At 61.6% G+C, this 55,837-nt stretch carries 56 protein-coding genes and 4 pseudogenes (1 of these 60 cut by a window edge); 40 read left to right on the forward strand and 20 right to left on the reverse strand.

All coding sequences use genetic code 11. The annotated features are described in order from the left end of the window. The 8 genes and pseudogenes from A7Q26_RS25645 to arsH all read left to right on the forward strand — a co-directional run. Positions 1–118 (forward strand): annotated as a pseudogene (locus tag A7Q26_RS25645) (IS6 family transposase); the annotation flags it as partial. 156 nt (positions 119–274) lie between these two features. Further along, complete coding sequence (locus tag A7Q26_RS15600) at positions 275–805, forward strand: GNAT family N-acetyltransferase (RefSeq protein WP_007686150.1); 531 nt, start codon at positions 275–277, stop codon at positions 803–805. A 225-nt stretch (positions 806–1,030) separates the two neighbouring features. Further along, complete coding sequence (locus tag A7Q26_RS15605) at positions 1,031–1,990, forward strand: recombinase family protein (protein WP_084439159.1); 960 nt, start codon at positions 1,031–1,033, stop codon at positions 1,988–1,990. An 89-nt stretch (positions 1,991–2,079) separates the two neighbouring features. Next, positions 2,080–2,901, forward strand: a complete 822-nt coding sequence (locus A7Q26_RS15610; RefSeq protein ID WP_157102575.1) for a DUF3800 domain-containing protein — start codon at positions 2,080–2,082, stop codon at positions 2,899–2,901. Between the two features lie 385 nt (positions 2,902–3,286). Beyond that, a complete protein-coding gene (locus A7Q26_RS15615; RefSeq protein WP_066861494.1) occupies positions 3,287–3,616 on the forward strand; it encodes an ArsR/SmtB family transcription factor in 330 nt (109 codons plus the stop codon). A gap of 10 nt (positions 3,617–3,626) precedes the next feature. After that, a complete protein-coding gene (gene arsC / locus A7Q26_RS15620; RefSeq protein WP_066861499.1) occupies positions 3,627–4,052 on the forward strand; it encodes an arsenate reductase (glutaredoxin) in 426 nt (141 codons plus the stop codon). Then, positions 4,052–5,338 (forward strand): arsenic transporter, encoded by a 1,287-nt coding sequence (locus A7Q26_RS15625; RefSeq protein WP_066861501.1) that lies wholly within the window; start codon positions 4,052–4,054, stop codon positions 5,336–5,338. Before arsC ends, A7Q26_RS15625 begins: the two co-directional genes overlap by 1 nt. Then, on the forward strand, positions 5,338–6,081 hold the full coding sequence (gene arsH / locus A7Q26_RS15630; protein WP_066861504.1) for an arsenical resistance protein ArsH: 744 nt from the start codon (positions 5,338–5,340) through the stop codon (positions 6,079–6,081). Before A7Q26_RS15625 ends, arsH begins: the two co-directional genes overlap by 1 nt. A gap of 111 nt (positions 6,082–6,192) precedes the next feature. On the opposite strand, the gene A7Q26_RS25975 is transcribed toward arsH, so the two are convergent. From A7Q26_RS25975 to A7Q26_RS15645, 3 genes are all read right to left on the reverse strand, one after another. After that, positions 6,193–6,765, reverse strand: coding sequence for a hypothetical protein (locus A7Q26_RS25975; protein ID WP_232313825.1), 573 nt, complete (start codon positions 6,763–6,765; stop codon positions 6,193–6,195). Positions 6,766–7,307: 542 nt separating this feature from the next. Continuing rightward, on the reverse strand, positions 7,308–8,231 hold the full coding sequence (locus A7Q26_RS15640; protein ID WP_066861510.1) for a TniB family NTP-binding protein: 924 nt from the start codon (positions 8,229–8,231) through the stop codon (positions 7,308–7,310). Continuing rightward, the gene (locus A7Q26_RS15645; protein WP_066861513.1) at positions 8,228–9,886 is read right to left on the reverse strand and encodes a Mu transposase C-terminal domain-containing protein; all 1,659 of its coding nucleotides are present in this window, start codon (positions 9,884–9,886) and stop codon (positions 8,228–8,230) included. The genes A7Q26_RS15640 and A7Q26_RS15645 overlap by 4 nt, the downstream gene beginning before the upstream one ends. A gap of 298 nt (positions 9,887–10,184) precedes the next feature. Between A7Q26_RS15645 and A7Q26_RS15650 the strand changes: the two genes are divergently transcribed. The 4 genes from A7Q26_RS15650 (at position 10,185) to hmpA (ending at position 13,705) form a co-directional block, all read left to right on the forward strand. Continuing rightward, positions 10,185–11,387 (forward strand): tyrosine-type recombinase/integrase, encoded by a 1,203-nt coding sequence (locus tag A7Q26_RS15650; RefSeq protein WP_037522307.1) that lies wholly within the window; start codon positions 10,185–10,187, stop codon positions 11,385–11,387. Between the two features lie 319 nt (positions 11,388–11,706). After that, a complete protein-coding gene (locus tag A7Q26_RS15655) occupies positions 11,707–12,186 on the forward strand; it encodes a group III truncated hemoglobin (protein ID WP_017503290.1) in 480 nt (159 codons plus the stop codon). Further along, positions 12,179–12,454 carry a DUF1971 domain-containing protein gene (locus tag A7Q26_RS15660; protein ID WP_004206958.1) on the forward strand — a complete coding sequence of 92 codons (276 nt, stop codon included), beginning with the start codon at positions 12,179–12,181 and terminating at the stop codon, positions 12,452–12,454. Before A7Q26_RS15655 ends, A7Q26_RS15660 begins: the two co-directional genes overlap by 8 nt. 39 nt (positions 12,455–12,493) lie before the next feature. Continuing rightward, complete coding sequence (gene hmpA, locus A7Q26_RS15665) at positions 12,494–13,705, forward strand: NO-inducible flavohemoprotein (protein ID WP_066861516.1); 1,212 nt, start codon at positions 12,494–12,496, stop codon at positions 13,703–13,705. Positions 13,706–14,109: 404 nt separating this feature from the next. Here hmpA and A7Q26_RS25980 read toward each other — a convergent pair. Further along, positions 14,110–14,238 (reverse strand): annotated as a pseudogene (locus A7Q26_RS25980) (IS110 family transposase); the annotation flags it as partial. 86 nt (positions 14,239–14,324) lie between these two features. On the opposite strand from A7Q26_RS25980, the gene A7Q26_RS15670 reads away from it, so the two are divergent. After that, a complete protein-coding gene (locus A7Q26_RS15670) occupies positions 14,325–15,077 on the forward strand; it encodes a DUF6796 family protein (protein ID WP_066861519.1) in 753 nt (250 codons plus the stop codon). Next, positions 15,074–15,346 (forward strand): hypothetical protein, encoded by a 273-nt coding sequence (locus tag A7Q26_RS15675; protein ID WP_017503288.1) that lies wholly within the window; start codon positions 15,074–15,076, stop codon positions 15,344–15,346. Before A7Q26_RS15670 ends, A7Q26_RS15675 begins: the two co-directional genes overlap by 4 nt. 59 nt (positions 15,347–15,405) lie before the next feature. Here A7Q26_RS15675 and A7Q26_RS15680 read toward each other — a convergent pair whose 3' ends face one another. From A7Q26_RS15680 to A7Q26_RS15700, 5 genes are all read right to left on the reverse strand, one after another. Beyond that, entirely contained in the window at positions 15,406–15,876 is a 471-nt protein-coding gene (locus tag A7Q26_RS15680; RefSeq protein WP_017503287.1) for a MerR family transcriptional regulator, read from the reverse strand. Between the two features lie 81 nt (positions 15,877–15,957). Continuing rightward, positions 15,958–17,634 carry a long-chain-fatty-acid--CoA ligase gene (locus tag A7Q26_RS15685; RefSeq protein ID WP_376747075.1) on the reverse strand — a complete coding sequence of 559 codons (1,677 nt, stop codon included), beginning with the start codon at positions 17,632–17,634 and terminating at the stop codon, positions 15,958–15,960. Next, complete coding sequence (locus tag A7Q26_RS15690) at positions 17,634–18,941, reverse strand: OmpP1/FadL family transporter (RefSeq protein WP_036526777.1); 1,308 nt, start codon at positions 18,939–18,941, stop codon at positions 17,634–17,636. Before A7Q26_RS15690 ends, A7Q26_RS15685 begins: the two co-directional genes overlap by 1 nt. A gap of 32 nt (positions 18,942–18,973) precedes the next feature. Further along, on the reverse strand, positions 18,974–19,378 hold the full coding sequence (locus A7Q26_RS15695) for a DUF2147 domain-containing protein (protein ID WP_026109759.1): 405 nt from the start codon (positions 19,376–19,378) through the stop codon (positions 18,974–18,976). Positions 19,379–19,589: 211 nt separating this feature from the next. Further along, complete coding sequence (locus A7Q26_RS15700; protein WP_004206967.1) at positions 19,590–20,234, reverse strand: DUF3422 family protein; 645 nt, start codon at positions 20,232–20,234, stop codon at positions 19,590–19,592. Between the two features lie 282 nt (positions 20,235–20,516). On the opposite strand from A7Q26_RS15700, the gene A7Q26_RS15710 reads away from it, so the two are divergent. From A7Q26_RS15710 to istB, 12 genes and pseudogenes are all read left to right on the forward strand, one after another. After that, the gene (locus A7Q26_RS15710; RefSeq protein ID WP_066861522.1) at positions 20,517–21,653 is read left to right on the forward strand and encodes a thiolase family protein; all 1,137 of its coding nucleotides are present in this window, start codon (positions 20,517–20,519) and stop codon (positions 21,651–21,653) included. Next, positions 21,650–24,001, forward strand: coding sequence for a 3-hydroxyacyl-CoA dehydrogenase/enoyl-CoA hydratase family protein (locus A7Q26_RS15715; RefSeq protein ID WP_004206971.1), 2,352 nt, complete (start codon positions 21,650–21,652; stop codon positions 23,999–24,001). Before A7Q26_RS15710 ends, A7Q26_RS15715 begins: the two co-directional genes overlap by 4 nt. 45 nt (positions 24,002–24,046) lie before the next feature. Continuing rightward, on the forward strand, positions 24,047–25,837 hold the full coding sequence (locus tag A7Q26_RS15720) for an acyl-CoA dehydrogenase C-terminal domain-containing protein (RefSeq protein ID WP_017503705.1): 1,791 nt from the start codon (positions 24,047–24,049) through the stop codon (positions 25,835–25,837). Next, positions 25,834–26,742, forward strand: coding sequence for an NAD(P)H-dependent flavin oxidoreductase (locus A7Q26_RS15725; protein ID WP_017503706.1), 909 nt, complete (start codon positions 25,834–25,836; stop codon positions 26,740–26,742). The genes A7Q26_RS15720 and A7Q26_RS15725 overlap by 4 nt, the downstream gene beginning before the upstream one ends. Before the next feature lie 9 nt (positions 26,743–26,751). Next, the gene (locus A7Q26_RS15730; protein WP_066861525.1) at positions 26,752–27,495 is read left to right on the forward strand and encodes an electron transfer flavoprotein subunit beta/FixA family protein; all 744 of its coding nucleotides are present in this window, start codon (positions 26,752–26,754) and stop codon (positions 27,493–27,495) included. A gap of 115 nt (positions 27,496–27,610) precedes the next feature. After that, positions 27,611–28,537: an electron transfer flavoprotein subunit alpha/FixB family protein gene (locus tag A7Q26_RS15735; RefSeq protein WP_004206978.1), complete on the forward strand. Its 927-nt coding sequence runs from the start codon at positions 27,611–27,613 to the stop codon at positions 28,535–28,537. A gap of 8 nt (positions 28,538–28,545) precedes the next feature. After that, positions 28,546–28,971, forward strand: coding sequence for a PaaI family thioesterase (locus A7Q26_RS15740; RefSeq protein WP_004206979.1), 426 nt, complete (start codon positions 28,546–28,548; stop codon positions 28,969–28,971). Between the two features lie 14 nt (positions 28,972–28,985). Beyond that, positions 28,986–29,285, forward strand: a complete 300-nt coding sequence (locus A7Q26_RS15745) for a polyhydroxyalkanoic acid system family protein (protein ID WP_004206980.1) — start codon at positions 28,986–28,988, stop codon at positions 29,283–29,285. Positions 29,286–29,387: 102 nt separating this feature from the next. Beyond that, positions 29,388–29,627 (forward strand): acyl carrier protein, encoded by a 240-nt coding sequence (gene acpP, locus A7Q26_RS24705; RefSeq protein ID WP_004206981.1) that lies wholly within the window; start codon positions 29,388–29,390, stop codon positions 29,625–29,627. A gap of 295 nt (positions 29,628–29,922) precedes the next feature. Beyond that, positions 29,923–30,822, forward strand: a complete 900-nt coding sequence (locus tag A7Q26_RS15755) for an alpha/beta hydrolase family protein (RefSeq protein WP_066861530.1) — start codon at positions 29,923–29,925, stop codon at positions 30,820–30,822. 117 nt (positions 30,823–30,939) lie between these two features. Next, positions 30,940–32,469, forward strand: a complete 1,530-nt coding sequence (istA, locus tag A7Q26_RS15760) for an IS21 family transposase (RefSeq protein WP_084439160.1) — start codon at positions 30,940–30,942, stop codon at positions 32,467–32,469. Positions 32,470–32,480: 11 nt separating this feature from the next. Then, positions 32,481–33,220: pseudogene (gene istB, locus A7Q26_RS15765) on the forward strand (IS21-like element helper ATPase IstB). Here the strand turns inward: istB and A7Q26_RS25650 are convergent. After that, positions 33,121–34,080: a hypothetical protein gene (locus tag A7Q26_RS25650; RefSeq protein ID WP_170978422.1), complete on the reverse strand. Its 960-nt coding sequence runs from the start codon at positions 34,078–34,080 to the stop codon at positions 33,121–33,123. The pseudogene istB and the gene A7Q26_RS25650 sit on opposite strands and share 100 nt — an antisense overlap. An 89-nt stretch (positions 34,081–34,169) precedes the next feature. Between A7Q26_RS25650 and A7Q26_RS15770 the strand changes: the two genes are divergently transcribed. The 6 genes from A7Q26_RS15770 (at position 34,170) to A7Q26_RS15795 (ending at position 39,251) form a co-directional block, all read left to right on the forward strand. Then, positions 34,170–35,600, forward strand: a complete 1,431-nt coding sequence (locus tag A7Q26_RS15770) for an aldehyde dehydrogenase family protein (RefSeq protein ID WP_037474520.1) — start codon at positions 34,170–34,172, stop codon at positions 35,598–35,600. Positions 35,601–35,604: 4 nt separating this feature from the next. Continuing rightward, complete coding sequence (locus A7Q26_RS15775; protein ID WP_066861536.1) at positions 35,605–37,182, forward strand: GMC family oxidoreductase; 1,578 nt, start codon at positions 35,605–35,607, stop codon at positions 37,180–37,182. Positions 37,183–37,194: 12 nt separating this feature from the next. After that, on the forward strand, positions 37,195–37,596 hold the full coding sequence (locus A7Q26_RS15780) for a DUF2147 domain-containing protein (protein ID WP_066861607.1): 402 nt from the start codon (positions 37,195–37,197) through the stop codon (positions 37,594–37,596). Positions 37,597–38,025: 429 nt separating this feature from the next. Then, positions 38,026–38,613: a recombinase family protein gene (locus tag A7Q26_RS15785; RefSeq protein WP_025290601.1), complete on the forward strand. Its 588-nt coding sequence runs from the start codon at positions 38,026–38,028 to the stop codon at positions 38,611–38,613. 36 nt (positions 38,614–38,649) lie between these two features. Continuing rightward, positions 38,650–38,919 carry a BrnT family toxin gene (locus A7Q26_RS15790; RefSeq protein WP_232313826.1) on the forward strand — a complete coding sequence of 90 codons (270 nt, stop codon included), beginning with the start codon at positions 38,650–38,652 and terminating at the stop codon, positions 38,917–38,919. Continuing rightward, positions 38,916–39,251, forward strand: coding sequence for a BrnA antitoxin family protein (locus A7Q26_RS15795; RefSeq protein ID WP_004206995.1), 336 nt, complete (start codon positions 38,916–38,918; stop codon positions 39,249–39,251). Before A7Q26_RS15790 ends, A7Q26_RS15795 begins: the two co-directional genes overlap by 4 nt. Positions 39,252–39,313: 62 nt before the next feature. Here A7Q26_RS15795 and A7Q26_RS24710 read toward each other — a convergent pair whose 3' ends face one another. The 7 genes from A7Q26_RS24710 to A7Q26_RS15830 all read right to left on the reverse strand — a co-directional run bounded on the left by A7Q26_RS24710 (position 39,314) and on the right by A7Q26_RS15830 (position 44,352). After that, complete coding sequence (locus A7Q26_RS24710; protein WP_084439161.1) at positions 39,314–39,847, reverse strand: SMI1/KNR4 family protein; 534 nt, start codon at positions 39,845–39,847, stop codon at positions 39,314–39,316. A 111-nt stretch (positions 39,848–39,958) separates the two neighbouring features. Beyond that, positions 39,959–40,315 (reverse strand): hypothetical protein, encoded by a 357-nt coding sequence (locus A7Q26_RS25985; RefSeq protein WP_332308774.1) that lies wholly within the window; start codon positions 40,313–40,315, stop codon positions 39,959–39,961. Positions 40,316–40,413: 98 nt separating this feature from the next. After that, positions 40,414–40,755, reverse strand: a complete 342-nt coding sequence (locus A7Q26_RS25990; protein WP_066861542.1) for a hypothetical protein — start codon at positions 40,753–40,755, stop codon at positions 40,414–40,416. 22 nt (positions 40,756–40,777) lie between these two features. Further along, entirely contained in the window at positions 40,778–41,116 is a 339-nt protein-coding gene (locus A7Q26_RS25995; protein ID WP_017503244.1) for a hypothetical protein, read from the reverse strand. A gap of 124 nt (positions 41,117–41,240) precedes the next feature. Next, entirely contained in the window at positions 41,241–42,608 is a 1,368-nt protein-coding gene (locus tag A7Q26_RS15820) for a Dyp-type peroxidase (RefSeq protein ID WP_066861545.1), read from the reverse strand. A gap of 3 nt (positions 42,609–42,611) precedes the next feature. Beyond that, positions 42,612–43,223 carry a hypothetical protein gene (locus A7Q26_RS15825; RefSeq protein WP_017503242.1) on the reverse strand — a complete coding sequence of 204 codons (612 nt, stop codon included), beginning with the start codon at positions 43,221–43,223 and terminating at the stop codon, positions 42,612–42,614. A gap of 40 nt (positions 43,224–43,263) precedes the next feature. After that, a complete protein-coding gene (locus A7Q26_RS15830) occupies positions 43,264–44,352 on the reverse strand; it encodes a catalase family protein (RefSeq protein WP_026109628.1) in 1,089 nt (362 codons plus the stop codon). Positions 44,353–44,507: 155 nt separating this feature from the next. On the opposite strand from A7Q26_RS15830, the gene A7Q26_RS15835 reads away from it, so the two are divergent. Beyond that, a complete protein-coding gene (locus tag A7Q26_RS15835) occupies positions 44,508–45,131 on the forward strand; it encodes a TetR/AcrR family transcriptional regulator (RefSeq protein ID WP_017503240.1) in 624 nt (207 codons plus the stop codon). Between the two features lie 11 nt (positions 45,132–45,142). On the opposite strand, the gene A7Q26_RS26180 is transcribed toward A7Q26_RS15835, so the two are convergent. Then, positions 45,143–45,265 carry a hypothetical protein gene (locus A7Q26_RS26180; protein WP_267903939.1) on the reverse strand — a complete coding sequence of 41 codons (123 nt, stop codon included), beginning with the start codon at positions 45,263–45,265 and terminating at the stop codon, positions 45,143–45,145. Here A7Q26_RS26180 and A7Q26_RS15840 point away from each other — a divergent pair. From A7Q26_RS15840 to A7Q26_RS15860, 5 genes are all read left to right on the forward strand, one after another. Then, complete coding sequence (locus A7Q26_RS15840; RefSeq protein ID WP_313737063.1) at positions 45,248–45,625, forward strand: acyl-CoA thioesterase; 378 nt, start codon at positions 45,248–45,250, stop codon at positions 45,623–45,625. The two genes, A7Q26_RS26180 and A7Q26_RS15840, sit on opposite strands and share 18 nt — an antisense overlap. Beyond that, entirely contained in the window at positions 45,622–46,488 is an 867-nt protein-coding gene (locus tag A7Q26_RS15845) for a 3-hydroxyacyl-CoA dehydrogenase (RefSeq protein WP_046407406.1), read from the forward strand. Before A7Q26_RS15840 ends, A7Q26_RS15845 begins: the two co-directional genes overlap by 4 nt. A gap of 27 nt (positions 46,489–46,515) precedes the next feature. After that, the gene (locus A7Q26_RS15850) at positions 46,516–48,282 is read left to right on the forward strand and encodes an oleate hydratase (RefSeq protein WP_035219816.1); all 1,767 of its coding nucleotides are present in this window, start codon (positions 46,516–46,518) and stop codon (positions 48,280–48,282) included. A 41-nt stretch (positions 48,283–48,323) separates the two neighbouring features. Next, the gene (locus A7Q26_RS15855; protein WP_066861548.1) at positions 48,324–50,813 is read left to right on the forward strand and encodes a heavy metal translocating P-type ATPase; all 2,490 of its coding nucleotides are present in this window, start codon (positions 48,324–48,326) and stop codon (positions 50,811–50,813) included. A 108-nt stretch (positions 50,814–50,921) separates the two neighbouring features. Continuing rightward, positions 50,922–51,488, forward strand: coding sequence for a TetR/AcrR family transcriptional regulator (locus A7Q26_RS15860; protein WP_066861551.1), 567 nt, complete (start codon positions 50,922–50,924; stop codon positions 51,486–51,488). A gap of 476 nt (positions 51,489–51,964) precedes the next feature. On the opposite strand, the gene A7Q26_RS15865 is transcribed toward A7Q26_RS15860, so the two are convergent. Together A7Q26_RS15865 and A7Q26_RS15870 are read right to left on the reverse strand one after the other, a co-directional pair. After that, a complete protein-coding gene (locus A7Q26_RS15865) occupies positions 51,965–53,080 on the reverse strand; it encodes an IS110 family transposase (RefSeq protein ID WP_066488347.1) in 1,116 nt (371 codons plus the stop codon). 76 nt (positions 53,081–53,156) lie between these two features. Continuing rightward, positions 53,157–54,974 (reverse strand): annotated as a pseudogene (locus A7Q26_RS15870) (Tn3 family transposase); the annotation flags it as partial. A 62-nt stretch (positions 54,975–55,036) separates the two neighbouring features. Here A7Q26_RS15870 and A7Q26_RS15875 point away from each other — a divergent pair. Beyond that, a complete protein-coding gene (locus A7Q26_RS15875) occupies positions 55,037–55,474 on the forward strand; it encodes a MarR family winged helix-turn-helix transcriptional regulator (RefSeq protein WP_066861554.1) in 438 nt (145 codons plus the stop codon). Positions 55,475–55,596: 122 nt separating this feature from the next. Then, on the forward strand, positions 55,597–55,837 hold the 5' portion of the coding sequence (locus tag A7Q26_RS15880) for a hypothetical protein (RefSeq protein ID WP_004212862.1). 998 nt of this gene lie beyond the right edge of the window; 241 of the gene's 1,239 nt are visible here — the first part of the coding sequence; it begins with the start codon at positions 55,597–55,599; its stop codon lies off the right edge, out of view.

Genomic DNA, 55,837 nt, shown 5'->3' on the forward strand with positions numbered 1-55,837 from the left:
CCTGCAGCCCGGCATCAGGGGCGAGGTGCGCCTTGTGGAGAGAGCTTTTGGCATTGGGCCCTCGGCGCTGACGGAGGCCATGGGCATGCTCAACCACCATTTCGCAGCAGCCGCCTGATCGGCGCAGAGCGACAGCCTACCTCTGACTGCCGCCAATCTTTGCAACAGAGCCCTGCAAGGAACTCGGGATCGAGCGCGTCACTCTCTACCGCTATGTCGGTCCCAACGGGGAACTCCGGGATTACGGTCAGCGCGTGCTTGCTGCCAAAACGCGATGATGATGACGGGAGCCCCGATCAAACTTACCCAAGCGGACGCCGCAGACGTTGCAGACCTGTACAACCGTTGCAGCGACTATTTCCTGTTGCAGGACGGGGCCGCGCCCACGCTGGACGATGCTCGCGAGCTTTTCTCCGATGTGCCGCCCGAAAAGAGCGCCCACAATCAAGCTGTCCTGGGATGGAAGGGGCCTGGCGGCCTATATGCAATCGCGGCCATCCTCCGCGATTATCCGCGTGATGGCACATGGTATCTCGGCTTCATGATCGTAGATGCCGCACAGCGTGGTCGTGGCGTCGGACGCTCAATTTACTCGACGGTCGAAAGCTGGGCCGCTGCGAGAGGTGCCACAGAGATTCGGTTGGCCGTGCTGGAAGCGAATGAAGCGGCAGAGCGATTTTGGCGTTCTCTCGGCTTCATTGAGTATCGGCGCGTTGGGCCAGACACCTTCAAAATGCGTAGCCATCGCCGGATAGAACTGAGCCGTCGCCTTTCTGGCGCGACCGTAGAAGGCAGCAACAAGTAAGATCTCGCGCCGGCTATCTGGGCGAGCTTGGCGTAGGATTCCGCCCCCTCCCGCAAACGCCCCCGTAAAAGGCGGGACGCCGAGGGGAAGGGCGTGCGCGTCGCCCGCTGACGCCCCTTCCAACTGACTTTCCATTCTCTCGCCAAATTCCAGGCGCGCGAACCGTGCAGAGATCGTATAACGGGGGCAACCGTTCGGTTATCCCCGTTAAATGGATTGTGACAAATGCCCTTGATCGGCTACACCCGTGTTTCGACCGACGAACAGGACACATTCGCGCAGATCGGTGAGTTACGGCGCGCAGGCTGTGCAGCCATATTCGAAGACCGGGCCAGCGGCGCTAGCCGCAGCCGTCCCAAGTTGGCCAGCGCGCTCGCTGCGGTAGGGCAGGGGGATACCCTCGTCGTTGTGCGGATTGATCGCCTCGCACGATCGTTGTCGCATTTGCTCGATATCGTCGAAGCGCTTCGGGCGAAGGGCGCCTACTTTCGCTCGATCAACGATCCAATCGACACGAGCAGCCCACAAGGCATGTTGATGACGCAGATGCTCGGGGCCTTCGCCGAATTCGAACGTGCTCTCATTCGGGAGCGGACGCGCGCGGGCCTCAAGGCGGCGGTCGCGCGTGGCGCGAAACCGGGAAATCCGAAAATGCGCGCGCGGGATCCGTCAGCAATTGATGAGCTACGCCACACTCTGAAGGAAAAGCATCTCCACGATCTGATAGACGGTCGGCAAGCTTGGCTGCCGCTCGTTGAGCGCCTGCGGCCGCAGTTGCCCTGGGCGTTTGTGTTACGGCATATTAGGGCGCTCAGGCCGCCGGTGCGCTCTTTCTCCGAACGCACGTTGGTGAAGGCGTGCCGAGCGCTCGTTGACGCAGGCTACGCAAATCCTGTGATCTTAGAGACGGCGCCGCGCCTTTCCCCCGATAGCCGGGTTGCTATACTTGTTGCCGACAAGCTTAGAAGCCAGCCAGATGCCACACTGCGCGGTATTGCGGCTTGGCTCGGCAAGGATTTGCGGGAGCCAACGCCGCGTGGTGCTCTGAACTGGTCGCCAGAAGCTGTCCGCCGCGTGATCGCTCAAGGGCGGGAGTTGGGGCTCATTTGTTGCGCCAAACCCAATGTGAAACAGGGATGCTCAGTACGGCGGACTGCGTCGATCAGCCCGGAACGGGAGGAGTGAGCCTTCATGCCCACTTCAAGGAATCACCAAGAGGCGAGGCCTGATAATCGGCAGTCTCAGCAAGACTTTAACATTGTGGAATAAATGATGTGGGAGGACTCGACTCTTCTGAGCGCTGCCGCAACAAAGAACATATGCAGCCGCTATTTCATGTCTACATCGATGAGGCGGGCGACCCCGGAGTAAAGCCGAAGGCAACCGATGAGCCACATTGGTCTGATTGGTTCGTCTTGTCCGCGGTTGTGGTAGGAGCCGAGAACGACGCCGACACCGTTGAATGGATCAAGGACATGAACCGTGCGATCCGTCGTAACGGCCCTTCGGACATTCATTATCGTAAGTTCAGCGATGCCAATCGTCGGCATGTGTGCAGGGTGCTTGCAAGCAAGCCAGTTCGCCTCTTCATTGTCGCATCTCATAAAGATACGATGCGCCGGCACCGAAGTCAGCGATTAGGTAAATCTAATGACAAGCAGTTCTATAACTGGTGCCTCAGGCTTCTCCTCGAACGCGTAACGGAATGGTGCGCAAGGCGTGGCCGAAAGATGGGTGCAGGAGTCTTTCCGGCGCGATTGGTGTTTTCACACCGCGGTGGCCATGACTACGGCGAATTGAGGGGGTATCTGCGGAGAATCATTGCGCAATCGCTGACGGGCAATCTGACGCTCGACAGAAAGGGCATTACACCAGACGTCATTTTCGATGACCTGATAGAGGTTGTTCCGCACGACAATCTGGCCGGCTTGCAATTGGCCGACGTGGCGGCGAGTGCGTTCTGGCAAGCCGCCTGTTCAACGTCTCGTCGACATGATCTTACGCCAGCATCAGACCTGATTTGCCGGCTTGCCAGAAAGGGCCAACGCAAGCGCCCCGACGGGTTTGGCATGATGCTTTTACCGCTACCCCACTAAGGCGACATCCCGGTGGCAGACAGGTCAATATTCGAACGTTGCGGCTATAAGTTCAGAAAAATGTGACGGGCCTCGGCCTCTTATTCTCGCTGGGCGGATAGGTCATCATCCTATGGATGGCCGTCCCAGTAGCTGCCTCCCAGCAAAGCTGTTCGTGCAAAAGGTAGATCCGACGTATCCCGTCTCTGCATAGATGCAGTGACCGGCGCCATAATTCAACAATATAGTTCAATGGTCCGGTTCGGTTCGTCGGGTTTTCAAAACAGATTGACTCTTTTACTGTGCGTCGTTGATCTAATTTCCCATCATCCTGATTTTGGTTGGTTGCATCGGATAATCACGATGCTTCATTGACGTCGCGATATCCATCGGCTAAATCCGATACATGGAAACCGATGACGCTCTCTCCATTCTTTCTGCGCTCTCGCATCCCACACGGCTTGATGCGTTTCGCGTCCTGATACGACATGAGCCTGATGGCCTGTCGACCGGCAAATTGGTTGAAGCGTCGGGGCTGACCCAGAGCACGTTCTCGACGCATCTGGCCGTGATGGCGAAGGCAGGGCTGGTGCTTTCAGAGAAGCGTGGCCGCCAACAGATCCAGCGTGCCAACCTCGCCGTGCTGCGAGGACTGATGGTCTACCTGGCCAAGGATTGCTGCCAGGGGCGCGCCGAACTGTGCGAGCCGCTTCTGGCCGAACTCACCTGCTGCTGAAGAGGCAACAATGACCGATATTGTGATCTATCATAACCCGCTTTGCGGGACCTCTCGTAATGCCCTGGCCATGATCCGCAATGCGGGCATTGAACCGCACGTAATCGAATATCTCAAGACGCCGCCCACACGCGCCTTGCTGGTCGAACTGATCGACCGCGCCGGAATGGCCCCGCGCGATCTCTTGCGCGAGAAGGGCACCCCCTATGCAGAGCTGGGCTTGAACGACACGTCGCTGTCGGACGACGCGCTGGTGGACGCGATGATGGCGCATCCGATCCTCATCAACCGCCCCCTCGTTGTGTCACCGCTCGGTGTCAAACTCTGCCGTCCTTCCGAAGCGGTGCTTGATCTGCTGCCGACAGGCCAGCTCGGCGCATTCGCGAAAGAAGATGGCGAACAGGTCGTGGACGCCTCGGGCCAGCGTATCGCCTGATGCTGCCAGCAATTCTGATCTTCATCGCGACGATCGCGCTCGTCATCTGGCAACCCAAGGGCCTCGGCATTGGGTGGAGCGCCATGGGCGGGGCGGTCGTGGCGCTGCTCGCGGGCGTTGTATCGCTCTCCGACGTGCCCGTGGTCTGGGGCATTGTCTGGAACGCGACGGGCGCTTTCGTCGCGATCATCGTCATCAGCCTGCTGCTGGACGAGGCCGGATTCTTCGAATGGGCTGCGCTCCATGTCGCGCGCTGGGGCAAGGGCAATGGCCGCCTCCTGTTTGCCCTGGTCGTGCTGCTCGGCGCGGCGGTATCGTCCCTGTTCGCCAATGATGGCGCGGCCTTGATCCTGACCCCTATCGTTATCGCGATGCTGCGCGCGCTAGGTTATGGCGACAAGGCGACGCTGGCGTTCGTAATGGCGGCGGGCTTCATCGCGGACACCGCCAGTCTGCCGCTTGTCGTCTCGAACCTCGTCAACATTGTGTCGGCCGACTTCTTCAAGCTCGGTTTCGGCGAATATGCCAGCGTGATGGTGCCAGTGGATCTGGCAGCGATCGCCGCCACGCTTGGCGCGCTGATGCTGTTCTTCCGTCGTGACATACCGGCAAACTATGATGTCGCCGCGCTGCATGCGCCGCGGGCGGCAATCCGGGACGCCGCGACCTTCCGCGCAGGTTGGGTCGTCCTCGTGCTTCTTCTCGTCGGCTTCTTCCTGCTCGATCCGCTGGGCGTGCCGGTCAGCGCGGTTGCCGCTGCCGGCGCAATTCTGCTGCTCGCAATCGCGGCGAGGGGGCATGTGATCGAAACCCGCAAGGTGCTGCGCGGCGCGCCGTGGCAGGTCGTCATCTTCTCGCTTGGCATGTATCTCGTGGTCTATGGCCTGCGAAATGCAGGACTGACCGACCACCTGGCCGCGCTGCTCGATCGTACCGCGCAAGGCGGGGTGTGGGGTGCCGCGCTGGGGGCCGGCGTGATCGCTGCCGTCCTGTCATCCGTCATGAACAACATGCCGACGGTACTGGTGGGCGCGCTGTCGATCGACGCCACGCACGCCACCGGGGCGGTGAAGGAAGCGATGATCTACGCCAATGTGATCGGCTGCGATCTTGGCCCCAAGATCACGCCCATCGGCTCGCTCGCCACCCTGCTGTGGCTTCATGTCCTGGGCCAGAAAAACATCAAGATCGGGTGGGGCTATTACTTCCGCGTGGGCGCGACGCTCACCGTTCCCATCCTGCTCATCACCCTTGCGGCGCTCGCGCTGCGTATTGGAATTGCCTGATGCCTATCCGCGACCTTCCCGATCCCGACACGCTACCCGCGCTTGATCCGGCCTTTATCCACCACCGGCCAGCGGCAGGGTTGGGGGCGCTCGATCCCGCACCGCGCATTCTGCTGCTCTATGGCAGCCTGCGCGAACGGTCTTTCTCCCGTCTCGCGGTCGAGGAATCCGCACGGCTTTTGCGCCTGTTCGGCGCGGAAACCCGGATTTTCGATCCATCGACGCTGCCGCTGCCCGACCAGATAGCGGGTGACGATCATCCCGCCGTTCACGAACTTCGCGAACTGGCGCTGTGGTCCGAGGGCCAGGTGTGGTGCAGCCCGGAGCGGCACGGTCAGATCACCGGCATCATGAAGGCGCAGATCGATCATCTGCCGTTGGAAATGAAGGGAATGCGCCCAACGCAGGGGCGCACGCTTGCGGTCATGCAGGTATCTGGCGGCTCGCAGTCGTTCAACGCCGTGAACACGCTTCGCCTGCTGGGCCGCTGGATGCGAATGTTCACCATTCCCAACCAGTCATCCGTGGCGATGGCCTACAAGGAGTTTGACGAAGCAGGCCGCATGAAGCCGTCGAGCTATTATGACCGCATCGTCGATGTGATGGAGGAGCTGGTGCGCTTCACTGTCCTGATGCGTCCGCACGCCGGTCAGCTCGTTGATCGCTACTCAGAACGCAAGCAGCTTGGGGTGCCGGTTGATCCGGCAACTGATCATTCCGCGATCGCGATCTCGGGTCGTTAGCGGAAGCTGCCAAGATAGGTAGGGGACGAGCCCAGAGTGAAAACGACCCAATCGCTCGCCCTTGCCTTCAGGACCGACCGCCGGAGTTCGCGGCGGGGTTGCCAAGGTTGTTCAGCGGCGCAGCGACCAGATCGCCGCCAGTTTGGAAACTTTGCGCTTTTGATCCAACGCTCGGCGAGCGCCGTTCAGCCGGCTGATGAAGCTTGGCGACCATCGATCAGCTGCCGAGATGTGTATTTCGATGGCGGCTCGCTCGACGGTTGAAACGAATTCCTCGATCGATGGCCGACTTTCTGGCCCGTAGAGGGTGCGTCCGGTCGTCGGATCGGGATCCAGAATTGCACAGATTGCCCCTAGAAGGCTCCGGCGTTTTCGAATGCTGCCGGTTGCGAGAGGATGAAGTCCGTCGCTTTCGTAGAAGTCCTGCGGAAGGTAGCCCGGGGTAATGGCAGGGCAGCTGAAGGCGTTCAGCGGGATGTTGGTTCGCGTGTACCCCCAGTAATTTCGACAGAGAATTCCGGCAATGTCATCCACCTCATTCAGGAGCTGCGCGCCGGAGGTGAAGTTGAAACGAAACTGATCTGGTGTTCGACCGGACAGTGCTGCCAGGATTTCGGCTTCGAGAGCAATCACCCGGTCCCAGGCGTCTAGCATAGATGATGGGGCATCGAGGGCGGCGCGCATAGACCGCTCGAGCGGTCGCCAGCACTCACCACAAACGAGGCGCACGCAGTTCGTTGCGGTGCGGATGACTGTCCAGTTGTAGGCGCCACAGATGTTGCACCGCTCTTCTAACGGCCATCGATGTTTGTGGCAGAAGGTTTGCGGCGCGAGGGCCCAGCATTGTCTGAAGTATGCTGGCCTTGCATTGGCCAGGTCTTCAGCCAGACAACGGTTGCACCAGGCAACGCGCACGCAGGGGATAACCGAAGAGGTTGCTAGGCCGATTCCCGTTGGGGGATAGAGCCAGGCGACGAATTCTTTCCGCATCGCCTTGTATCGACGACGAAGGGCGTTTCCGGCCAACTGCCTAGTCTCAACTTTGAACGCTGCCGATGCCCATGCAAGCCATGCAACCGAAGGACAGTAATCCGGGTTGTGTTGACGCCAGGATCGACGAAATAGACGGGGCCCGTCAGACGATCTGACGATAGTTGGTCGCCCCTTCGTTCTGCGTTCACTCCAGGAACTGAGGAGCTCGTCTGGAAAAGGGAGCGGGTGCGCTATCATGGCCGTCGGCACCGGGCGGCTCTCCTGCCTCCGGCAGTGACCTGCATGGAAACCAGGGGAAGTAGCAATTGCTCATCGTCGAAACTGTCGGCATCGATCATCTCGCGGCCGCTACGGATAGCTGCGATGGCAACCGCTTCCATCAATCGAAAAATTCGGCCCGTGACCCCATCGGTAAGCGCAAGGACTCGTCGACGCACCTGGTCATCGTCGAGGTGGGAAGGACGCCTCAGGGGAAGCAATCCAGCGAAGCTGGCCAACAACTGGCGCAATGCATGATCGTTGCGCCAGGCGATCAATTCCAGGGCGCCAAACCGATCTGCAAGGTTCGGGTCAGTGAGCACGGCGATCCGTGCGTCTTCCGTGCCCGCGCAGACAATGGGAATTCTAAGATCGTTGGTGAGGAAGCGGATGGTGTTGAGAAAGATGCGTTGCTGCCTCGGCGTCCCGGCGAGCATCTTGTCGACCTCGTCCAGCACGAGAATGCGGGCGCCGAATTCCGCGAGGGTGCGTCTCGCCAGAGCGCGCAGTGTGCGAAGTGATAGATGGCCGAACTCGGCGTAGTTCATGGCCAGCATGAGCTCGGTATAAAACTCCTCCTCGGTTGGCTCTGGCGGCATCTGAACTGAAACGACCGGCATGACGGTGATGCCAGCCCGTTCGTCGAACGCGGGGGCATGAAGTTCCGAGAAGCGGCTGAGGATTTCGCTTTTGCCCATGCCGGTTGATCCGAACAGGAGCAGGCATGGCATGCGTCCGCGCTTGGGATAGGCCAGAAGATCTTCGAGCTGGCTCAACGCCGCCTCTGATTGCGGAAGGCCCATCCAACGGTCACGGCGTAGCCAATCGATCCTGGTTTCGTCGGGATAGTCCGCCTGGTCGCGATAGGCCGGAAACAGATGTTGGTTGAGAACAGTCATCCGCGTTCCTCGATGTCGAACGGCACAACCCTTTCGGTGTCAGCAGGCGGATCGGGCGGTTTTGGTAGGCGGGGTTCGGTTGGCGCAATGACCGGTGCTCCCGCGCTCAAGGCATAAACGGTTCGCTGCGCGGCTTTGCGAGCCGTCTTGGTCCGAGCGATGGCGTCGCGAACGATGGTCCGTTGCTCTTTGACCATCTCGAAAATTTGATGCTCATCAAGCGCCAGTCGGCCGCGCTCCCGTAGAGCCTTCACAGCCGCATCATGCTCGAATTTCGTGATTGCCGGACGCCGCCGGTCCCGAAGAGGAACGGTCAGATGTTCGCCGTCTGACAGCTCCAGATAAACCGCCGAGAGATTGAGCGGGTTATATTTTACAGGCCGCTTTCGATCAGTGCTCACCGCGAGCGCGGCCAATGTTCCATGCCAGTAGAAGGCGTGAAACAGCTCAATCCCTTCGCGCCGGACTTTGCGCATCTCGAAAGGCAGAAAATTCAGAAGGAAGGCTGCGTCATTGATCGGGTACCGTAGCGGCGTCGGCCGTTTCGCCAGCGCGTCATGCCAAGCGGTCAGGGGCGGAACTCCCAATTCGCCATGGATCGTCCCGTGGTAGACTGCGATCTGGAGCGTGAGCCATCTCTCGAACTCCGGGAGGGTAAGGCAAGCCTTCCCCTCAGCGTTATAGTCGCCCTTCGCCTTTACGTTGGAGAAGGTGGTGCCGGGAAGGAGGTGTATCTCACCGACGGTCGTACCGATCAGCCGCTCGATATGGCCCCCGTAGTGGGGCGTCCGCACCGGTCGATATATCAGCTCGATGCCGTGTTGGCGGCAGCCCCGGTTGAGCGCCAGAGAGTGGAATTCCTTGGCATTATCGAGATGAAGGGCGTCGGGAATCCCCGCGACAGGATACTCGACACGGTCAAGATCCCTTTCCTGCAACCATGCGGTCTTTGGGAGAACAGCGTGGCGGATTGCCATACCAACAGACGTTGCTGATGGGTGCTCCAAAGAGACATAGAACCCGGGGATGGTGCGAGTGGCCACGTCGATCTGGAGCGTGAGGATCGGCCGGCCAAGCGGCCTGCGGAAATGCTCATCGACGATGATGACGTCAGCAGGAGTGTGGTCCATCTGGACGACATGGAGCGGATACTCAGCGTCGAATGAGCGGGTGACAGGGCGGAAGCGATCCGCAGCGGCCTTTGCTCCGTCGCGCGCCGCGATGCTTCGTTTAGCATCGACCTCACGCGCCCGAGCGACAATCGTGTTACGTGAAGGCGCTTCGATGCCTTCCGATTGGCAGGCGTGTCTGACGCTTCGGACCAACTGTGCGAGCGACGGTTTAGGCCGTGCCAGATAGAAGCCGTCAATCTCCGCGCTTATTATGCCATCCAGTCTCGGGGATAGGCGGTGCTGACCTTTTGGAAAGCCCCTGCCTTGGTCAAGAAGGGAGCTCGCCACTGGTTTGGAGCGATATCGGCCGACCAGTTCGAAGATACGGCTGCGGTTAAGTCCGAGTTCCGCCGCTGCACATTCCACCGCAGCGCGGGTCAGTTTGGGCCGTTCGGTGAGGGGCCGAATGACCGCTTCGCGTTCACAAGCCTCCTGCCAGGCGGCAGGTGGGATCATTGTCAGAAGTGTGCCCAAATCGGCCATGACCTATCCCCGACTGCTTCAGGGACTCGCCTTGCGTGGTCCAGTGTTATTGTAGCAAAATCGCGAAGTACACGCGAGACAGGCTTGGATTTTGCTGACAGATGGCGTTTGAAAACCCTGCGTTTCCCAGTCCTGTGTTTTGTTGATACCGACATGCATCCCGGCGGAGGGCAGGGCATTTGGACACTGAAAAGACGATATTCTGGTCATGGCAGAGCGATTTTGATGGGCGCGTGACGCGTGAGGCTATCTATGGGGTCGAACCGCACAGCTTCGACCAGATTGTCGCGCTGTCCAGATGAGCCTCCCAGCGCCCATCAGCAGCCGGCGAGGCCGACAGGCCGTCGACCTCGCCTGGGAGGTGACCAAGCTGAACTGTCGATCGCCAATCACGATCAACGCCGAGCTGATCGCCGCCTATCAGGCGGCATCCTCGCCGCATTCCCTGCGCGCGCTTGCCAGCGACATCGAGGCGTTCGACCATTGGTGCCGCCGAAACGGGCGCGTGACCTCGCCGGCGACTCCCGAGACGGTCGCCGACTATCTCGATGCCCGGGCAGGGCAGGGGGCGAAACCCGCCTCGCTCGGTCGCTACAAGGCGTCGATCGCCAAGATCCACCAGCTGCTCGACATCAAGGATCCCACCCAGGCCGAGCTGGTCAAGCTGCGGCTCCGCGCGATCCGCCGGGAGAAGGGCAGCACGCAAGCCCAGGCGCGGCCGCTGCGGTTCAAGGGGCCGGTGCGCAATGTCGAGCGGGACGCACCCCGGGGGCTTAATGTGCGGGGGCTGCTTGAGGCCTGCGCGGATGATTTGCCGGGGCTCAGGAATCGGGCTTTGCTGTCGGTCGCCTACGACACGGGCTTGCGCGCCTCCGAGCTGGTCGCGGTCGAGGTCGAGCACATTGTGGACGCCATCGATCCCGAGGCGCGGCTGCTGACGATTTCGCGCAGCAAGGGCGATCAGGAGGGAAAGGGCGCGACCGCGTTCCTCAGCCCGCGCTCGGTGCGGGCGATCGCCGCCTGGACTGCGGCTGCCGACATCGAGGAGGGACCGCTGTTTCGCCGGGTGCAGGTGCGCCGCTACAAGGCGCGGGCCGCGGTCAAGGGGCGGCGGATCGAGACGATTTCTGGCCGCGAAAGCTGGGATCTGCGCAAGACATTGCCGAAGTCGGCGGTGCCGGCGCGCACCGAATATGATGTGGGAGAGGGGGCGTTGCACCCGGGTTCGATCGGGCCGATCTGGCGGGCAATGATCCGGCGCGCCTTCGACAAGGGCGCGCTGAGCGACCTCACCGCCGATGATCTGGCGCAGTTGCTCAAGGGCGTGAGCGCGCATTCGACGCGGGTGGGCTTGAACCAGGATCTGTTTGCGAGCGGCGAGGATCTGGCGGGGATCATGGATGCGCTACGCTGGAAGAGTCCCCGGATGCCGCTCGCCTATAATCGCAATCTGGCGGCAGAGCAGGGTGCCGCCGGCCGCTTGATCGCGAAAATCGGGTGATTAGATCTTGAGCTGCGCACAATTAGGTATTTGTGACGGTGTTTGAAAATTCCGAGTGCGCCAGATCACGCGGATTAGCGTTCCAGCGAATGTCCTACGGAATCGGAAAAGAAAACCCGCCCGTCTTTTGACGGGCGGGCAAGGAAAGGTGTCTACGTCTCACCGAGACTCCTTCGGGTCGCTGGCTGATGCTATGCCTTCGTGTTTCGGATTCAAGGCTAAACTAGCGGGGCTGAGCAGTTTCTCAGGCTGTGTACATCGCCGCGACCGACGACCTGGAAATATGCGCTAGCCTTGCGTTTATGCGCAATCATGATCGATGTATTATATATACATGATTGGAGCGCGAGTCGTGGACGGTGTCTCGAAAATCAGAGAAGAAGAGCTGACTCCTTTGGTGGAGGAATTTTACGCGCGGGTCCGCGCCGATCCCGCGCTTGGGCCGATTTTCAACGATGCGATCGATGACTGGCCGGAGCATCTTGGGAAGCTGACTGCGTTCTGGTCCTCCGTCATGCTCACCAGTGGCCGATACAAGGGGCAACCGGTGCCGGCCCATTTGAAGCATAAGGCCAGGATAACGCCCGCGCTGTTCGAGCGCTGGCTCGCACTCTGGGTTCAAACGACCAATGACAGGATGACGCCCGAAGCGGCAGCGGCGCTACAAGCGAAGGCGCGGCGCATCGCCGAGAGCCTGCAACTGGCGATGTTCTTCCAACTGGAGGAACGGAGTGCTGCATCGGTCGCCAACGCGGAACGTAAGGATGCCATCGAGCGACCAGGGCAAACCCATGGCTGAAATCTTGCCTTACCGTTCCACGCCGGTGTTCAACCAGGACACTCTGCCGGCTGCCTTGCGCGCGCGACATGACACGAAGGCTGGTGTTTGGGGCGTGATCCGGGTTTTGGAGGGCGAACTCCGGCTAACCTACCTCGAGCCACCTTCGGAGATCGTCCTGACGCCTGACCAGCCTGGCTTGATTCTCCCTCAGCAACCGCATTTCGTAACGCCGACAGGGCCGATGAAGATGCAGGTGGATTTTTACGATCACATTCCCAAGCTCTGACATTCCGGGATTTTCAACGCATTCAAAAAGGAGAAGTTGATGACGCAGCCCCTCAGCGATCAGACCATTGCGCTCGTCAAGGCGACCGTCCCCGCGCTCGAAGCGCATGGCCTCGACATCGTGAACGAGATGTATTCCCGGATGTTCCAGAACCCGAACATTCGCGACCTTTTCAACCAATCGCACCATGGTGATGCCGGTTCGCAGCCGCGGGCGCTGACCGGCGCCATTCTCGCCTATGCGAGCAACATCGAAAATCTCGGTGCGCTTGCCCCGGCGGTCGAGCGGATCGCGCAGAAGCATGTCGGCCTGCAAATTCTGCCCGAACATTATCCGCACGTTGCCGAGGCGCTCCTGGGGGCGATCAAGGCGGTGCTGGGGGATGCGGCCACCGATGAGATTCTCGCTGCCTGGGGCGAAGCCTACTGGTTCCTGGCCAACATCCTGATCGCCCGCGAGCAGCGAGTCTACTCAGAACAGAAGGATGCGACCGGCGGATGGAATGGCTGGCGCGATTTTCGCGTCGAGGACGTCGTGCGTGAGAGCAGCGTCATCAATTCCTTCGTTCTGCGCCCCGTTGATGGCGGGGCCGTCATGCGGCACAAGCCCGGGCAATATCTGACCTTCTGGCTTGAAATTCCGGGACATCCGCCAGTCAAGCGCAACTATTCGATTTCAGCAGCCTCCAACGGCGAAACCTATCGCATTTCGGTCAAGCGTGAGCCGCTTGGTCTTGCGTCAGGCTGGCTTCATGATGAAGCCAAGCCGGGCACGGTGCTCAAAGTTGCCGCGCCTGCAGGCGAATTCTTCCTGGCAGCGCATGTCGAACGCCCGGTGATCCTCCTGTCGGGCGGCGTGGGGCTGACCCCGATGGTGGCCATGCTCGAAACGCTTGCTGAGGGCGAGGCGGGAGTCCCCGTGCACTATGTCCACGGAACTCATGACCGCGATACCCACGCAATGCGTGATCATGTTCGCGCTGTCGCTGGGCGGGGCAAGTCAATCACCGTCACCGATTTTCATCAGACCCCGCTCGAAGATGAAGTCGCAGGACGGGATTATGACGTCGCCGGCATCATTACCGATGAATGGCTGGTCGCCAACACGCCTGTAGGTGAGGCCGATTACTATATCTGCGGACCACGCCCGTTTCTGCGGCACGCCGTCTCGACCTTGTCGCTGGCTGGCGTCCCATCCGACCGCATTCATTACGAATTCTTCGGTCCGGCGGACGAATTGCTCGCCGCCTGACTGAGCGCGGAGAAGGGCGACATCGCCCTTCTCCGCGTCTACTCAAACCGCCATGTCGGGGGCGTCACATAAAACGGGCACAGATATACGCTCTCATGACTGCCATCCGAGACGCTGGCCGAGTTTACTCCTTCGCTGGCCTCGAGACCAGCGGTCGCATTGACCTTGGCGGGTGTGCCGCGGGCGCCTGATCGACGACGATTGATCATGCTCTCATCCGCGGGTTGATTACCGCACTACCCGTATCCGTCGCTGGGCCTATCCTCCGTCTAAGTTCGGGCGTCGGACGAACCTGCCCCACCGTACACCGTGGATTGCCCATCACAGTCGGGTGCCCGCGGCACGTCGGCCAAGGCTATGCAGTTGGTGCGCTGGCGCCTCCTCTCGTTAATGTCGTGGGTGGATCAGCCGGCTATCGCCGGCGACACCCGACGGGCGATGTCCCAGGCATAGCCGAACAGTTCACGCGCGATCGCGGTGGTCACCTTGGGCTGAGGCTTGCCCGTGGCCGCCAGGCGACGGTAGCGCTGGCAATGGTTCCGTTCAGCCAGCCCGAGCTGATCGCCCAGGAGATCATGCGTCTCGTCGATCGATCCCGCGCCGAAGCAAGGACAAGCCTATGACGGATATCCAGCGGCTCCCGCTTCTTCGTCTCTGCGGTATCGCGGGCGTGATCGGCGCGATCCTCTGGACGCTCGGCGACGCGCTGATCATCGGGGCTAGGGCAAGTCCCGACGACTATCCGCTGATCCTGAAGACCTATGCCGATCGCATCCAGTTCGACGGTGTCGCGCTGATGCTTCCATCCTCCGAGGCGCGGCTCGCCGCGGGCGCGCTGGTGGCCGATGCCGGCATCGTCTTCTATCTCGCGGGCTGCTGGCATCTGCTCGAAGGGCTGCGTCCGGCGATGGGCTGGTGGCGCTGGCTGACCTTCGTCCTGCTGGTCGCCGGCAACGCCTGGTCTCCGCTCGGCCATGCGGGCTTCTACTATGTCGGCATGGCCTACAAGACGATCCCCGAAACGCCGGCCGCGGCCCATGGCGCGCTGCTCGATCTCGGCCAGCACTTCTACCATGTCCTGCTCATCGCCTGGTTGATGCCGATCGTGACGCTGGGCCTGGCGCTGCTGCTCCTCGGGATCGTCATCGCGCTGGGCCGCACCGCCTGGCCACGCTGGTTCGCAGCGCTGGCCAATCCCGTCTCGCTGGTCGCGATCGGCATGCTGATCGCGCGCATCCTGCCCGAGCCGGCGCACACCTGGCTTGACGGCGCCGCGTTCAACCTCGGCTGGCTCGTTGTCTATGCCGTCTCGACGGCGCTGCTCTGGAATGGTGGCCGTTCGCCGGTCGCATCACGGGACGAAGCAGCATGACCGAAGCTGCGACAGCGACAGGCGACGAACAAGTGGGGGAGGAAGCATCAGGCGCTTTCAGCATGAAGCCACTGATGTTCGAGACCTTCGTCTGCTCGATGGCGATGATGTCGTTCGTGGCGCTCGCGGGCCCCATCGCGCGCGTGCTTGGCCTCGAGCCATGGCAGGTCGGCGGGGCGATGACCGCGTCGGGCATCGCCTGGATGATCATGGCGCGGTTCTGGGGCGGCCTTAGCGATCGGCGCGGCGCTCGTCGCTTGACGGCTTGATTGGATCGGGGGCGCCGCGATCAAGCGTTACCGCTCGGTTAGAGAATGGGATGACCAAATTATCGCTGCAACTTTGCCATCGCTTCCACTTCGATGGTTGTAAGCTCGTCGATTGTCAGGTCGAGCGCAGAGCGCTGCGTCTTCAAGTCGACCAACCTTTCCCGGATGCGGGCAATCAATCGCTCCATTTGCTCCTTATGCTCGGGATCGGCATCGTAGAGATCGAGAAACTCCTTGATTTCCTTGATGGAGAAGCCAAGGCGTTTGCCGCGCAAAATCAGCTGTATGCGTCCGATCTCACGCCTGGAATATGCCCGGGTACTGCCTACCCGTTGAGGGGCGATAAGCCCCTCCTTTTCGTAGAAGCGTAGCGTGCGAAGTGTCAGTCCGAGTTCCTGAGCGACATCCTGGATGCCGTACACTTGTAAATCCGCATCCTTTGCGCGGGTTCTCCCCTTGTGCGTGGGGTTGTCGCGATCCGCGTCCTTAAGCGTTTCATCGTCCTCGGCGAGGTGGAGCGAGTTCCCCATGCCATCCACTCCCTGTCCTCCAATCACGGCTACCCTACCACTCAAGCGCATAAGCCTCGTAGCTTGACAGGGGATAGAGGCTCAGGCGAGCTTTTTGTTCTCCTCCTCGATCAAATCCTTCTTCGAAAGTTTGCCGATCAACGTCTTGGGCAGGCTGTCCCGGAATGCGAAGGCCTTGGGCATCTCGATCTTGCTGAGGCGATCCTGCAAAAAGACCTTGAGTTCATCGACGGTCAGGTTCGATCCCTCGTGCAGCGCGATGAACAACTTGGGAGATTGACCTCTGTAGGCGTCAGGAATCGCGATTGCGATCGCCTCCTTTACCGCCGGGTGCTGGTAGGCCGCATCCTCGATGATCCGGGGATATACATTATATCCGCCACAGAAGATGATGTCCTTGATGCGGTCGACGAGGAAGAGATAGCCATGCTCATCAAAATAGCCGATATCGCCGGTTCGTAGCGCGCCATCGACGAAGACAGCACTGGTTTCTGCAGGGCGCTGCCAATAGCCCTTCATCACCTGAGGGCCGCGGGCGCACACTTCTCCGCGTTCTCCCTGGGGAAGAACCCGCGAGGGATTCTCCGGATCTCGGATCTCGATGATGGTGCCGGGGAAACTTGGGCCGCAGCTATTGTCCTTCACCGTCCCAAACAACGGGTTGCAGGCGATGATCGGGGCGGTTTCGGAGAGCCCATATCCTTCCACGACCCTGGCACGCGTGCGTGCCTCGAACTCCTCGCGTACCTCGAGCGGGAGCGGTGCGCCGCCGGATATACAGGCGCGCACGGCCGAGAGATCGGGTATCTCGTCGTCCGGAAGCGCGTTCAGGGCAACATAGATCGTAGGCACGCCGAAGAACTGTGTCGGCGGCTTGCGCTTCATCGTGTTGAGAACCTGCTTCATCTCAAACCGTGGCAGCAGGACGATTTCGGCGCCGATTTCGACTGAGAAGTTGAGCACCGTCGTGAGTGCGAAGACGTGAAACATGGGCAGGACGCCGAGAGTTCTCTCCTGCTGCGGGCGAAGTCCTCCCACATGCACCACCATCTGGGCGCTGTTCGCCGTGAGGTTGGCGTGGGTCAGCATTGCGCCCTTGGGCACGCCGGTTGTGCCTCCGGTATATTGAAGGACCGCGACATCATCAGGGTGACGTTCTACCGCGTCAGGTTCGGCATCATGGGCGAGAAGCGCCTTGAGCCGGACATGAAGGCCTTCGTCGAGTATCCGCGCGTGGTCTTTTCGCTTGAATAGCGCAAAGCCCAGGCCTTGCAGCCAGGGCAGCATATCCCTCATGCCGCACAACACGATCTTGTCCAGCCCGGCACGTGGCGCGACGGCTTGCACTTTCTCGTGGATTATCCGGACGTCCGGTACCGCCATCATGCGCGTTCCCGAGTCCCGGATCTGATGCTCCAGTTCGCGCTCCGTGTAGAGCGGGTTGAAGTTGACCACGATCGCACCCACGCGCAGCGCCGCGAAGTACAATATCGCGAAATAGGGGCAGTTCGGCAGGCACAGGCCGAACCGATCGCCCTTGCGCAGCCCCTGATCCTGCAATCCACGTGCTGCACGGCGAACGAGTTGCCCCACCTGCGCATAAGTCCAGGTTCGCCCGAGAAAGTCGATGGCGACGCGTTCGGGATAAAGGTTCAACGCATTGTCGAGGAGGTCGGTCAGGAGCCGTGGCGGAATTGCCGGTTCCGGTATCGACGGGAAGGCGCTGATGGCGGGCTGGGGCATGGCGATCTCCAGCATCAGAAGTGGAAACGTCCGCCGAGCGACAGCACGACGGCGTGCGCGTCCTCGAGCTTGCCGTCCATCAGGATCGGCGTCTGCACGGCCGTGCCGGCATAGGCCGCTGTCGTGCGATCAATAGTCGTATCCTTGAACGTAATATACGCTGCGCCCGCATCGAGCGTGAACCGGGAAGACACGGCATAGCTTGTGCCGGCAGCGAAATTCCAACGGTTGCTGTCAGGCACTCGAGCGTCCCGATTGCCGTTGCGCGTCGGGGTCTGGGCGTGTTGAACGCCGGCACGAACGGTCCAGGCTGGTGTGACCGCGTAATCGATGCCGCCTGCGAAGCTCCAAGTGTCCCGGTAATTTTCCGGGATTGAAACGTTGAGCGGCGCGCCGAGCCGGATAGCGTCGAATTTCGACCAACCCATGCGGGTCACCTGACCGTTGAGGGTGACCTTGGGCGACACCGCCACGCGCGCTCCGAAGATCGCCTGCCAGGGGGTCTCGAACGTGGCGTTTGCATTCACTACGCTGTTTTGCCCGGCGAGCGGACCAAGAAGACCGGTCGTCGTCACCGAACCGTCGAGATTATGCTTCACGCTCGACTTGTAGCTGGCGCCCAGTTGCATGGGGCCGGCGCGATATTGCAGCCCGGCCGACCAGCCAAGATCCCAACCATTGCCTTTCAGCTCCTGGTGGCCGTCGGCGAGAAGAGGCGATAGGTTCGGCAGATAGTTGGACAATGATGCGTCGGCATATTCGATATTAAGCGCGGCGCCGATGCTGAGATTTGGCGTAACGAGGTAGGCGATCGATGGCTGGATGTCGTATGTTCGCAGCTTGGTCTTGTCGGCGCTATACCGTGCCCAGCTGTCGGCATCATAATTGGTTGTGAAGCTATAAGGGGAGGCGACGGTCAGCCCCAAAGCGAGCCGTGATGTCAGGCCGACGGCTATCGCGCCGGAGGGTAGTACGCCATTATTGATCGGATCACGAGAGCGTTGGCTCCCGCCTACAGCCGCAGCCGACTGCCCGGGACGGACAATGAGCGTGTTGACATTGTCAACCGACCCTTTGGGAAGGATTACGCTTACGGCCTGGTGGGCATCGACTCCTTCCATGCCTGCGATCGCAGCCGGATTCCACCAGAGGGACTGTACGCCCTGGTCGGCGACCTCGCCCGAAAAGGCTCGTCCGGCACCTCTGGACGATTGTTCCTGAAGGTAAAAGGCCTGCGCGCTCGCGGCTTGCGGCGCGAGCAATCCAGCCGCCACGGCCGATGTTGCGATCCCAACTTTCCAATTTTTGCCTGCCACGCCCATCTCCCCTTTCGTGATTGTCAAATTCCTCGTGCTTATCGGAGGCGCGTCCATGTCTGCGTCTTGCACAGGGGCCAGACGATGCAGCCCTTGAGGCGCAAATGATCCCGATCGGCTAACGTGACCGTCGCGCTGTATGTACCGCCATCCTCAGCGTTGTAGATGGAACCACCCGACCAACTGCCCGACTTCCACGTAAAACCCTGCAGAATCTGCAATCCACGAAGCGGACGACCGCGCAACGCAGCGGTCTTGTTCTTTTCGTCACGTAGTTCGGGGTTGGCTTTGATCCCGTCGGAACTGATCAAGGCACCGCAGATCGATTGCCCGCAGCGGGTGATTTCCACGACGCCATGACGGCTCTCGGTTTGCCAGCGACCGACAACGGTGTCGGCGGGCAATGCAGTGCTCGAAGCCAGTAGTGTCAGAATGATCGACATTGTTCCTCTCCGCGCGCCTTCAGGCGACCGTCTGTTTCACGTCTGGAGCCAATATGCGGCAAATCAGCGTCCCATAACCATCTCGATGACGTATAGGTAAGTCAATAGCTCAATGCGTCATCAAAATGCCTATTAGGTTGTGTGCGAATTGGAGGGGTCAGGCGCTGCTGGCCCCGTCGTCAGGGTTCGGGCGTGTTCGTGTGTGACGCCGTCAAGCTATTGATCTGTGCGTGCCTTCAAGCAAGGAAAGATTGCGATAATTGCCCAGTTCCTGAATGCGCTGGATGGAACGCGACACTTCGCCGTCAGCCGCCCCGTTCGCGGCAACGACCAGGCGCCCGTAGCCGCCGGCGTGAATGCGAAAGTCGCTCCAGATCCGGACGCTATCCCCGATGATGCAGGAGACGAGATGGCCCGGATGGAAGTCGGCCCGATCGACAACCGGCTCGGCGTAGCTATCGTTCGCCACAACGACGATGTGGGTTGCGCGGATGACCAGGCCCGGCAGCGTTTCCATCCACTGCAAGGTATCACTGAAGGGGCCGACGTCGGGAGCAGACCAGAACTGCGCGTCCGCGCTGACCGAGGTTGACGTTAGCGTCGTGGTGACCGCTTCACTGTGCCTTTCCCAGGCCAGCCGCCCGTTGGCGGACCACTCCGTTTCCAGGTGGCGCAGGTTGCGATCGAGTCCAGAGGCACATCGCTGCTCCAGGATCAGCCATTCCTTCTCCCGGTCATTCTCATCGACCAGGCGAACCGTCTGAAATGCCATGGCGGGCAATTCGAGTGCAGGAAAACGGCGCAGATGCATTTCGCCGACGATCTGACGCCGGAGGGGATGCTCAGAAAATCGCATGTGTGCGCCTTCGAAAACAGGTGCAGTGGCGCTTGGGGAGAGGCGCAGCCGTCGATAAGACGGGCGCGAGCATCATCGCCGGGATGAGAGTGCGCGGTTTTTCACTGGCGAGCATCCGTACGTTCCTCGGCCAAGACCTCCGATATCAAGCCTCCCGGGAACCGGTGCATGACGATTCCCTCGACGGCGTGAGAAGAGTGCCAAAGATTTTAGTTGACGTAAACGTCATTTCACGCACCATTAGGTAATCAGATGTCCGATTCCCTGGAGAGGCTATCATCGATGCGTAATGTGGTTGTTGCGGGCTATGCCCGGTCCCCCTTTCACCTGGCAGGCAAGGGCGCGCTGGCGCGCGTCCGCCCTGACGATCTGGCCGCTCAGGTCATTCGCGGACTGATTCAGCAGACCGGCGTGAAGGCCGAAGATATCGAGGATATCGTGCTGGGCTGCGCTTTTCCTGAAGGCGAGCAGGGCTTCAACATCGCGCGCCTTATCGGTCTTCTCGCCGACCTGCCGCTCTCTGTCGGCGGCATGACCGTTAATCGCTTCTGCGGATCGTCGATGAGCTCGGTCCACATCGCTGCGGGCCAGATTCAGCTTGGCGCCGGCGAGGCCTTCATCTGCGCGGGCGTGGAGTCGATGAGCCGCGTGCCGATGATGGGGTTCAATCCGCTGCCGAACCCCGAGCTCGCGAAGAAGAGCGCCGCCTATATGGGCATGGGCGACACGGCGGAGAATATCGCGACCAAATATCAGATCACCCGTGCCCAGCAGGAAGCCTTTGCGGTCGCCAGTCAGGACAAGGCGGCCGCGGCTATCGCGGCCGGCAAGCTCGAGGCCGAGATCGTGCCGATCACGACCAAGGCGGGCGTGGTCGACAAGGATGGCACGCCGCGTGCCGGCACGACGACGGAAACCCTCGCCGGGCTGAAGCCGGCCTTCAGCCAGGACGGCACGGTAACGGCGGGAACGTCCTCGCCGCTGACCGATGGCGCAAGCGCAATCCTGGTCACGAGCGAGGATTATGCGCGCGCGCATGGACTGCCGATCCTTGCCCGCATCAAGTCGGTTGCTGTCTCTGGCTGCCAGCCGGAGATCATGGGCATCGGACCGGTCGAGGCCTCGCGCAAGGCGCTGCAGCGGGCGGGGCTCAGTGTGGACCAGCTTGACGTTGTCGAGCTCAACGAAGCCTTTGCGAGCCAGTCACTGGCCTGCATCAGCGACCTGGGGCTTGACCAGTCGAAGGTCAATCTGGACGGCGGCGCCATCGCGATAGGCCACCCTCTGGGGGCGACCGGTGCGCGGATCGTGGGCAAGGCCGCGGCTCTGCTGAAGCGCGAAGGCGGCAGCTATGCGCTTGCCACCCAGTGCATCGGCGGCGGTCAGGGCATCGCCACCGTGCTGGAGGCGGCGGAATGAGCGAGCAGGCCATCAAGCCAGTCGGCGCCCCGCCGGAAACCATCAAAAAGGTCTGCGTGATCGGCGCAGGCGTCATGGGCGCCGGCATCGCAGCGCAGGTCGCCAATGCCGGCGTGCCGGTGCTGCTGCTCGATATCGTGCCCAAGGAGGGCGGCGATCGTGACGCCGTGGCGAAGGGTGCGGTCGCGAAGATGCTGAAGACCGATCCGGCGCCCTTCATGTCGAAGGCTGCGGCGAAGCTCGTTGAAACGGGCAATATCGACGACCATCTCGAGCGGGTGGCCGAATGCGACTGGATCGTCGAGGCGATCGTCGAACGGCTCGACATCAAGCAGGCGCTCTACGCCAAGCTCGAGCAGCTCAAGCGTCCGGGCACGGCGGTATCGTCCAATACCTCGACGATTCCGCTTGGCCATCTGGTCGAGGGGCGGGACGATCAGTTCAAACAGGACTTCCTGATCACCCATTTCTTCAATCCGCCGCGCTACATGCGGCTCATCGAAATCGTGACCGGCCCCGACACTGATACGGCTGTGGCGAGGCGCGTCTCGGATTTCGTCGATCGAAAGCTCGGCAAGCGCATCGTGCCGGCGCGGGACACGCCGGGCTTCATCGCCAATCGCATCGGTACCTACTGGCTGGCCGTCGCGATCAATGCCGCGATGGACCAGGGGCTGACGGTGGAGGAAGCCGACCAGATCGGCGGAAAGCCGATGGGCGTGCCCAAGACCGGCATTTTCGGCCTTGTCGATCTCGTTGGCGTCGACCTCATGCCGCTGCTCACGAAGAGCCTGTCCTCGACGCTGCCGGCAGGTGACGCCTATTTCGACACGGTGAGGCCGATGCCGCTCGTCGACAGGATGATCGCGGAAGGCTTTACCGGGCGGAAGGGCAAGGGCGGTTTCTACGCGTTCGACAAGGCGACGAAGACCAAGAAAGCGCTCGATCTCGCGACCGGCGAATATCGCGTATCGGTGAAGCCGGCTTCCTTGCCGGGCCGGGCCGAGAAGGACCTGGCAGCATTGGTTGCTGCGCCCGGCAAGGTCGGCGCCTATGCCTGGGAAATTCTCGGCAAGGTTCTTTCCTATGCCGCGAGTCTGGTCGGTGAAGCTGCGGACAACATCGTCGGCATCGATGACGCGATGAAGCTCGGCTACAACTGGAAGTTCGGGCCGTTCGAACTGATCGATCGCCTCGGGCCGGGCAAGCTCGCCGAACGGCTGGCCGCCGAGGGGCGGGATGTTCCCGCGATCCTCAAGGTAGCCGGAGATCGGCCTTTTTACCGGGTGCAGGACGGCCGTCGGCAATATCTCGATGCCGCCGGCGACTATCATGATGTCGTGCGGCCCGAGGGCGTGCTGCTGCTGGAAGACATCAAGCTCCATAGCCAGCCGATCCTCAAAAATGGTTCGGCGGCACTCTGGGATGTCGGCGACGGCGTTGCCTGCCTTGAGTTCACCGGCAAGATGAACGCGCTCGACGGCGATGTGATGAAGCTGATCGGTCAGGCGATCCCGGTCGTGCAGGACAAGTTCAAGGCGCTCGTCGTCTATAATGAGGGCAGCAATTTCTCCGCCGGCGCCAATCTCGGTCTTGCTCTGTTCGCACTGAACATCGCGGCATGGGGCGAGATCGAAAAGCTCGTCGCGGGCGGGCAGCAGGCCTACAAGGCGCTCAAATATGCGCTGTTCCCGGTCGTGAGCGCTCCGGCCGGCATGGCATTGGGCGGCGGTTGCGAGATCCTGCTCAACAGTGATGCCGTGCAGGCCCATGCCGAAAGCTATGTGGGTCTGGTCGAGTGCGGCGTGGGTCTGATCCCTGGCTGGGGCGGATGCGGTGAAATGATCGATCGCTGGCGCTCCAGTCCCGGCATGCCCAAGGGGCCGATGCCGGCCGTAGCCAAGGTCTTCGAGACGGTATCGACAGCCACTGTGGCAAAGTCGGCCGCCGAGGCGAAGGAGCATGGCTTCCTGCGTCCCTCGGACGGCATTACGATGAACCGGGACCGTCTGCTGGCGGACGCCAAGGCGAAGGCACTGGAACTGGCCGACGGTTACAAACCGCCTGTGGCTCCGGAATTCCGCTTGCCTGGCGCGGGAGGCAAGTCCGCTCTTTCGATGGCTGTCGAAGGCTTCCAGGCCCGTGGCCTCGCCACATCTTACGATGGTGTCGTATCCGGCGCGCTCGCCGACGTCCTGACGGGCGGCGAGAAGGATCTCATCGACATCGTGACCGAAGAGGATCTGCTGGCGCTCGAGCGCAAGGCCTTCATGCAACTGGTGCGCGACCCGCGGACCCAGGCGCGCGTCGAGCAGATGCTCGTCACCGGCAAGCCGCTGCGTAACTGATTGGCGGCCGGCGGCCGGATGGCCGACCGGTCAGGAGATATAAATATGCAAGTCTATGACGCCCCGTTGCGCGACATGCGCTTCGTGCTCAACGAACTCCATGCCGATGACGGCTTCGGGGATATTCCCGCGCTGTCGGAGTTCACACCGGATCTCACCGATGCGATCCTCGAGGAGGCGGCGCGCTTCTGTCGCGACGTCCTGTTGCCGATCAACCGGTCGGGCGACGAGGAGGGGTGTCATCTGGAAAACGGCGTCGTGCGGACGCCGGCGGGGTTCCCCGAAGCCTATAAGCAGTTCGCCGAAGGTGGCTGGACCGCGCTCGCATCCGATCCGGAATGGGGTGGGCAGGGGCTGCCGGAAGCGGTCAACAAGCTGGTCGAGGAGATGATCTGCTCGTCCAACCTCTCCTTCGGCCTCTACCCGGGCCTCACCCATGGTGCCACCACTGCGATCGAGGGCCATGGCAGTGACGCGCTCAAGCAGGCCTACCTGCCCAAGATGGTGAGCGGCCAGTGGTCCGGCACGATGTGCCTGACCGAGCCTCATTGCGGTACCGATCTCGGGCTCCTGCGCAGCCGCGCGGTCCCGCAGGGCGATGGCAGCTACAAGGTCACCGGCTCCAAGATCTTCATCTCCGCCGGTGAGCATGACCTGACCGAGAATATCATCCATCTCGTGCTCGCCCGCCTGCCCGACGCCCCCAAGGGCGTGAAGGGCATCAGCTTGTTTCTCGTCCCCAAATATCTGCCCAGGGAGGACGGTACTCCCGGTCAATCGAACGGCGTCGCCTGCGCCGCGATCGAGCACAAGATGGGTCTCAAGGCGTCGGCGACGTGCCAGATGAACTTCGATGATTCGATCGGCTGGATCGTCGGTGAGCCTGGCAAGGGCATGGCCGCCATGTTCACGATGATGAACACGGAGCGTGTCTCCGTCGGCATCCAGGGCCTGGGTGTGGGCGAGGCGGCGTATCAGGCGGCGGCCTGGTATGCGAAAGATCGTATTCAGGGTCGGGCGCTCTCGGGACCCAAATATCCCGATCAGGCAGCCGATCCGATCATCGTTCACCCCGATGTTCGCCGCATGTTGATGACGATGCGGGCTTATAATGAGGGATGCCGGGCGCTCTCGGCCTGGGTCTCGCGCGCCCTGGACGCGGAAAAACATTCTCCCGAACCCGAAGTGCGCCAGCGTGCGAGTGACTTCATTGCGCTCATGACCCCCGTCGTCAAAGCGCTCTTCACCGACCTTGCGTTCGACAGCGCGAACCTTGCGGTCCAATGCTATGGTGGCCACGGCTACATCCGCGAAAGCGGCGTCGAGCAATATGCCCGCGATGCCCGGATCACCATGATCTATGAGGGGACGAACGGCGTTCAGGCGCTCGATCTCGTCGGCCGCAAGCTCGGCGCCCATATGGGCCGCTATCTGCGCAGCTTCTTCCATCCGGTGTCGGCTTTCATCGAGGAAAACAACGTCGACGGACCGATGAAGCCGATGATCGAGGCGCTCGCCAAGGCGTTCGGGGCGCTGCAGCTTTCGACGGCCACGGTCGCGCAGCGGGCGCTCAAGGATCCCGAAGAGGCGGGCGCGGCGTCGGCGGACTATCTGCGTCTGATGGGCCTGGTGGCCATGGGCTATTGCTTTGCCAAGGCGACCAAGATCGCAGGCTTGCAGCTCTTCTTCGGCAGCGAGGACAAGCGCTTCTACGATGCCAAGATCAAGACGGCGACGTTCTTCTTCGAGCGTATCCTGCCTCAGGCGACCGCCAGCTTCCTGGCGATCAAGGCGGGCAAGAAGTCGCTGATGGCGCTGGAAGACGACGTGTTTTGACGCTTCCGGCAAGCCTCGAAAAGCGGCTGGCCATTCCAGCCATCGTTGCGCCGATGTTCCTTGTGTCGGGACCGGACCTTGTCGTCAGTTGCTGCGAGGCGGGACTGCTTGGTACTTTCCCGGCGCTCAACCAGCGCACCAGTCAAGGTTTCGGTGAATGGCTGGATGAAATCGAGGAGCGGCTGGCTCCCATGCCGGGAGCGGCGCCCTTCGGCGTCAACCTCATCGTCCATAAGAGCAATCCGAGGCTCGACGCCGATCTGGAACTGATCGTTCGGCACCATGTGCCATTGGTCATCACCTCGCTCGGCGCCATCGCGGATCTTGTCCAGGTGGTTCAGGGCTATGGCGGGCTGGTCTTTCACGACGTGACGAACGTGCGTCATGCGGAAAAGGCGCTCGAAGCTGGCGTCGACGGTCTGATCGCGGTCGCTGCCGGCGCGGGGGGACATGCCGGCACGATGAGCCCGTTCGCACTGGTTGACGAGATACGGCGCTTCTTCCAGGGGCCGCTGGCGCTTTCCGGCGCCATCACGCGCGGCCACCAGATCGCGGCCGCGCAGATGATGGGGGCCGATCTTGCCTATATCGGATCCCACTTCATCGCGTCGGAAGAGAGTCTCGCCTCGCCGGCACAGAAAGACATGGTGATCGGGGCCGGACCAGCGGATATCGTCTATACGGACCGGGTCACCGGCGTCGGGGCCAATTTTCTCCGGCCCTCGCTGGAAGCCGCGACTCTCCCTGAGCCACATGGCGCGCTTTCGGTTTCGGAGGAGGCCAAGGCCTGGAAGACGATCTGGTCGGCAGGCCACGGTGTCGGCGCTACCACTGCCGTCCAACCGGCCCGATCCATCTGTGAGAGACTCATTGCCGAATATCAGGCGGCATTACAATCAGAGTAGGATTGATCCATGAAGGTGCTTGTGCCCGTCAAGCGGGTTATCGATTATAATGTGAAACCGCGCGTGAAGGCGGATGGGACGGGCGTCGATTTGGCGAACGTGAAGATGTCGATGAACCCGTTCGACGAGATCGCCGTCGAAGAGGCTATCCGCCTCAAGGAAAAGGGAGTCGCGACCGAAATCGTGGTGGTGTCGATCGGCGTCGCCAAGGCGCAGGAAACGCTGCGCACCGCGCTCGCCATGGGGACCGACCGCGCGATCCTCGTCCAGACTGACGATGAGGTCGAGCCGCTCGCCGTCGCCAAGATCCTGAAGGCCATCGCCACCGAGGAGGCTCCAGGCCTGGTGATCCTCGGCAAGCAGGCCATCGACGATGATGCCAATCAGACCGGCCAGATGCTGGCAGCCCTTCTCGGTTGGGGGCAGGGCACATTCGCCAGCAAGGTCGAAGTATCGGGCGAGACTGTCGCGGTGACCCGTGAGGTGGATGGCGGTCTGGAGACCGTAAGCCTCAAACTGCCGGCGATCGTGACGACCGATCTGCGTCTCAACGAACCGCGCTATGCGAGCCTGCCCAATATCATGAAGGCCAAATCCAAGCCGCTGGCGACGAAGACGCCGGCCGATCTCGGTGTTGAGATCGCCTCGCGCCTCAAGACGCTCAAGGTGACCGAACCCCCCAAGCGCTCGGCGGGCATCAAGGTGGCCGACGTCGATGAATTGGTCGCCAGGCTCAAGGAAATGGCGATTTGATAAACTTTCAAACGCGCCGAACTTGCCGAACCTCTCCCATGCAAGTGACGGCGCACCCCGCTTCATCCTGTGCGCACAGAGATGAAGCGGGGGCGGATTTCTCGGAGAATAAGTTATGAATACGCTCGTCTGGGTTGAACATGACAATGCGTCGGTCAAGGATGCGACGCTATCGGCCGTCACCGCCGCTGCCAAACTTGGTGAGGTCCATCTGCTGGTTGCCGGTGCGGGCATCGGCGGCGTGGCCGAGGCTGCTGCGAAGGTCGCGGGTGTCGCCAAAGTCGTAACGTTCGACGATGCGGCGTTCAAACACGCTTTGCCCGAGAATGTCGCGCCGGCCGTCGCGGACCTGATGCGCGGCTATGACGCGTTCGTTGCGCCTTCCACTTCGAATGGCAAGAACATCGCGCCGCGCGTGGCGGCCTTGCTTGATGTGATGCAGGTCAGCGACATCCTGTCGGTGGAAAGCGCTGACACGTTCACGCGTCCCATCTACGCGGGAAATGCGATCGCGACGGTCCAGTCGTCTGATGCAAAGAAGGTTATCACGGTGCGTGGCACAGCCTTCGAGAAGGCGGCCCGCGAGGGTGGCTCGGCCAGTATCGAGGCTGCGACGGGCACGGATGCGGGACTTTCCAGCTTCGTGGGTGCCGAGATCGCCCAGTCCGAGCGCCCGGAACTCACCTCGGCCAAAATCATCGTCTCGGGCGGGCGAGCGCTGGGCTCGGCCGGGCAGTTTCATGGCGTGATCGATCCGCTGGCCGACAAGCTGGGCGCGGGTGTGGGCGCAAGCCGCGCAGCGGTCGATGCTGGCTATGCGCCCAACGATTTTCAGGTCGGCCAGACCGGCAAGATCGTGGCGCCGGAAGTCTATGTCGCCGTCGGCATATCGGGTGCGATTCAGCACCTTGCTGGCATGAAGGATAGCAAGACCATCATCGCGATCAACAAGGATGAGGACGCGCCCATCTTCCAGGTCGCCGATATCGGCCTGGTCGGCGACCTCTTCAAGATCGTTCCTGAACTGACCGAAAAGCTTTGAGGTAAGCGATGACCGGTCTGGAAGAGATCGAACAGTTCATGGCGGCCGGCACCCGGCCGCCCATGATGGACCTGTTCGACATCGATCTGCTTGAGGCGGAGGAGGGGAAGGTCGTCTTTGTCGCGACGCCCACCTCGCAGACCTACAATTTCATGGGCATCGCCCATGGTGGCTATGCCGCGACGCTGCTGGATTCGGCCTGCGGCATCGCGGCGAACTCCGCGGCCCAAGTGCCCATCAACTGCGTCACGCTCGAACTCAAGGTCGCCTATCATGCGCCCTTGACCGACAGGGTCGGGATGGTCCGTGCAATCGGCCAGGTGGTGTCGATGGGCAAGAGGGTGGCGCATACCGAGGCGCGTCTGATCGACATGGCCGGCAAACTCTATGCCTCCGCGACATCGACCTTGCTGCTCGTCGATCGGGCGGCCTGAACAGGAAAGAAGATATGGAAGTCGTTATCCCGCACAGCCTTGGTAAAATCGAAGCGAAGAGCAGGATCGAGGCCGGCCTGCCCAAGCTGGCAGCGCATATCCCGGGAGGCGGTTCGCTCAGTTCCGAGTGGGTATCGGACTACGCACTACACTTGGTCATCGGGGCGATGGGGCAGAATATCCCGGTGCAACTCGACATTGAGGATAGCGAGATTCGCGGCGACGTCAGCGTACCGCTGTTCCTCAAAATGATGTCAGGACAGATTTCGGATTTTGTGAAAACGAGCGCCGAGAAAATGCTCAGCAAGGCATGATGAATTTACTGGCCGCAGGACAATATCGTTGCTCTGCGATGATTGAGTTTACGAGAATCTGCCCTGTTTCCTAGCCGATAGTGTCCGCGCGAGGGCTTTGTGATGGAAGAAATCGCTCCCCGAGTTTTCAGGATCATTAGCCGTCAGCTCGGCGTCTATCCGGATCAGATTGCCCTTGCTTCGTCTTTCTACGATGACATCGGCGTGGATAGTCTCGATGTGCTGGAAGTTGTGATGGCGCTTGAAGACGAATTCGGACTCACTATCCCGGATGAAGCCGCCGGTGAGGTCAAAACAGTAGAGGATGCGGTCAAGCTGGTCGAAGCATGGATAGCCAAGTGAGATAAAACCCACGATCCTCTGAAACCGCAATTCACGACGACAATGAAATCTAGATAGCTCTTTGGTCGCCTGACGTATCACTTCCATGATCAAGGCTACCGTGATCGCGCATAGCCGCAATATGCTTTGCGCCAGAAACGGGATTTCATCTATCGCTTTGCCCACTCGATGACGGAATGGTGTTTCCGAAAAGAATATAGCGAACCATGTTATCTAATGACGAATTGCTGTCTTCTCACATTTGACGAACTGGCTGGTAACGTCGGAGCGGGAAGATGCATGAAAGAGGTAGATCATGCGATACCGTTCATTAGGCCTGGCTACAGTCTTGATTGTCACGAGCACCGCTTGGGCGCAGACGCCGTCGGATAACCAACATGCGCTGATCGGACCGCCCCAACTCCACGCCCTTCCCGTCACCGCTCCGACGCTCGTCGAGGCCTATGGTCCTGATCCTCTGCAGATCGGTGAACTGCGCTTGCCTGCAGGTCCTGGCCCGTTTCCCGTCGTCATGGTCATTCACGGTGGCTGCTGGACCAAAGGCTATGAGACACTGGCAGGCACGGCGCCGTTGGCGAGCGCCTTGACGGACAAGGGCGTGGCGACATGGAATATAGAGTATCGACAGGTTGGTGACACCCGCGGCGGGTGGCCTGGGACCTTCCAGGATTGGGGAGCGGCGCTCGATCACTTGAGGGTGCTGGCACGAACCCAGCCTCTGGACCTGAAGCATGTGGTGACGGTGGGACATTCTGCCGGCGCCCACGCTGCCCTGTGGCTGGCGGCCCGTCCCAGATTGCCTGCCGACAGCGAGGTCCGCGGCGCTGATCCACTGAAGGTTTCCGCCGCGGTCGCCATCGACGGCCCAGGCGACCTGCGAACCCTGTACGGGTTCGACAAGGATATTTGCGGCCGCCCGATCTTCGTCAACCTGTTCGGGGGCGCTCCTGACGCACAGGCGGGCCGCTACCGTCAGGCAAATCCGATCGAATGGCTGCCTCTGGCCGTGCCTCAATTCATGGTCGCTTCCGTCGTGCTGGAGCCTTCAGCCGCGCAAGCCTATGCAGCAGCCGCACAGTCGGCCGGCGATAAGGCGACGGTGATCACCCTGGAGAATGTGCTGATTCCGAGGGAAGCCGCCCCCTCATTCCGAAATGATGCCGCCCCCCTGTTCCGAGAATTACTCGCCCCCTGATTCCGAGATGATGTCGCCCCCTTGGCGGGGATGACGATGAAGGTCCGCTGCTGGGATTAGGTTTGCTTCCTTTGGGTTGTCCGAGGGAGGGAGCCGATGTCGGCGGAGCGATTGAGTATGCGACGGGTTCGCGAGATTTTACGGTACCGGTTTGAGCAGGGGCTGGGTCACAAGGCGATTTCGTATCGGGTGGGCGCCGCGCCCTCGACGGTGCGCGAGACGCTGAGGCGGGCAGCGGTCGCGGGTCTGGCTTGGCCGCTGGGCGCGGATGTCAGCGATGCCGTTCTGGAGGCGGCGCTTTACCGCGCGGCTGGCACCAAGACCGGCCATCGCCGCTGCCCTGAACCGGACTGGGCAGCGATCCATCGCGAGTTGAAGCGCAAGCATGTGACGCTGCAGATCGTGTGGGACGAATATATCGCTCAGCATCCGGAAGGTTATCGCTACAGCCGGTTCTGCGATCTCTATCGTGGCTGGGCGGCGAAGCTGCCGGTCACGATGCGGCAGACCCACGCCGCCGGCGAGAAGCTGTTCGTCGACTATGCGGGCGACAAGGTGGCTGTCGTGGTCGACCGGCTGACCGGCGAAATCCGCGACGCGCACATCTTCGTGGCGGTGTTGGGTGCATCGAGCCTGTCCTATGCCGAGGCGAGCTGGACCGAGACGCTGCCCGACTGGATCGCGGCGCACGTGCGGGCGCTGGAAGCCTTCGGCGGCGCGCCTGCCCTGTTCGTGCCGGACAATGCCAAGGTCGCGGTGATCAAGGCCTGCCTTTACGATCCACAGGTCAACCGCAGCTATGCCGAGATGGCGGCACATTACGACAGCGCGGTGCTGCCGACCCGTCCGCGCCGCCCACGCGACAAGGCCAAGGTGGAGGCCTGCGTGCTGATCGTCGAGCGCTGGCTGTTCGGGCGCCTTCGGCATCGGATCTTCTATAGCCTGACCGAACTCAACGCCGCGATCGGCGACCTGCTCGCCGACCTCAATGACCGCCGTATCATGCGCCGCGTGGGCCAGACCCGGCGCCAGCTGTTCGAGGCCATCGACAGGCCTGCGCTGAAAGCTCTGCCGCTGGAACCCTATGTCTTCGCCGAATGGCGGCGGCGGCGCGCTGGTCTCGATTATCATGTCGAGATCGAGCGCCATTATTACTCGGTCCCGTATCGCTTCGCGCGCGAGCCGGTCGAGGCGCGGATCACCGCGCGTACGATCGAACTGTTCCACAAGGGTGAACGGATCGCCGCCCATATGCGCGGCTCCGGCAATGGCCGGCACACGACGATATCCGAGCATATGCCGTCATCGCACCGGCGCTTCGCCGACTGGACGATCGAACGCATCGCCACCGAGGCGGCCGCGATCGGCCCCTGTGCCGCCCTGCTGTGCGAGAAAATCCTGACCGATCGCCCGCATCCCGAGCAGGGCTTCCGGGCCTGCCTGGGCATCGTGCGCCTGGTGAAGGGCTTCGGCCGCGAACGGGTCGAAGCGGCGTGCAGCCGGGCGCTCGATATCGGCGCACGCACCTATGGATCGGTCCGATCGATCCTCGACAACCGGCTCGATCAGGCGCCCGCGCCCCGGCAGGCGCGCGACGATCGGACGATCACCCACCCGAATATCCGGGGTTCCCGCTACTATCACTGAAGGAGATCATGATGCTTCAACATCCCACTCTCGACCGGCTGAACGCAATGGGGCTGGCTGGCATGGCCAGGGCGTTCGACGAACTGGCCGCCAATGCCGAAGCCGAGCGGCTCACCCATCCCGAATGGCTGGCGCTGCTGCTCGACCGCGAATGGAGCTTCCGCCACGACCGCAAGCTGGCCGCCCGGCTGCGGTTCGCCAAGCTGCGCCATCAGGCAACCCCCGAGGATGTCGATTATCGCAGCCATCGAGGTCTCGACCGGGGACTGTTCCTCAAGCTCGTCGCTGGTGACTGGATCGCCGCTCGCGACAATCTCGTCATCTGCGGCCCGACTGGCGTCGGGAAATCATGGCGGCCTGCGCGCTAGGCCATAAGGCCTGCCGCGACGACCGTTCGGTGCTGTATCAGCGGGTGCCCAAGCTGTTCGCCAGCCTGGCGTTGGCACGCGGCGACGGACGCTACGCCCGCATCCTGGCCAAGCTCGGCAGCGTTCAGCTCCTGATTCTTGATGACTGGGGGCTTGAGCCACTCGATGCTCATGCCCGCTACGACCTCCTCGAAATCCTAGAAGAGCGTTATGGCCGTCGCTCGACGATGGTCACCAGCCAGCTGCCGATCGCGGCGTGGCACGAGGTGATCGGCGATCCGACCTATGCCGACGCCATCCTCGACAGGCTCGTCCACAACGCCCACCGCCTGGACCTCGACGGTGACAGCATGCGCCGGGTCAAATCCCCTTCAGAGGCTTGACGGCCGGCACGAACGAAATAACAACAGACGTAGCCAGCACGGCCCTGTCTCCGGGGGGGCGACATCATCTCGGAACGAAGGGGCGCAATCATCTCGGAAACGAGGGGCGGCTTCATCGGAATCGGCACGCGCAGGGCAAAATCGTGGCTTTCGGCATCGAGGGGAGCGATTAATGCCGCCTTTTTCAGCCATGTGCGCAGAGCGGGCGATAAGGGTGCCAACACCATCTGATCGAGATAACAGATGATCTCGGGCCATAAATGCAGTGGCTGCATCCGGTGGGATACACGGCCCGCGATGCGGCACAATGCGGGCCAACCCTGTGTGTCCGATATGATCCGGTCGAGGGCTGAAGGGAGCCGGATCAATTCCTTCAGATCCTGGGCGCGGCAGGCCAGGGCATCGGGGCCGACTTCCTGCCAGTCAGCGTTGAGGACGCCAAATCCCCAGGGGGCGGAGGTTGCAAGGACCGCTCGCCAATCATCGGGAAGAGCATCCATCATGTCTCTTGTCAGCGTTTCGAGATGCGGCGCTTCCTGAACATCATCGAGGCAAATAATCCCGGGCCTGTCCTGATGCCATATCCATTGGAGAATGGACTCGATGTCCGCGGCGGTTCCGGCCTGAAAGGCGAGGCGACGCAGGGTGCCCTTCTTTGTGTCGTCGCTTGCAAGACTTGCCCAAAGCGCCGGGCGACCAGTGTCCGCCGCCTCCTTCCAACCGGCCGCGAGCGTCGCCGATTTGCCGTAGCCGCAAGGTGCGCGCAGCAGGCTGACGCGCGCGGTCAATTCCACACGGCGAAGTGCCGTTTCCGCCAGTCGCGAAAGCAGCGTTGGAGTCCATTCGGTTCCCAGGCCCATGTCGGGTCGATACTACATGCTCGTGTAGTTCCCTATTGCTTTTGCGCTCGTAAGACTCGCGCGAAGGTCATGTTTTCGACGAGAATGAAATGATTGAAGAGAGCCATTCGATTTCGCAGGAACCCTGTGATGGCCGCCCGGTGGAAATGCTCTTCACCGCGCAAAAGGCAATGTCGGACGAGCGCCGGATGCGCTTTGGCCTTGCTGAAAGACGCGCTGCGCTGGCGCGCCTCGCGGCTGCCATACGAAAGTTCGAAGGGGAGATCGTCCAGGCCATGGCGACCGACTTCGGCAAGCCGGAGGCCGAAGTGTTTCTGACGGAAATTCTTCCGGTCATGCAGGAAATCCGCCACAGCCGTCGTAATCTGCGCCGATGGATGCGGCCAGTCCATGTCGGACCGACATTGATCGGTTTCGGCACGGCCGGACGGATCGTGCCGCAGCCACGCGGCGTGTGCCTTATCATCGCGCCCTGGAATTACCCATTCAATCTCTGCCTGGGGCCGCTTGTCTCCTGCCTTGCTGCCGGCAACAGCGCTATCCTGAAGCCTTCGGAGATGACACCTGCTACCTCGGGCGTCATCGCGCGGCTGATCGCCGACACATTTCCGCCAGACTTGGTTACCGTCGCCCTCGGCGGGAAGGAGATGTCTCAGGCCCTGCTCGCGCTGCCCTTCGATCATATCTTCTTCACCGGCAGCCCCGAGGTCGGGAAAGTCGTAATGCAGGCAGCCTCCCGCCACCTGACCTCCGTTACGCTGGAACTGGGTGGCAAGTCGCCCACGATCGTGGGACCGGATGCCGACATAGAGACGGCCGCCAGTTGGATCGCCTTCGGCAAATTCTCCAATGCCGGTCAAACCTGCATCGCGCCCGATCATGTGTTCGTCCACGCTTCGATCCGCGACCGGTTCGTGGAAGCGCTGCGCCGCCGGATCGCCGCCGCTTATGGTTCGGGCATGACGAGCCCCTATCTCGCAAGGATCGTCAATGATCGCCATGCGGACAGACTGGGGGGCCTGATTGCGGATGCCCTGGCCACGGGCGGGCGGATCATTGTCGGCGGCGAAAGGCAGGGAAGGGCGCTGGCGCCCACAGTGCTGGAGGCGATCGCTCCCGAGGCGGCGATCGACCATGAGGAGATATTCGGTCCCGTCCTGCCGGTCCTGACCTATGATGACATTGAAACCGTGATCGGTCGGATCAACGCAAGACCCAAGCCGCTGGCGCTTTATGTGTTCGATCGTGACCGGGCGAGAGTGGATCATATCCTGGCGGCCACGACTTCCGGCAGTGCAGGCGTCAACCTTACCATCGTCCAATACGTCCACGATCATCTGCCGTTCGGCGGTGTGAACAATTCCGGGATCGGGGCGGCACATGGCCATCACGGGTTCCGGACTTTCAGTCATGAGCGCGCCGTTCTCCAGAACCGCTTCTCCGCTCTGCCTCTCGTCTTTCCTCCCTATTCGGGCCGGGCAGCGCGTCTGATCCGACTTGCCAAACGCTTTCTGGGGTAAATCCATGTACGACTATATCATCATTGGCGGCGGCTCGGCCGGCTGCGTCATGGCCAACCGCCTTTCTGCTGATTCGGATAAAGCTGTCTGCCTCATCGAGGCGGGGCCGCGCGATCGCAATCCCTTCATTCACATGCCGCTTGGCGTCAGCGTCATTGCCCGCACGGGATGGGTGAACTGGAACTGTGAGACCGAAGTCGAGCCTCACCTTAACAACCGGCGGCTCTATTGGCCGCGCGGCAAGACGCTGGGTGGCAGCAACTCGATCAATGCAATGGTCTACATTCGCGGCGATCGGGCGGACTATGAGGGCTGGGGGGCGGCCGCCGGAGCTGACTGGGACTGGCCGCGCATGCGCGAGCTTTTTATCGCGCTCGAAAACAATCAGGCTATCCACGACGAGCATCATGGCAATGCCGGGCCACTTTGCGTCTCCAATCTTGGGCGAGTGAACCCACTTACGGAAGACTTCGTCGAAGCTGGGGTGGAACTGCACTACCCGCGAAATCCCGACTTCAATGGCGTGAGCCAGGAAGGCTTTGGTGTCTATCAGGTGACCCAGAAAGACGGGCAACGGTTCAGCACGGCGCGAGCGTTTCTCGATCCGGCTCGCTCGCGCAAGAATCTCGCCATCGAAACGAACGGCCTCGTCGAACGGATACTGTTCAAGGACCGTCGCGCCATCGGGGTCCGCGTCGGCGGCCGGGACCTGCTGCTGCGCCCCGGTGGAGAGGTGATCCTTTCGGCTGGCGCGGTCAATTCGCCGCAGATTCTGATGCTGTCGGGCGTCGGCCCGGCGAGCGAACTCAGGCAGCATGGCATAGAGATCGTTCTGGATGCGCCCGAAGTCGGAGCCAATCTCGCCGATCACCTCGACTATACGGCTGTGGCAACCACGGCCGATCGCGAAGGATTTGGAGTGGCGCCCAGTTTCCTGCCTCGTGCGATACGCGGCGCATGGAGCTATTTCCTTCATCATGAAGGCGAATTGACGTCAAATGCCTCGGAGGGCGGCGCTTTCCTCAAATCCGACGCCGGCCGGGAGCGGCCCAATCTTCAATTCCATTTCCTGCCGGCGATCCTGCGTGACCATGGCCGCAAGACAGCCTTCGGCTACGGAATGACCGTGCATGTCTGCGACCTTCTACCGAAGAGCCGCGGCAGGATCGGGCTCAAGATCGCCGATCCCACGGCTCATCCGCGCATAGAGGGCAATTATCTCAGTCATCCCGATGATGTGGGCGTCTTGCTGAATGGCGCGAAGCTAGCCCGCAAGCTCCTTCATGCGCCGGCGCTCGCCCGTCACTTGCGCGAGGAGGTGCGACCGGGACCCGCGGTCCAGACCGACGAGGCTCTGATCGACGACATCCGCGCGCGCGCTGAAACAATCTATCATCCGGTAGGAACATGCCGCATGGGCAGTGACTCGGCATCCGTGGTCGATCCGGCAGCCCGTGTACGTGGCATTGACGGTTTGCGCGTGGTCGATGCATCGATCATGCCGTCGATCGTGTCGGGCAACACTAACGCGCCTACCATGGCGATCGCGGAAAATGTCGCGCAAATGATGATCCGGCCTTGAGGAAGAATGGCGATGAGGTTCAGTTTCGTATTGGCAGCCATGCTGCTACTTGCAACATCTGCGTCCGTCGAGGCACAGCGCGCTTCTTTCGGAGTGTGGAAGAATCCGCAGGACAGCGTACATGTGCGAGCCCAGCCGTGCGGAAGCAGAATGTGCGGGGTCGTGGTCTGGGCAAGTGACAAAGCCAAGGCGGATGCGCGGCGCGGCGGGACAAACGATCTGGTAGGTCTGATCCTGTTTCGCGATTTTGTTCCTGAAAAGAAGGGCGTGTGGCGCGGCAGTGTTTTTGTACCCGACATCGGCCAAACCTTCTCTGGAACAATCACCACGCTCGACGATCGGCGGATGGAGGGAAAGGGGTGCCTGACAGGGCGGATCATGTGCAAATCGCAGATATGGACGAAAGTGAACTGAAATCCGTCCAATCATCGTCTGACCGAGAGCGGCAAGCCAAGGATTTTAATAAGACACATCAAAAGCTTCTACGATAAATTGAAGAGGCGCGGAGCAGGAAGCGGGCATGGCGACAGCGATGTGTGCAGCCGCCACGGGATCAATTCGGCGACGGGCATGCGACTTGGTCAGCGTAAGCAGGCGGATAATCCGTTATTGATCGTCGCGGCCAGAAGACGGTCCGCTGCGGCAGCGGCTGCACGAACAGATTAACCTAATGGAAATCACACGATAAGCGCCCCGCCTGATGCGCCCGACGACACATTCCGCCGCTAGCAGGCATCCCCCCGGAAATTCCAGCAATCTACGCACGCCCAAAATCCGTAGCGTCCGATAAACTCTGCCGGAAAGGAGGACTGTCCCACAACAAGCTATCAGGGGTTTTCCGACATGCTTATAGGCTACATGCGCGTCTCTTCCACAGATGACCGGCAATCGGTCGATCTTCAGCGCGATGCGCTGATCGCAGCCGGCGTCGATAGCCGGCATCTCTATTCCGACAAGGCATCCGGCGCTCGCGAGGACCGGGCGAGCCTGCGGGCCTGCCTCGAATATCTCGCAGCCGGCGATACGCTGGTCGTGTGGAAACTGGATCGGCTCGGCCGCTCCCTGCCGCATTTGCTGTCGATCCTGACCGATCTCAGGGAGCGTGACGTGTCATTCCGGTCATTGACCGAGCAGATGGACACGGGAACGCCGCATGGCGAGCTGCTGTTTTCGCTGTTCGGCGCGCTGGCCCAGTATGAACGGGCATTGACGCGCGAGCGCATCATGGCAGGCCTTGCGGCCGCCAGACGGCGCGGGCGCTACGGTGGCCGCCCGCGAACGATCGATGCGGAAAAGCTCGATCAGATCACCGCCGCCCTTGCCGGTGGCGCTAGCAAGTCGTCGATCAGCCGCACGTTCAACGTGCCCCGATCGACCCTCGCAGATACGCTCGCGCGGGCCGGATGGCTCAAACCGCCGCGCCTTGCGTAACGACAAAAACATAATTATATTTCCGTAATGCCATCCATGCGCTTCTCCTGGCACCCGGCCAAAGCCGAGAGCAATCTGAAGAAGCACGGCGTCAGCTTTGCGATCGCTACTCGTGCGTTCACAGATCCTTTCGCGCTGAGCGATCAGGATCGGATCGAAGGTGGCGAGCGACGATGGCAAACCTTGGGCCTCGTGGAAGGGCATCTGCTCCTCCTCGTGGCCCACACTGTCGTCGAGCAAGACGATGACGGCGAGTATGTGGATTTCGGCTCGAAAGGCCGATCGAACGGAAAGGCGACGTTATGAAGAAGAAAGACGCTGATACCGTCCGTTTCCAACTCGATCCGGACAATCTGCCGCCGTTGACCGAAGCGCAACAGGCCGAACTGGATGCCCTGCAGGCGATGCCGGATAGCGGGATCGACTATAGCGACTCTCCGGCGCTGACAGAGGATTTCTGGCGGAACGGGCAGCGTGGGCGCTTCTATAAGCCCATCAAGCAGCAGGTGACGGCACGCCTTGATGCTGATGTGCTCGCCTGGCTCAAATCGCAGGGTAAGGGCTACCAAGCCCGCATGAACGCCATACTTCGCCGTGAGATGCTGGCGACCGCCAGAAGGCAGGAAAAGCCACGTTAATTTAGATAGTTAGGCTATCGGTTATCGTGTGGTTTCCGTCAGCGCCGAACCGTAACCTCTAGCTACTCCTCTTCTATCCCCATCGCTTTCAAGTCCAATCCCAATTCCTTTAAACTGGGCAGGGGAGGAGGATCGAAGGCTACCAGTGCATCGATAAAGTCATGAAAGCTGTCGTATACGGGGGTTATCGCCCTAGAAGGCAGAGCTTCATCGTGCAGCCATACGGATATCTTTCCATCAATTCTGTCAATTAACAGCATATTACCCAGACCGATTTCCGCAAAAACCACAGATGTTTTTGGAATCTGCATGGATAATTGTTCGTTTATGCGAATTATTCCTAAGCTTCCGTCAACAGGGCCATATATAACTGAAACGCCAATTCTTCCTGAATCATCGGAATAGGCGCATTTTTCCGCAGGAAATTCAACATCATTATTGAAAACTATCGCTGATCCGAATTCAATAAATAAATCACGAAGCTCAGACGGCAGCAATATTCTTAATGAACTCTCTATCTGGTCTAATTCGATCAAAGAATCTCCCGGCATGTGGAGTGATTCTGCATCGAATGATGGATCAAACTGAAAGGTCATATATTTTCTGCCTTACATCATTAGGGCGTCGCTATCGTGTCCGTTCCGCACCGCGCCTCAATCACGCCACCTGATTGGTATAGCCGTTAGCGGATGGGCACGACAATCAGGTCAATCTTGGCGCGTCGATGCTTTGATTGGTGCTGCGCTCCATCTACGATTGAATATCCGCCATCCGACTAAGCCCGCGACAACGCCCAGCAGGCCGCCCACGAGATAGGCGGTTGGCGCATCATTCGGCACAAAAAAGCAGCCGCCAGCAACATAGCCGCCGATTACGGCGGTGCGTGTCACCGCACCATAGATCGCGGCGACCTTGCCATGATCGGCGGGCGGGCATTCCGACTGGAACAAGGTTCGGACAGCGACGTTGTGGATGCTGTTTGCGCCGCCGCCTAGGATGAAGGCGACGGCAACGATTGCCAGCCCGATCGGCGCAAGGCCGATCCACAGCATGGTCGCGCCCATGACAGCGGCCGTGCCGAACGCCGCCAGTCCGACCCTATGGCCAATAACCCTTTCGGCCAGCCCAGCGCCGATCAACATCCCAACCGCCCATAGTGCCGTCAGCATTCCAAACGCGGTCGGCCCGCTCCCAGCGTCACCATCACGAGAAACACGAAAGCAACGTCGGCTATGGCGGTCGCAAACACTTCGAGGCTGAGCGCACCCGTAACCACCATCAACCGTCGATTGCGGAGCAGCGGCAGGTAGTCCACGAACAGGGTCTCTTCCTCCTGATCGTCCCGTTGTGGCTTGCGGCGAAGCCTGCTCGCCATCACGACGAGGGCCAAAAGGGAAAAACTGGCGGCATCGGCTAAAAGCGCATTGCGCGATCCGATCCATCCCACCAGTACGCCCCCAGCGACTGGACCAGCGAGCATTCCAAGGCTGCGAACCATTTCCATAAGGGAATTGGCGAGTGCGAGGTCATTCCAAGCCGCTCGCCAGCACTGGAATCAACGCGAATGTTGCGGCGCTGCTGATCGTGAACAGCACGCTCAACAGCGCGGCCCCGGCGAGCGTGAACATGGGATAATAGGCGATAAATGCTATCACGCCCGCTTGCAGAACTGACACCATGACCAGAATGCGGGCCGCCTCCCGGCGGTCGATCAAGCGGCCCGCCCAGGGTGCGGCGATCAGACCGGGTAGCAGCTCCGCGGTCAGCAGCGTCGGCACCGCATAGCCGGATGCGTTCTCGGCAGTGCGGAACATCAACGTCAGCAACGTGATTTCATCGCCGGTCGTCGAAATCGTAAGCGCCACAAGGACCAACCATCCCCAGCCTTGCCGAAACTCAACTCCCACTCACTTAACCTTCCGCACAGCCCCGCACTTTCCGGGTCACTCTGCACACTTCAAATCTCAACCGACAATCAGGTGAATAGCTTTAGCGTCGTTCTGCCAACCACTTAAGCGCCGATAGGCTTGGCATGAACAGATATTCGCCTCCCTTCATGACATTGAAAGTCTGCACACCGTCGATGCGCTTGCGCGCGGGCGCCTGCGGGATGGTGAACCGACCGTCCTCCTCATGCAGGCCGACGATTGGATCGCGCTCTTCGCCAAGGTCGACGAAATTCCCGCGATTGATCCATTCCTGCTGCATGAACTCGATCGTGTCATAGGCACGCGCGCTGATGAAGATGAAGAACAGGCCGCGATCGCCTTTCTTATCGTCCTGCGGCGTGACATCCTCGGAATAGACCGGCCCGAAGGTCGAGGAACGACGGATGATCCTGTGGATGTTGACGTCGGTGAGCAGCGTCAACTCGGAGTCGCGGGGATTGAGCCGGCGCATATGGCAGCCAAGCGGCACAACGCGACCTTTGGGGTCATCCTTGAAGCTGAAGTCGTTGTTGCGCTGCGGGTCGGCGCCGAGGTCGGGATCGTCGTGATCGGGCGACAGCGTCAAGGGCGCGCCGGAACGCCAGCGACCGAACATCTTGGCGGCTAATAGCTCGCGTTCCTCCGGCGTCTCGCCATGCGCCTTGAGGAAGGCGTTAAAACAGCCGACCCGGCTGTTGTACTTGCGCATAACGACGAAGGTGCCGTTCTTGCCCAGCCCGGCGGGCTCGGGCATGCCAAGCGGTTGGCCGTTCTCGCTTTCATATCCAAGAATGAACTCGCCCGCCTTGATCGGGCGCTCCTCGCCCGGCAGCGGATCGACGCCGCTACCCTCGACGGCGGGCTGGGAGATCGAATCCCGGAAACCGAACGGGTTTTTCGCGCCATCCGGCGCGCCGAAACGATGCTCGCCGAGCAGGGTCACGCCGCTGCTCCGGTCGAGTTCGGTGCGCGCCGTCGCCAGCGCCTTATCGAGCGCAGCATCATCCACGGCGTAGATAGTCAGCGCGAGATGGCAGTTGCCGGGCTTGAACACCTCTTCCCAGTTTTGAGGCGCGTTGGGCCCGAAGTCGCGAAGCTGCTCCGCGCGTGCGGCCATGCCCTGCTGGAAGGGGAGCGGGAATGTCTTGAGCTGCGCTTCGGGAACGCCGAGCGCCTTCAGCCCCTCGAAGCTGAGTGCGGCCCCGATCCAGAAATCAAGATCCTCGCTCCAGTTGTCGGCAGATGCGATATGGGGCGCGAGCCGGCCGAGAAGATCGCGCGCGCCCTCCGCCTCGTCGAAATGGAGCATGGCGTGGATACCGACATAAGGCTCGGGCCGGCTTCGCAGGATCAGCGCCTGAATGTCGTGCAGATCGAGCGTAACGCTGTCGCGCCGGAAGCGCTCTTTCAGTTTCTGAAGGATCGCCATGGCTCAGCCCACCTTGTCCAGGAATTCGTTGACCGCATGCTCCATCCGCTGAAGGCGGCGCACGTCGACGACGGTCACCTGCGGGTTGGCGACGAACCAGCCGGCAGCGGTGATCTGATGCTCGGCGATGAAATCCTTGACCTTGGGGCTTGCGATGCCAGGCCAACCTTCGACCGAAGCGAAAAGCAGGTCCATCAGGTCGGGGATCTTGGTGGCGAAGTCGTTGATATAGGTGTCCCAGTCGCCGTCATAGGCGGTGGCGAACAGGATGCGTGTGTCGTTGTCGAAGAACACGAACCGCATATTGTGGAGCGTGCCGACCTTCTGCGCGCCATCGAAATTGCCGTTCACCAGCCCGAAGATGCGTTTCAGCCGGTCCGCGCCGCCTGGCTTCAAGTTTGCGATGGCTGTGAGCTCGGAGACATTGCCGGACTGGGCGCCGACACGGCCAGCCGAGCCCGCCGTGCCCTTGAGGTCGGGATTGTGCTTCGTCACCATCTGCTCAAGGGCGAGCTTGGCGAGCTGCGGCGCGTCGCCGGCCACTTCCTCGATCCGCCGCCGGATGGCTTGAAGGCGGGTTTCGTCGATCTGCGGGGTGTCTTCGGTTTCGGCCATGGCTGGCCTCCTTTCGTGATTGCGTGTGACGATCGGTGCGTCAGTCCGGGATGGCGTCGATGTTTGTCGGCTCGACACGAGGCTGGGCGTTCATCTCATGGCGGTAGCGGGTGGATCGCTCATAGGCGGCGATGCGCACCCGCATGATCGATCCGAGCGGCTGATGATCGCGGATACCGTGCCAGGGATTGAACGACAGCACGTCATCGCCATAGACCCGCCGCGCCGGCGAATAGGCGTCCTGCGGCGGGATGCGCAGCGTGGCGATCGGCTGGTGTGGCGACAGCTCTTCGGGCCAGAGCACCGCCGCGTCCTCGACAGGCATCTTGTCGAGATCAGCGCAAAGTTGGGCGCGCAGTTGATACTCAGCACCTTGGTCGCGGAAATGCTCGACAACCAGATCGCGCATGGTGGCATCCTCCACCGTGCCGACGTCCTTGCCGGTGAGCGCGCGGACATTGTCGGAAAGCGGCGCGGCGCTGATCTTGGCGATGTAATCGCCAAAACGGATCGCCGCCATCGAGTGATAGGTCTCGCCAAGCAGATGGTCGTTGTCGCGCGCGAGACCGCGCAGCGTGGCGCCGGGCTCGACGCCGACCGCTTCGACCGCAGCTTCCACGCCGCGCGCCACCCCAGCCATCGCTCGCTGGAGAAAGACCGGGTTCTGGGCATTCTTCTCCAGAAGGCTGATGAGCTGGCGATATTTACCGATCGTGCCGAAGCTCAAGGTCGGGATGTTGACGAGCAGGAAATCCTGGTTTTGGCCCTGGTCTTCGGGGAGAAGCCGCTCGCCTTCGACGCCGATCACCTTGATCGCCATGCCGCGCGGGGCGGGAATCGTGTCGGAGTGAATGTCGCCCGGCGCTGATGAGAGGCGGATCACCATGGAATAGGTGGCCGGGCGAGCGAAAAGCCCCTGACGCAGATGCTCCGGCAGTTCCGGTACGACGAGTTCGCCCTTGAGGAACCCGTGGCTCTTGGCATGGGCGTCGCGCACCGCATGGCGGTGGCGTTCGAACGCCTTGCGGTTGGTATTCGCCATGATCTCAAGGATCTCGGCGGTCAGCCGCTCCTCGTCCTTGCCGAGAACCTCCACGTCCGGAGAATAGCCAATGTAGGTTTGAGCCAAGAGCGCTCCTTCACACTGAGATTTCGTTGCCCAGGAACGATTTCGGGTCGAAATCGCCGTTGATTTCGGATATCAGTTGATATCTGGTCTCACTGAGAACGCGGAACCTCCGAAAAGGTTTCGCACGTCTCGCCCGTTGGTTGGAGAACGAACCCATGCCGCTTACGCGCAAGGACACGCAGCGCCAGACGCGGGACCGGCTGATCGCGGCCGCGCATTCCTCGATTATCGAGGAGGGGGTCTCTGCCATGTCGATTCGCAACATCTGCAGCGCCGCAGGGCATTCGCAGGGCGCCTTCTACTCGAACTTCGCCAGCAAGGATGATCTGCTGGTCGAGATCCTGCAAAGCCATATCCAGGACGAGGTCACACTGCTTCGCGACCTGGTCGCGCACTGCTCCGGCGACGATATCGAGGCGACGCTGCAGGTGCTGGCCGCGCGGCTCGCGAAGTTGGCCGACGAGGCACAATGGTCACTGCTCTCGATCGAATTGCAGCTCCATGCCCGGCGCGATCCGGCTTTCGCCGAGCGGCACCGGGAGGGCAAGGCGGCCTGCTATCGGATGTTCGGTGAGCTCGTCGCCGATCTGACGCAACGCTTCGCACTTCGTCCGGCCTTGCCGCCGATGCAGACCGGTATCGGTCTTTACGCGGTCTGGATGGGACTGGCGGTGCAGGGCGATGTCGAAGGCGCCATGCCGCGCGACGAGATGCTCGTCGGCTTCTTCCGCGCCATGGCAGGACTGGGTTCGTCGCATGAGGAGCAGGCGTATTCGTGAGCGGGATCGTGTCAGATCGTCGACGCATCGGCTGCGATGAGCACGGACACCCACTCGTCGGCGAGGTGGATGAGCATCGGCGCTTCCATATCCGCTTCCGCGCCCGGGACGCCGACATCGACGAACTCGGCCATGTCAACAATGCGGTCTGGGTGACCTGGATTCAGGATGTGTCGGTGGCGCATTGGCTGACGGCCGCGCGGCCGCAGGATCGCGACCGGTTCGTCGCGGTCGTGCTGCGCCATGAGGTCGACTATCGCGGCAATGTCCGGGCGGGAGACGAGGTCAGTGCGATCACCTGGGTCATCCGAGCGCCGCGGGGTGCCCGCTATGCACGATGTGTCGAATTCCATGCCGAAGACGGCCGGACGATCGTCGCCTCGCTGACCCAATGGGCCCTGGTCGATCGGGAAACCGGCAAGCTGGCCCGCGTCCCGGTGGAGGTGGCGGCTCCGTTTCTAAGTGACGATACCGCGCAGAAGGAAATTGGATGAGCGATATCAGGAAAGTGGCGGTTCTCGGCACGGGAGTCCTCGGGAGCCAGATCGCCTTCCAGACGGCCTATAGCGGCTTCGATGTTGTCGCCTACGACATCAGCGAGGAAGCGCTCGAACAGGCGCGCGCACGGCTGGCGGCGCTCGTCGAAACCTACACGAACGAGGTGTCGGGCGCGGCTGGCGGCAAGGCGGCCGGGGCGCTCAAGCGGATCGCTCTGCTGAGCGATCTCGGCGCGGCCGTCGCGGACGCGGACCTCGTGATCGAGGCGGTTCCGGAGGTTCTTTCGATCAAGCAGGCGCTCTACGAGAAACTGGCGGGGCTCGCGCCGGACAGGACGATCTTCGCCACCAATAGCTCGACCCTGCTGCCGAGCGACCTGAAGGCTTACACCGGCCGACCGGACCGGTTTCTGGCGCTGCACTTCGCCAACAGCATCTGGAAGTTCAACACCGCCGAGGTGATGGGCACGGACGACACCGATCCGGCCGTGTTCGATGCCCTGATCGCCTTCGCCTCCGCCATCGGCATGGTGCCGATCCCGGTGCGCAAGGAGAAAGCGGGTTACGTCCTCAATTCGCTTTTGGTGCCGCTCCTGAACGCGGCCGCCGATCTGGCGGCCGGCGGCTATGCCGAGCCGGAAGATGTCGACAAGGTCTGGCGGATCGCCACCGGCGCGCCGATGGGGCCGTTCCAGATCTACGACATCATCGGATTGAACACCCCCTACAACATCCTCTCGCATGGCGACGAGCATGCTCAGTCGCTCGCCGCCTGGCTGAAGGAAAACTACATCGACAAGGGCAGGCTCGGCATCGCCTCGGGCGAAGGCTTCTACAGCTACAAGCCCTCCGCAGACTGATCCCAACAAGAAGAACAGGAGTTCGCCATGCACTATAGCAGCGGAAACTATGAAGCCTTCGTGCGTCCCCGCAAGCCCGAGGGCGCCGACAAGAAGACGGCCTGGTTTGTCGGTTCGGGGCTGGCGGGGCTTGCCGGCGCGGCCTTCCTGATCCGCGACGGCGGCGTTTCCGGCGACCGCATCACCATCCTTGAAGAGCTGGAAATCCCTGGTGGCGCGCTCGATGGTCTGGACGTGCCCGAAAAGGGCTTCGTCATTCGCGGCGGCCGCGAAATGGAAGAACATTTCGAGTGCCTGTGGGACCTTTATCGCTCGATCCCCTCGCTGGAGATCGAGGACGCCAGCGTGCTCGACGAGTTCTACCGGCTCAACAAGGACGATCCCAACTTTTCGCTCCAGCGCACGACGCAGAACCAGGGCCAGGACGTGCCCGACAAAGCGCTGTTGACGCTAAACGACAAGGCCCAGAAGGACCTGCTCTCGGTCTTCCTCGCGACGCGCGAGGAGATGGAGAACAAGCGTATCAACGAGGTCTTCGGCGAAGACTTCCTCAAAAGCAATTTCTGGCTCTACTGGCGCACCATGTTCGCCTTCGAGGAATGGCATTCCGCGCTGGAGATGAAGCTCTACCTGCACCGCTTCATCCATCATATCGGCAGTCTCGCCGACTTCTCCTCGCTCAAGTTCAACCGCTATAACCAGTATGAATCGATGGTCCTGCCGCTGGTGAAGTGGCTGACCGATCACGGCGTCACGTTCCGCTACGGCGTCGAGGTCACCGATGTCGATTTCGACATCCAGCCCGGCCGCAAGCAAGCGACCCGCATTCACTGGAAAGAGCGCGGCGTCGAAGGCGGCGTCGATCTCGGGCCAGACGATCTCGTCTTCATCACGATCGGCTCGCTGACCGAGAATTCCGACAATGGCGACCACAGGACGCCGGCGAAGCTCAATGAAGGACCGGCGCCGGCCTGGGACCTGTGGCGCCGCATCGCCGCGAAGGATCCGGCCTTCGGCCGCCCCGACGTGTTCGGCGCCCATATCCCGGAGACGAAATGGGCCTCCGCCTCCATCACCGCCCTCGACGCCCGCATTCCGGCCTATGTCGAGAAGATCACCAAGCGGAACCCCTTTACCGGCAAGATCGTCTCCGCCGGTATCGTCACGGTGAAGGACTCGGCGTGGCTGCTGAGCTGGACGGTTCATCGCCAGCCGCATTTCAAGAAGCAGCCCAAAGATCAGATGATCGCCTGGTTCTACGCGCTCTTTGTCGATTGCCCCGGCGACTTCGTGAAGAAGCCGATGCAGGAATGCACCGGTGAGGAGATCACCCAGGAATGGCTCTATCACCTCGGCGTGCCGGTCGAGGACATTCCCGAACTCGCGGCATCCGGCGCCAGCACCGTTCCCACGATGATGCCCTATATTACCGCCTTCTTCATGCCGCGCCAGGCGGGTGACCGGCCGGACGTGGTGCCGGAGGGCGCGGTCAACTTCGCCTTCATCGGCCAGTTCGCGGAATCGAAGCAGCGGGACTGCATCTTCACCACGGAATATTCGGTGAGAACCCCGATGGAGGCCGTCTACACGCTGATGAATGTCGAGCGCGGCGTGCCGGAGGTCTTCAACTCGACCTATGATATTCGTACACTTCTTGCTGCGATCGGTCCGCTGCGGGACGGCAAGGGCATCGATCTTCCCGGACCGGCCTTCCTGCGCAAGCTGCTGATGAAGAAGCTCGAAGGCACAGAGATCGCCAAGCTGCTCGAAGAGTTCCATCTGATCGAGGAGTGAACAAAGACCGGAAGGCACGCGCGGCGTGTGAAAGGTGATGAATGGCCGACGACGATCAGAAGAGCGAACGCGCCGCCGAGGTGACTGGGGCGCACGGCCATCATCACCATCATGAGCCGGACGGCGAAACGCCGTCCGGTCACGTCGACCATGATCCGGTCTGTGGCATGGTGGTCGATCCCGCCAGGACCGCTCACAAGGCTGAGTATGAAGGCGAGCGTTACGCCTTCTGCTCGGCCGGCTGTAAGGCGAAGTTCGACGCCGACCCCGTGCATTATGCAGCACGGGTAGCGCATGCCGAGCCGCACCATGAGGGTGCTGCTACCCATGGCGATCATTCCCACCCTAGCCACACCCATAGACTTGATCGCCATGAGCATCACCCCGTTGCGGCGTTAACGGCAGCCGTAACGGAGGGCACGATCTGGACCTGCCCGATGCATCCGGAAATCCGCCGGGACGCGCCGGGCAGTTGTCCGATCTGCGGCATGGCGCTGGAGCCGCTGATCGCGGCGGCGGATGCCGGACCCAGTCCCGAACTTGCCGATATGACCCGGCGCTTCTGGATCGGCCTCGCGCTCGCCTTGCCCGTGTTCCTGCTGGAGATGGGCGGCCACCTGATCCCGGCGCTGCACCATCTGGTGCCGATGCACATCTCGATCTGGATCCAGTTCGCCCTGGCGACGCCGGTGGTGCTGTGGGCCGGATGGCCGTTCTTCGCGCGTGGCTGGGCGTCGATCGTCAACCGCAGCCTCAACATGTTCACGCTGATCGCGATGGGGACCGGCGTCGCCTGGGGATACAGCATCGTCGCGACATTCGCGCCGCAGCTCTTCCCGCAGGCTTTCCGTGACGCTGATGGCGCGGTCGCGGTCTATTATGAGGCGGCCGCCGTCATCACCGTGCTGGTGCTGCTTGGTCAGGTTATGGAGTTGCGCGCCCGGGAACAGACGTCCGGCGCGATCCGCGCGCTTCTCAATCTCGCGCCGAAGACCGCACGACGCATCGGGGCAGACGGTGTGGAAGAAGATGTGCCGGTCGAGGCGATTGCGATCGGCGAGCGGCTCAGGGTCCGGCCCGGGGAAACCGTGCCGGTGGATGGCGTGGTCGAGCAGGGGCGCTCATCGATCGATGAATCGATGGTGACCGGCGAATCCATGCCGGTGACGCGCGTAGTCGGCGAAGCGGTCGTAGGAGGTACGCTGAATCAGACCGGCGCGCTCGTCATCCGGGCGGAAAAAGTCGGGCGCGACACGATGCTGGCTCGCATCGTCCAGATGGTCGCGGATGCCCAGCGCTCGCGTGCGCCGATCCAGCGCATGGCTGATCAGGTGTCGGGCTGGTTCGTGCCGGTCGTCATCGCCGTAGCGCTGCTCGCCTTCGCGGCCTGGGGTGTATGGGGGCTAGAGCCGCGTCTGGCGCATGGCCTGATCGCGGCCGTTTCCGTGCTGATCATTGCCTGCCCCTGCGCGCTCGGGCTTGCGACGCCGATGTCGATCATGGTCGGTATCGGCAAGGGGGCGGCCGCCGGCGTTCTGATCAAGAACGCGGAGGCGCTCGAGCGGATGGAGAAGATCGATACTCTGGTGGTCGACAAGACCGGGACGCTTACCGAAGGCAAACCGGCGGTGACCCGGATCGTCGCGGCGCCGGGATTTGTCGAGGAGATCATCCTGCGGCTGGCGGCAGGTGTTGAAAAAGCCTCGGAGCATCCGCTTGCGCGCGCGATCGTGGCGGCTGCCGAGGAACGAAAGATCGCCATCCCCAATGTCGCCGATTTCGACTCGCCGACCGGTAAGGGCGCGGTCGGCGTGATCGAGGGACGGCAAGTGGTGCTCGGCAGCACCGCCTTTCTCGCCGAGCATGGGATCGATACGGCGTCGCTCGCCGGGCAGGCGGATGAGTTGCGCCGCGACGGTGCGACGGCGATCTATATCGGGATAGGCAATGCCATCGGCGGCATCTTCGCCATCGCCGACCCGATCAAGGCGACCACGCCTGAGGCACTGAAGGCCCTGCATGCCGAAGGCATCCGCATCGTCATGCTGACCGGCGACAATCGCACCACGGCCGAAGCCGTCGCCAGAAAGCTCGGCATTGATGAGGTCGAGGCCGATGTGCTGCCGGACCAGAAGGCGGCGGTGGTCGAGCGCCTGAAGGCGCAGGGCAAGGTGGTGGCCATGGCGGGTGACGGCGTAAATGACGCGCCGGCGCTCGCCGCCGCTGATGTCGGCATAGCCATGGGATCAGGGACCGACGTTGCCATCGAGAGCGCGGGGGTAACGCTGCTCAAGGGCGATCTCACCGGCATTGTCCGCGCGCGACGCCTGTCGCAGGCGACGATGGCCAACATCCGCCAGAACCTCGCCTTCGCTTTCATCTACAATGCGGCAGGCGTGCCGATCGCGGCGGGGGCGCTCTATCCCACGTTTGGACTGCTGCTGTCGCCGATCATCGCTGCGGCGGCGATGGCGCTGTCGTCCGTCAGCGTCATTGGCAATTCGCTGCGATTGCGCGCCTTGAAGATCTGACGATCGGGCGATCCTCACCTAACGGCCACTGCCACCCGCAAATTGTGCTGAAAGCAAAACCGAGCCGCCATACTTGAATGATCGTTCCAGAAGCGCTATACATGGCTTATGGCAAGACCTCGAGAATTCGATACGGATGCTGCCCTGGACGGTGCGATCGCCGTGTTCAGCGAGCATGGGTATGAGGGCAGTTCGGCGCAGATGCTCGTGGACGCCATGGGCATCGGGCGGCAGAGCCTCTACGCGGCCTTCGGCGACAAGTGGCAGCTCTATTGCGCGGCGGTGCGGCGCTACGGCATGGGCGAATGCGCGGCGCATTTCGAGGCGCTTCGCAGCGGCGCGCGCGCCATCGACGGGATTGCCGCCATGCTGCGCCATGTCGTGGCGACAGCGTACATGCCCTGTCTCGGCGTCGGCTCGACCTGCGAGTTCGGTGCCTCGCGGCCGGACCTGGTCGATATCCATGCGGCACTGGGCAGGACATTGCACATGGCCATCGTCGCCCGCATGCGCGACGCGCAGCGTGAGGGCGATGTTGCAGCCAGCCTCGATCCCGAGGCTCTCGCGCAATTCCTGATCGCCAATATCGCCGGGATCCGCGTCGCCGGGCGTGGCGGCGCCGACCGATCAACCCTGGCTGCCCTGCAGGAGATGGTCATGCGCGCGCTGCGCTGACCCCTTTTTTGACCGATTGCGGAACGATCATTCAAGATAGGAGAAAGACATGCGAGCAGTAGTGATGACCGCGACCGGTGGCCGCGAGGTGCTGGAGCAGATCGAGCGACCGGAGCCTGTCGCCGGGCCGGGGGCGTCACATAAAACGGGCACAGATATACGCTCTCATGACTGCCATCCGAGACGCTGGCCGAGTTTACTCCTTCGCTGGCCTCGAGACCAGCGGTCGCATTGACCTTGGCGGGTGTGCCGCGGGCGCCTGATCGACGACGATTGATCATGCTCTCATCCGCGGGTTGATTACCGCACTACCCGTATCCGTCGCTGGGCCTATCCTCCGTCTAAGTTCGGGCGTCGGACGAACCTGCCCCACCGTACACCGTGGATTGCCCATCACAGTCGGGTGCCCGCGGCACGCCGGCCAAGGCTATGCAGTTGGTGCGCTGGCGCCTCCTCTCGTTAATGTCGTGGGTGGATCAGCCGGCTATCGCCGGCGACACCCGACGGGCGATGTCCCAGGCATAGCCGACCAGTTCACGCGCGATCGCGGTGGTCACCTTGGGCTGAGGCTTGCCCGTGGCCGCCAGGCGACGGTAGCGCTGGCACAGGCGAACCTGCGCTTTCCACCCGATCGCCTGGATGTCCTCGGACAAGTCGATGACCCGCTCACGGTAGCGTCGTTTCTCGCGAGCGGGCAGTCGATACGACCAGCCCGCCTCAATCAGCATGGTTCGTGCCTGCGCGTTGCCCGCGCGGGTGATCCGGCCCCGTTTGGTCCGAGCGCCGCTGGAGTGCTCGGACGGCACCAAGCCGACATACGCCATCAGTTGCTTGGGATTGTCGAAGCGGGTGAGATCGCCTACTTCAGCGACCAGCGTCGCAGCGCTGACCAGCCTGATACCGCGCAGGACCTGTAGATTGCGGACCAGCGGCGCAAAACACCATGCGTCCACCGCTTCAGTCAGCGCCGCTTCTAAGCGCCCAACCCGTGCCTGCGCCTCCAGCACCCGCTTCTGCATTTCCTCGAATGCCAGCTGTTGGTGGGGAAAATCGAACCGCTGCTCGGACAACCACCGCCAGTACATTTTCGTCCAGGCCGCCTTGCCGCCGAAACGACGATCATGACGCAACAGGAAGCTGCGCACTGTCTGCTTGGCTCCGATGGCATCATCTTGCGCGCTGCGTCGCGCGCGGATGAGATCGCGTACCGCCTCGTGCGCCTCGTCCGGTATCCAGATTGCGGTGAGTTCGCCAGCGCGTAGCAGCCGCGCCAGGGTCATCGCGTCACGCCGGTCCGTCTTTACATGGTCACCCGGGCGCCGCGGCATCATCGAGGGGGCGATGACGATGCAATTCTGTCCCAGCTTCGTCAGCAGCCGATGCAAGCCATACCCGCAGGGACCAGCTTCGTAGCAGACGTTCAACGTCACGCCCGGTCCAGTCAGCCGCTTGACCAGCTTCCTGATCGCATCGTCCTCGTTGGCGACCGTGCCGACGAAACGCACCTCGCCTCCGCGTTCCCCATCGGCAACCGCGACCGCAATGGTTTCCTTATGAACGTCCAGACCAACGTATTTCACCGTCTCCGTCATGACTCGTCTCCGCTGCTGACAAATCCATCATCAGCATCTCAGATTCGAGCCTCCGAGGCTCTGGCAGTCATGGGGTCTAAGCCTTTTGGGGCACGGTAGCGCCGATCTTTTGGCGCAGCGGCCGTAGCGTGCCGGTCGTTAAGTCATGATCCGTCCAAAGGTAATCGCCGGTCAGATTGATGTGTTGCCAGCCCAGCGGTGACAGATGTTGGAGAAATTCGGCCGGGATTTCCTTTCCTTGCTGCTCCATATGGCGAAGCACCGCCTCGAGGTAGGTCGTGTTCCAGAGGACAATGGCTCCAGCCACCAGATTGAGCGCGGACGCTCGGTGTCCTTGAGCCTGTAGCCCATGGTCGCGTATCCGGCCGGTGCGGTGAAAGAAGATCGCGCGCTTGAGGGCGTTCTGCGCCTCGCCCTTGTTCAGTTCGCGCGTAGCACGGCGCCGTTCTTCCGGCTTTTCGATCCAGTCTAGGGTGAAAAGCGTCCGTTCAACCCGGCCTATCTCGCGTAGCGCCAGCGCCAGGCCGTTGGCGCGCGGATATGAACCAAGGCGCTCGAGCATGGTGGAGGCATTCGTGACTCCGGTCCGGATAGATGTTGCGAGGCGGACGATGTCTTCCCAGTGGCTAGCGATGAGCTGTTCATCAATGGCTTGCGCGGCCATCGGGGCTATGGTCGGCCCTGGCCGCGCATCGCGGAACAAGTGGAGGCGCCGGGCGGCGATATTGGGAATTCGCGGTGCGAACTGGAACCCCAGCAAATGGCAGAGCGCGAAAACATGGTCGGAAATGCCGCCGACATCGGTATGGTGGCGTTCAATCGCAAGTTCGGCACCATGATGCAGCAGGCCGTCAAGGACGTGGGCTGCCTCGCTCGCACCGGCGGAAATAACCTTGGCATGAAACGGCGCATAGCGATCCGAGACGTGAGTATAGAAGGATACCGAAGGTTCACTGCCCTTGTGGGGATTGACAGAACCGGTCGCCTGCGCGCGGCGATCAAGTGGAAAGTTCTGGCCATCGGAACTCGACACATTTCCATCGCCGAACACATTTGACAGCGTCATGCGATGCTGAGCATCGGCCAACATCGCCAAGGCGGCGCCGTAGCTGTCTTCGCGTAAATGCCATGCCGCAAGCCAACCGAGTTGGCGCTGGCTCACCAAATCGCAGGCCTCTGCCATGCGGGCGTGGCCGAGATTGGTGGCGTCGGCAAGAACCGCTGTCAGGACAGTGCGGGGATCATCATGTACGCGGCCCGTGGTGAGATGGGTAAAGCATTTCGAGAAGCCGGTCCAACGATCAACCTCCGCCAGCAGGTCAGTAATGCGGATGGCCGGCAAATGGCCATACAAGGGAGAGAGTGCCCTTTCGGCTTCCTCCGGTGTGATGGCTCGAAGTGGCGATATCCGCAGCTTGCCGCCTGAAAAGTGCACATCTTCGAGCGCGTCCGCTTCCACCTTTGCGTCCACCTCGGCCAGCCTTCGGGAAAGGAGCGCCTTGCGCTCCTCGAGCCAGACTGCGGCCGTATCGGCGACCGGGACAGGCAATGGACCAGCGGCCCTCATAGCAGTGAACACCGGGGTGGAGATAAGTTGCTGCTCCACGGCTCTGTATCGCCGGCTGCCTTCGACCCACACGTCACCCGCTCGCAAGCGGTCCCGCAACTCGGCGAGGACACAGAACTCGAAAATACGGCGATCAAGACCGGCTCGGCCAATCCGTCGCCGCCATGCCGGTCGGACGAAACCAAGCGCGGCATCTGCTGGTAGCTTGCGCAGGCGGCCACTTCCGAGATCGCGCATTGTCGCGATGGCTCGAGCAAGACCCACACAGGCAGGCACCGCACCGAAGGTGAAGCTTGCGACGAAGGCCGGACCGATCTGTCGCAGGATCAGTAGATGAAAAAAATGGGGATTTTATCCAATCGGGGGGATTATTCTTCCTAGCCCATCGGTTGCGCCGTCTCTCTGAGGGGCTGGTAACCGAATGCGAGGGATCGTTTGTTGAGGCAGGAATAATCGCCCCGCCCCGGACAACGTCCATACTCTACCTGATCGAAGATGAAGGGCCGCAACGTATCACTGCTATCGCCTCTGCCCTTCAGCAGTTCCACCCGGTCATCATAGATTGGGTGGGAAAGCTGAAAAAGCTGGACCTCATCACAACAGCTGCAGATCCGGTCGATCGCAGGCGTACGATCGTCTCACTCACGGATGCGGGGCGACAAGAGGTACTCAAGATTCGCACAGCCGAGGTTGCGATCACAGCTGCTTACTCGGCTTTGGAGATCGAAACGGGCGTGAATTTGATCGATGGAACCACGGCCTGGGAATGCGCCCTCTCCGACAAATCCTTATCTGTTAGGATCGGTGAGTACGATGCTCGCCAATGACCTGATCCCGCCTGATGGCTGCAGGCCTGAACTCGCGCAGCGGCTACCGTGAATCTGTGCCCGAATAATGGACGGAGGCCTATAAGGTGGGCTACAAGCGCGGCTGAGGAGCGAGGCGCGTCGTGAGCACCGAAACCGCCCGGGAAGGGCCAGAAATCCCCGTAGCGCCGCCTGAGGCTGTCCTGCCGGCCGTCAGGGCGCCGGCCGACCTTGCGTGGACGATCGTGCAGATGCGCGCCGGCGAGCGCATCACCGTCAACGAGGGCCTGATCGCCGCCTATCAGGCCGCTTCATCGCCCCATAGCATCCGTGCGCTCAAGTCCGACGTCGAGGCGTTCGATGCGTGGTGTAGGCGCAACAACC

The sequence above is a fragment of the Sphingobium sp. TCM1 genome, from assembly GCF_001650725.1.
GTDB lineage: Bacteria > Pseudomonadota > Alphaproteobacteria > Sphingomonadales > Sphingomonadaceae > Sphingobium.

Bases quoted from the DNA above. Each gene is read 5' to 3' on its own strand.
- A7Q26_RS25975 (WP_232313825.1), bottom strand. From the start codon at position 6,765: ATGCGCGCCGCCCTCGATGCCCCATCATCTATGCTAGACGCCTGGGAC.
- A7Q26_RS15770 (WP_037474520.1), top strand. From the start codon at position 34,170: ATGATTGAAGAGAGCCATTCGATTTCGCAGGAACCCTGTGATGGCCGC.
- acpP (WP_004206981.1), top strand. From the start codon at position 29,388: ATGGAAGAAATCGCTCCCCGAGTTTTCAGGATCATTAGCCGTCAGCTC.
- A7Q26_RS15795 (WP_004206995.1), top strand. From the start codon at position 38,916: ATGAAGAAGAAAGACGCTGATACCGTCCGTTTCCAACTCGATCCGGAC.
- A7Q26_RS15600 (WP_007686150.1), top strand. From the start codon at position 275: ATGATGATGACGGGAGCCCCGATCAAACTTACCCAAGCGGACGCCGCA.
- A7Q26_RS15790 (WP_232313826.1), top strand. From the start codon at position 38,650: ATGCGCTTCTCCTGGCACCCGGCCAAAGCCGAGAGCAATCTGAAGAAG.
- A7Q26_RS24710 (WP_084439161.1), bottom strand. From the start codon at position 39,847: ATGACCTTTCAGTTTGATCCATCATTCGATGCAGAATCACTCCACATG.
- A7Q26_RS15735 (WP_004206978.1), top strand. From the start codon at position 27,611: ATGAATACGCTCGTCTGGGTTGAACATGACAATGCGTCGGTCAAGGAT.
- A7Q26_RS15745 (WP_004206980.1), top strand. From the start codon at position 28,986: ATGGAAGTCGTTATCCCGCACAGCCTTGGTAAAATCGAAGCGAAGAGC.
- A7Q26_RS15755 (WP_066861530.1), top strand. From the start codon at position 29,923: ATGCGATACCGTTCATTAGGCCTGGCTACAGTCTTGATTGTCACGAGC.
- A7Q26_RS15785 (WP_025290601.1), top strand. From the start codon at position 38,026: ATGCTTATAGGCTACATGCGCGTCTCTTCCACAGATGACCGGCAATCG.
- A7Q26_RS15730 (WP_066861525.1), top strand. From the start codon at position 26,752: ATGAAGGTGCTTGTGCCCGTCAAGCGGGTTATCGATTATAATGTGAAA.
- hmpA (WP_066861516.1), top strand. From the start codon at position 12,494: ATGACGCAGCCCCTCAGCGATCAGACCATTGCGCTCGTCAAGGCGACC.
- A7Q26_RS15740 (WP_004206979.1), top strand. From the start codon at position 28,546: ATGACCGGTCTGGAAGAGATCGAACAGTTCATGGCGGCCGGCACCCGG.
- A7Q26_RS15860 (WP_066861551.1), top strand. From the start codon at position 50,922: ATGGCAAGACCTCGAGAATTCGATACGGATGCTGCCCTGGACGGTGCG.
- A7Q26_RS15865 (WP_066488347.1), bottom strand. From the start codon at position 53,080: ATGACGGAGACGGTGAAATACGTTGGTCTGGACGTTCATAAGGAAACC.
- A7Q26_RS15695 (WP_026109759.1), bottom strand. From the start codon at position 19,378: ATGTCGATCATTCTGACACTACTGGCTTCGAGCACTGCATTGCCCGCC.
- A7Q26_RS15655 (WP_017503290.1), top strand. From the start codon at position 11,707: ATGTATTATATATACATGATTGGAGCGCGAGTCGTGGACGGTGTCTCG.
- A7Q26_RS15835 (WP_017503240.1), top strand. From the start codon at position 44,508: ATGCCGCTTACGCGCAAGGACACGCAGCGCCAGACGCGGGACCGGCTG.
- arsH (WP_066861504.1), top strand. From the start codon at position 5,338: ATGCCTATCCGCGACCTTCCCGATCCCGACACGCTACCCGCGCTTGAT.
- A7Q26_RS15690 (WP_036526777.1), bottom strand. From the start codon at position 18,941: ATGGGCGTGGCAGGCAAAAATTGGAAAGTTGGGATCGCAACATCGGCC.
- A7Q26_RS15660 (WP_004206958.1), top strand. From the start codon at position 12,179: ATGGCTGAAATCTTGCCTTACCGTTCCACGCCGGTGTTCAACCAGGAC.
- A7Q26_RS15675 (WP_017503288.1), top strand. From the start codon at position 15,074: ATGACCGAAGCTGCGACAGCGACAGGCGACGAACAAGTGGGGGAGGAA.
- A7Q26_RS26180 (WP_267903939.1), bottom strand. From the start codon at position 45,265: ATGGCCGAGTTCGTCGATGTCGGCGTCCCGGGCGCGGAAGCGGATATG.
- A7Q26_RS25985 (WP_332308774.1), bottom strand. From the start codon at position 40,315: ATGGGCGCGACCATGCTGTGGATCGGCCTTGCGCCGATCGGGCTGGCA.
- A7Q26_RS15720 (WP_017503705.1), top strand. From the start codon at position 24,047: ATGCAAGTCTATGACGCCCCGTTGCGCGACATGCGCTTCGTGCTCAAC.
- A7Q26_RS15855 (WP_066861548.1), top strand. From the start codon at position 48,324: ATGGCCGACGACGATCAGAAGAGCGAACGCGCCGCCGAGGTGACTGGG.
- A7Q26_RS15845 (WP_046407406.1), top strand. From the start codon at position 45,622: ATGAGCGATATCAGGAAAGTGGCGGTTCTCGGCACGGGAGTCCTCGGG.
- A7Q26_RS15640 (WP_066861510.1), bottom strand. From the start codon at position 8,231: ATGACTGTTCTCAACCAACATCTGTTTCCGGCCTATCGCGACCAGGCG.
- A7Q26_RS25990 (WP_066861542.1), bottom strand. From the start codon at position 40,755: ATGGAAATGGTTCGCAGCCTTGGAATGCTCGCTGGTCCAGTCGCTGGG.
- A7Q26_RS15625 (WP_066861501.1), top strand. From the start codon at position 4,052: ATGCTGCCAGCAATTCTGATCTTCATCGCGACGATCGCGCTCGTCATC.
- A7Q26_RS15780 (WP_066861607.1), top strand. From the start codon at position 37,195: ATGAGGTTCAGTTTCGTATTGGCAGCCATGCTGCTACTTGCAACATCT.
- A7Q26_RS15775 (WP_066861536.1), top strand. From the start codon at position 35,605: ATGTACGACTATATCATCATTGGCGGCGGCTCGGCCGGCTGCGTCATG.
- A7Q26_RS15850 (WP_035219816.1), top strand. From the start codon at position 46,516: ATGCACTATAGCAGCGGAAACTATGAAGCCTTCGTGCGTCCCCGCAAG.
- A7Q26_RS15645 (WP_066861513.1), bottom strand. From the start codon at position 9,886: ATGGCCGATTTGGGCACACTTCTGACAATGATCCCACCTGCCGCCTGG.
- A7Q26_RS15650 (WP_037522307.1), top strand. From the start codon at position 10,185: ATGAGCCTCCCAGCGCCCATCAGCAGCCGGCGAGGCCGACAGGCCGTC.
- A7Q26_RS15685 (WP_376747075.1), bottom strand. From the start codon at position 17,634: ATGCTGGAGATCGCCATGCCCCAGCCCGCCATCAGCGCCTTCCCGTCG.
- A7Q26_RS15680 (WP_017503287.1), bottom strand. From the start codon at position 15,876: ATGGGGAACTCGCTCCACCTCGCCGAGGACGATGAAACGCTTAAGGAC.
- A7Q26_RS25650 (WP_170978422.1), bottom strand. From the start codon at position 34,080: ATGGGCCTGGGAACCGAATGGACTCCAACGCTGCTTTCGCGACTGGCG.
- A7Q26_RS15710 (WP_066861522.1), top strand. From the start codon at position 20,517: ATGCGTAATGTGGTTGTTGCGGGCTATGCCCGGTCCCCCTTTCACCTG.
- A7Q26_RS15820 (WP_066861545.1), bottom strand. From the start codon at position 42,608: ATGGCGATCCTTCAGAAACTGAAAGAGCGCTTCCGGCGCGACAGCGTT.
- A7Q26_RS15715 (WP_004206971.1), top strand. From the start codon at position 21,650: ATGAGCGAGCAGGCCATCAAGCCAGTCGGCGCCCCGCCGGAAACCATC.
- A7Q26_RS15825 (WP_017503242.1), bottom strand. From the start codon at position 43,223: ATGGCCGAAACCGAAGACACCCCGCAGATCGACGAAACCCGCCTTCAA.
- A7Q26_RS15670 (WP_066861519.1), top strand. From the start codon at position 14,325: ATGACGGATATCCAGCGGCTCCCGCTTCTTCGTCTCTGCGGTATCGCG.
- A7Q26_RS15605 (WP_084439159.1), top strand. From the start codon at position 1,031: ATGCCCTTGATCGGCTACACCCGTGTTTCGACCGACGAACAGGACACA.
- istA (WP_084439160.1), top strand. From the start codon at position 30,940: ATGCGACGGGTTCGCGAGATTTTACGGTACCGGTTTGAGCAGGGGCTG.
- A7Q26_RS15700 (WP_004206967.1), bottom strand. From the start codon at position 20,234: ATGCGATTTTCTGAGCATCCCCTCCGGCGTCAGATCGTCGGCGAAATG.
- A7Q26_RS15615 (WP_066861494.1), top strand. From the start codon at position 3,287: ATGGAAACCGATGACGCTCTCTCCATTCTTTCTGCGCTCTCGCATCCC.
- arsC (WP_066861499.1), top strand. From the start codon at position 3,627: ATGACCGATATTGTGATCTATCATAACCCGCTTTGCGGGACCTCTCGT.